At 63.5% G+C, this 57,024-nt stretch carries 52 protein-coding genes (2 of these 52 running past the window's edge); 22 read left to right on the top strand and 30 right to left on the bottom strand.

All coding sequences use genetic code 11. From position 1 onward, the window contains the following. From AC3CBN_RS09650 to coaE, 3 genes are all read left to right on the top strand, one after another. A protein-coding gene (locus tag AC3CBN_RS09650) for a type II secretion system F family protein (protein WP_488636584.1) crosses the window boundary here: on the top strand, positions 1-933 show its 3' portion. It extends 336 nt beyond the left edge of the window; only the last 933 of its 1,269 coding nucleotides appear in the window; its start codon lies off the left edge, out of view; it ends in the stop codon at positions 931-933. A 64-nt stretch (positions 934-997) separates the two neighbouring features. After that, positions 998-1,855 carry a prepilin peptidase gene (locus AC3CBN_RS09645; RefSeq protein ID WP_488636583.1) on the top strand — a complete coding sequence of 286 codons (858 nt, stop codon included), beginning with the start codon at positions 998-1,000 and terminating at the stop codon, positions 1,853-1,855. After that, positions 1,852-2,475, top strand: a complete 624-nt coding sequence (coaE, locus tag AC3CBN_RS09640; protein ID WP_488636582.1) for a dephospho-CoA kinase — start codon at positions 1,852-1,854, stop codon at positions 2,473-2,475. Before AC3CBN_RS09645 ends, coaE begins: the two co-directional genes overlap by 4 nt. 7 nt (positions 2,476-2,482) lie before the next feature. Here the strand turns inward: coaE and AC3CBN_RS09635 are convergent, their stop codons facing one another. The 4 genes from AC3CBN_RS09635 to lgt form a co-directional block, all read right to left on the bottom strand. Further along, positions 2,483-3,415: a Nudix family hydrolase gene (locus AC3CBN_RS09635; protein ID WP_488636581.1), complete on the bottom strand. Its 933-nt coding sequence runs from the start codon at positions 3,413-3,415 to the stop codon at positions 2,483-2,485. A gap of 38 nt (positions 3,416-3,453) precedes the next feature. Then, positions 3,454-3,942, bottom strand: coding sequence for a dihydrofolate reductase (locus AC3CBN_RS09630; protein WP_488636580.1), 489 nt, complete (start codon positions 3,940-3,942; stop codon positions 3,454-3,456). A gap of 122 nt (positions 3,943-4,064) precedes the next feature. Then, on the bottom strand, positions 4,065-4,859 hold the full coding sequence (locus AC3CBN_RS09625; RefSeq protein ID WP_488636579.1) for a thymidylate synthase: 795 nt from the start codon (positions 4,857-4,859) through the stop codon (positions 4,065-4,067). Positions 4,860-4,863: 4 nt separating this feature from the next. After that, positions 4,864-5,694 carry a prolipoprotein diacylglyceryl transferase gene (gene lgt, locus AC3CBN_RS09620; protein ID WP_488636578.1) on the bottom strand — a complete coding sequence of 277 codons (831 nt, stop codon included), beginning with the start codon at positions 5,692-5,694 and terminating at the stop codon, positions 4,864-4,866. Between the two features lie 455 nt (positions 5,695-6,149). On the opposite strand from lgt, the gene AC3CBN_RS09615 reads away from it, so the two are divergent. Continuing rightward, positions 6,150-9,053, top strand: coding sequence for a TonB-dependent receptor plug domain-containing protein (locus AC3CBN_RS09615; protein WP_488636577.1), 2,904 nt, complete (start codon positions 6,150-6,152; stop codon positions 9,051-9,053). 189 nt (positions 9,054-9,242) lie between these two features. On the opposite strand, the gene AC3CBN_RS09610 is transcribed toward AC3CBN_RS09615, so the two are convergent. From AC3CBN_RS09610 to AC3CBN_RS09595, 4 genes are all read right to left on the bottom strand, one after another. Beyond that, on the bottom strand, positions 9,243-9,746 hold the full coding sequence (locus AC3CBN_RS09610) for a TPM domain-containing protein (protein ID WP_488636576.1): 504 nt from the start codon (positions 9,744-9,746) through the stop codon (positions 9,243-9,245). Between the two features lies 1 nt (position 9,747). Next, positions 9,748-10,611: a TPM domain-containing protein gene (locus tag AC3CBN_RS09605; protein ID WP_488636575.1), complete on the bottom strand. Its 864-nt coding sequence runs from the start codon at positions 10,609-10,611 to the stop codon at positions 9,748-9,750. A gap of 1 nt (position 10,612) precedes the next feature. Beyond that, entirely contained in the window at positions 10,613-11,236 is a 624-nt protein-coding gene (locus tag AC3CBN_RS09600; protein ID WP_488636699.1) for a LemA family protein, read from the bottom strand. A 111-nt stretch (positions 11,237-11,347) separates the two neighbouring features. Beyond that, positions 11,348-11,719: a diacylglycerol kinase gene (locus AC3CBN_RS09595; RefSeq protein WP_488636574.1), complete on the bottom strand. Its 372-nt coding sequence runs from the start codon at positions 11,717-11,719 to the stop codon at positions 11,348-11,350. 231 nt (positions 11,720-11,950) lie between these two features. Between AC3CBN_RS09595 and AC3CBN_RS09590 the strand changes: the two genes are divergently transcribed. From AC3CBN_RS09590 to AC3CBN_RS09580, 3 genes are all read left to right on the top strand, one after another. Then, a complete protein-coding gene (locus AC3CBN_RS09590) occupies positions 11,951-13,483 on the top strand; it encodes a peptide MFS transporter (protein ID WP_488636573.1) in 1,533 nt (510 codons plus the stop codon). A gap of 164 nt (positions 13,484-13,647) precedes the next feature. Beyond that, positions 13,648-14,925, top strand: coding sequence for an ATP-binding protein (locus AC3CBN_RS09585; protein WP_488636572.1), 1,278 nt, complete (start codon positions 13,648-13,650; stop codon positions 14,923-14,925). Positions 14,926-15,024: 99 nt separating this feature from the next. Beyond that, positions 15,025-15,588, top strand: coding sequence for a response regulator transcription factor (locus AC3CBN_RS09580; RefSeq protein ID WP_488636571.1), 564 nt, complete (start codon positions 15,025-15,027; stop codon positions 15,586-15,588). A 44-nt stretch (positions 15,589-15,632) separates the two neighbouring features. Here AC3CBN_RS09580 and AC3CBN_RS09575 read toward each other — a convergent pair whose 3' ends face one another. Then, on the bottom strand, positions 15,633-16,628 hold the full coding sequence (locus tag AC3CBN_RS09575) for an isoaspartyl peptidase/L-asparaginase family protein (RefSeq protein WP_488636570.1): 996 nt from the start codon (positions 16,626-16,628) through the stop codon (positions 15,633-15,635). A 233-nt stretch (positions 16,629-16,861) separates the two neighbouring features. Here AC3CBN_RS09575 and AC3CBN_RS09570 point away from each other — a divergent pair, with 233 nt between their 5' ends. Beyond that, complete coding sequence (locus AC3CBN_RS09570; protein WP_488636569.1) at positions 16,862-18,220, top strand: 3-oxoacid CoA-transferase; 1,359 nt, start codon at positions 16,862-16,864, stop codon at positions 18,218-18,220. A gap of 113 nt (positions 18,221-18,333) precedes the next feature. Here the strand turns inward: AC3CBN_RS09570 and AC3CBN_RS09565 are convergent, their stop codons facing one another. The 3 genes from AC3CBN_RS09565 to AC3CBN_RS09555 form a co-directional block, all read right to left on the bottom strand. Then, the gene (locus tag AC3CBN_RS09565; RefSeq protein WP_488636568.1) at positions 18,334-19,317 is read right to left on the bottom strand and encodes a sensor histidine kinase; all 984 of its coding nucleotides are present in this window, start codon (positions 19,315-19,317) and stop codon (positions 18,334-18,336) included. A 21-nt stretch (positions 19,318-19,338) separates the two neighbouring features. Continuing rightward, the gene (locus tag AC3CBN_RS09560) at positions 19,339-20,070 is read right to left on the bottom strand and encodes a response regulator transcription factor (RefSeq protein WP_488636567.1); all 732 of its coding nucleotides are present in this window, start codon (positions 20,068-20,070) and stop codon (positions 19,339-19,341) included. A gap of 113 nt (positions 20,071-20,183) precedes the next feature. Beyond that, positions 20,184-20,801 carry an arylesterase gene (locus AC3CBN_RS09555; RefSeq protein ID WP_488636566.1) on the bottom strand — a complete coding sequence of 206 codons (618 nt, stop codon included), beginning with the start codon at positions 20,799-20,801 and terminating at the stop codon, positions 20,184-20,186. Between AC3CBN_RS09555 and AC3CBN_RS09550 the strand changes: the two genes are divergently transcribed. From AC3CBN_RS09550 to AC3CBN_RS09540, 3 genes are read left to right on the top strand one after another with little or no spacing between them, the layout of a single operon-like run. Next, a complete protein-coding gene (locus AC3CBN_RS09550) occupies positions 20,800-21,525 on the top strand; it encodes an ABC transporter ATP-binding protein (RefSeq protein WP_488636565.1) in 726 nt (241 codons plus the stop codon). The two genes, AC3CBN_RS09555 and AC3CBN_RS09550, sit on opposite strands and share 2 nt — an antisense overlap. Positions 21,526-21,556: 31 nt before the next feature. After that, complete coding sequence (locus tag AC3CBN_RS09545) at positions 21,557-24,040, top strand: ABC transporter permease (RefSeq protein WP_488636564.1); 2,484 nt, start codon at positions 21,557-21,559, stop codon at positions 24,038-24,040. Positions 24,041-24,043: 3 nt separating this feature from the next. Next, positions 24,044-25,162, top strand: a complete 1,119-nt coding sequence (locus tag AC3CBN_RS09540; RefSeq protein WP_488636563.1) for an SLC13 family permease — start codon at positions 24,044-24,046, stop codon at positions 25,160-25,162. Between the two features lie 9 nt (positions 25,163-25,171). Here the strand turns inward: AC3CBN_RS09540 and AC3CBN_RS09535 are convergent, their stop codons facing one another. Continuing rightward, positions 25,172-25,948, bottom strand: coding sequence for a DUF4097 family beta strand repeat-containing protein (locus AC3CBN_RS09535; protein ID WP_488636562.1), 777 nt, complete (start codon positions 25,946-25,948; stop codon positions 25,172-25,174). Between the two features lie 141 nt (positions 25,949-26,089). Here AC3CBN_RS09535 and AC3CBN_RS09530 point away from each other — a divergent pair, with 141 nt between their 5' ends. Further along, the gene (locus AC3CBN_RS09530) at positions 26,090-26,599 is read left to right on the top strand and encodes a hypothetical protein (protein WP_488636561.1); all 510 of its coding nucleotides are present in this window, start codon (positions 26,090-26,092) and stop codon (positions 26,597-26,599) included. Positions 26,600-26,678: 79 nt separating this feature from the next. Here the strand turns inward: AC3CBN_RS09530 and mazG are convergent, their stop codons facing one another. Genes mazG through gspN form a run of 5 tightly spaced genes read right to left on the bottom strand, consistent with a single transcriptional unit; the run spans position 26,679 to position 30,452 of the window. Then, complete coding sequence (gene mazG, locus AC3CBN_RS09525) at positions 26,679-27,494, bottom strand: nucleoside triphosphate pyrophosphohydrolase (RefSeq protein WP_488636560.1); 816 nt, start codon at positions 27,492-27,494, stop codon at positions 26,679-26,681. After that, complete coding sequence (gene cysQ, locus AC3CBN_RS09520; RefSeq protein ID WP_488636559.1) at positions 27,491-28,318, bottom strand: 3'(2'),5'-bisphosphate nucleotidase CysQ; 828 nt, start codon at positions 28,316-28,318, stop codon at positions 27,491-27,493. Before cysQ ends, mazG begins: the two co-directional genes overlap by 4 nt. Next, a complete protein-coding gene (gene nudE / locus AC3CBN_RS09515) occupies positions 28,315-28,872 on the bottom strand; it encodes an ADP compounds hydrolase NudE (protein WP_488636558.1) in 558 nt (185 codons plus the stop codon). Before nudE ends, cysQ begins: the two co-directional genes overlap by 4 nt. A 9-nt stretch (positions 28,873-28,881) precedes the next feature. After that, a complete protein-coding gene (locus AC3CBN_RS09510; protein ID WP_488636557.1) occupies positions 28,882-29,670 on the bottom strand; it encodes an inositol monophosphatase family protein in 789 nt (262 codons plus the stop codon). Beyond that, the gene (gene gspN / locus AC3CBN_RS09505; protein WP_488636556.1) at positions 29,667-30,452 is read right to left on the bottom strand and encodes a type II secretion system protein N; all 786 of its coding nucleotides are present in this window, start codon (positions 30,450-30,452) and stop codon (positions 29,667-29,669) included. The genes AC3CBN_RS09510 and gspN overlap by 4 nt, the downstream gene beginning before the upstream one ends. Positions 30,453-30,478: 26 nt before the next feature. Here gspN and AC3CBN_RS09500 point away from each other — a divergent pair, with 26 nt between their 5' ends. Next, positions 30,479-31,876, top strand: coding sequence for an adenosylmethionine--8-amino-7-oxononanoate transaminase (locus AC3CBN_RS09500; protein WP_488636555.1), 1,398 nt, complete (start codon positions 30,479-30,481; stop codon positions 31,874-31,876). Between the two features lie 4 nt (positions 31,877-31,880). Here the strand turns inward: AC3CBN_RS09500 and AC3CBN_RS09495 are convergent, their stop codons facing one another. Further along, positions 31,881-32,243, bottom strand: coding sequence for a hypothetical protein (locus tag AC3CBN_RS09495; protein ID WP_488636554.1), 363 nt, complete (start codon positions 32,241-32,243; stop codon positions 31,881-31,883). Between the two features lie 175 nt (positions 32,244-32,418). On the opposite strand from AC3CBN_RS09495, the gene AC3CBN_RS09490 reads away from it, so the two are divergent. Then, a complete protein-coding gene (locus AC3CBN_RS09490) occupies positions 32,419-33,153 on the top strand; it encodes a 16S rRNA (uracil(1498)-N(3))-methyltransferase (protein WP_488636553.1) in 735 nt (244 codons plus the stop codon). Between the two features lie 16 nt (positions 33,154-33,169). On the opposite strand, the gene AC3CBN_RS09485 is transcribed toward AC3CBN_RS09490, so the two are convergent. From AC3CBN_RS09485 to pilG, 7 genes are all read right to left on the bottom strand, one after another. After that, positions 33,170-33,646 (bottom strand): chemotaxis protein CheW, encoded by a 477-nt coding sequence (locus AC3CBN_RS09485; RefSeq protein WP_488636552.1) that lies wholly within the window; start codon positions 33,644-33,646, stop codon positions 33,170-33,172. Continuing rightward, positions 33,643-35,298, bottom strand: coding sequence for a chemotaxis protein CheB (locus AC3CBN_RS09480; protein WP_488636551.1), 1,656 nt, complete (start codon positions 35,296-35,298; stop codon positions 33,643-33,645). Before AC3CBN_RS09480 ends, AC3CBN_RS09485 begins: the two co-directional genes overlap by 4 nt. Continuing rightward, the gene (locus AC3CBN_RS09475) at positions 35,291-41,299 is read right to left on the bottom strand and encodes an Hpt domain-containing protein (RefSeq protein ID WP_488636550.1); all 6,009 of its coding nucleotides are present in this window, start codon (positions 41,297-41,299) and stop codon (positions 35,291-35,293) included. The genes AC3CBN_RS09480 and AC3CBN_RS09475 overlap by 8 nt, the downstream gene beginning before the upstream one ends. Before the next feature lie 74 nt (positions 41,300-41,373). Continuing rightward, positions 41,374-43,404, bottom strand: coding sequence for a methyl-accepting chemotaxis protein (locus AC3CBN_RS09470; protein ID WP_488636549.1), 2,031 nt, complete (start codon positions 43,402-43,404; stop codon positions 41,374-41,376). Positions 43,405-43,526: 122 nt separating this feature from the next. Beyond that, entirely contained in the window at positions 43,527-44,066 is a 540-nt protein-coding gene (locus AC3CBN_RS09465; RefSeq protein ID WP_488636548.1) for a chemotaxis protein CheW, read from the bottom strand. Between the two features lie 7 nt (positions 44,067-44,073). Further along, positions 44,074-44,445, bottom strand: a complete 372-nt coding sequence (locus AC3CBN_RS09460; RefSeq protein ID WP_488636547.1) for a response regulator — start codon at positions 44,443-44,445, stop codon at positions 44,074-44,076. A 31-nt stretch (positions 44,446-44,476) separates the two neighbouring features. Then, the gene (pilG, locus tag AC3CBN_RS09455; RefSeq protein ID WP_114238650.1) at positions 44,477-44,833 is read right to left on the bottom strand and encodes a twitching motility response regulator PilG; all 357 of its coding nucleotides are present in this window, start codon (positions 44,831-44,833) and stop codon (positions 44,477-44,479) included. A gap of 462 nt (positions 44,834-45,295) precedes the next feature. Between pilG and gshB the strand changes: the two genes are divergently transcribed. From gshB to AC3CBN_RS09425, 6 genes are all read left to right on the top strand, one after another. Continuing rightward, the gene (gshB, locus tag AC3CBN_RS09450) at positions 45,296-46,273 is read left to right on the top strand and encodes a glutathione synthase (protein WP_488636698.1); all 978 of its coding nucleotides are present in this window, start codon (positions 45,296-45,298) and stop codon (positions 46,271-46,273) included. Next, positions 46,270-47,136 carry an energy transducer TonB gene (locus tag AC3CBN_RS09445; RefSeq protein ID WP_488636546.1) on the top strand — a complete coding sequence of 289 codons (867 nt, stop codon included), beginning with the start codon at positions 46,270-46,272 and terminating at the stop codon, positions 47,134-47,136. Before gshB ends, AC3CBN_RS09445 begins: the two co-directional genes overlap by 4 nt. Positions 47,137-47,308: 172 nt before the next feature. Then, entirely contained in the window at positions 47,309-47,884 is a 576-nt protein-coding gene (locus AC3CBN_RS09440) for a YqgE/AlgH family protein (RefSeq protein ID WP_488636545.1), read from the top strand. Continuing rightward, positions 47,881-48,315, top strand: a complete 435-nt coding sequence (ruvX, locus tag AC3CBN_RS09435) for a Holliday junction resolvase RuvX (protein WP_488636544.1) — start codon at positions 47,881-47,883, stop codon at positions 48,313-48,315. Before AC3CBN_RS09440 ends, ruvX begins: the two co-directional genes overlap by 4 nt. Positions 48,316-48,342: 27 nt before the next feature. Further along, on the top strand, positions 48,343-49,269 hold the full coding sequence (locus AC3CBN_RS09430) for an aspartate carbamoyltransferase catalytic subunit (protein WP_488636543.1): 927 nt from the start codon (positions 48,343-48,345) through the stop codon (positions 49,267-49,269). A 94-nt stretch (positions 49,270-49,363) separates the two neighbouring features. Beyond that, positions 49,364-51,127, top strand: coding sequence for a hypothetical protein (locus AC3CBN_RS09425; RefSeq protein WP_488636542.1), 1,764 nt, complete (start codon positions 49,364-49,366; stop codon positions 51,125-51,127). A gap of 80 nt (positions 51,128-51,207) precedes the next feature. Here AC3CBN_RS09425 and AC3CBN_RS09420 read toward each other — a convergent pair whose 3' ends face one another. Continuing rightward, positions 51,208-51,951, bottom strand: a complete 744-nt coding sequence (locus AC3CBN_RS09420; protein WP_488636541.1) for an MHYT domain-containing protein — start codon at positions 51,949-51,951, stop codon at positions 51,208-51,210. A gap of 64 nt (positions 51,952-52,015) precedes the next feature. Then, on the bottom strand, positions 52,016-52,804 hold the full coding sequence (locus tag AC3CBN_RS09415) for a hypothetical protein (RefSeq protein WP_488636540.1): 789 nt from the start codon (positions 52,802-52,804) through the stop codon (positions 52,016-52,018). Positions 52,805-53,216: 412 nt separating this feature from the next. Between AC3CBN_RS09415 and AC3CBN_RS09410 the strand changes: the two genes are divergently transcribed. Beyond that, on the top strand, positions 53,217-53,582 hold the full coding sequence (locus tag AC3CBN_RS09410) for a BON domain-containing protein (protein ID WP_488636539.1): 366 nt from the start codon (positions 53,217-53,219) through the stop codon (positions 53,580-53,582). 83 nt (positions 53,583-53,665) lie between these two features. Here AC3CBN_RS09410 and AC3CBN_RS09405 read toward each other — a convergent pair whose 3' ends face one another. Next, a complete protein-coding gene (locus AC3CBN_RS09405; RefSeq protein ID WP_488636538.1) occupies positions 53,666-54,835 on the bottom strand; it encodes a PilT/PilU family type 4a pilus ATPase in 1,170 nt (389 codons plus the stop codon). 39 nt (positions 54,836-54,874) lie between these two features. After that, positions 54,875-55,912, bottom strand: a complete 1,038-nt coding sequence (locus AC3CBN_RS09400; protein ID WP_488636537.1) for a type IV pilus twitching motility protein PilT — start codon at positions 55,910-55,912, stop codon at positions 54,875-54,877. A gap of 315 nt (positions 55,913-56,227) precedes the next feature. Here AC3CBN_RS09400 and proC point away from each other — a divergent pair, with 315 nt between their 5' ends. Beyond that, on the top strand, positions 56,228-57,024 hold the 5' portion of the coding sequence (proC, locus tag AC3CBN_RS09395) for a pyrroline-5-carboxylate reductase (protein ID WP_488636536.1). It continues 22 nt past the right edge of the window; the window shows 797 of its 819 coding nt (coding positions 1-797); the start codon lies at positions 56,228-56,230; its stop codon lies beyond the right edge, outside the window.

The following is a 57,024-nucleotide window of genomic DNA, read 5'->3' as shown; positions in this document are numbered from 1 at the left end:
CAGAAGAACATTCGCTTCAAGAACATTCTCACCGATGTGAAACAGAGTATCGAGGGCGGCGCGGCGTTGCACGAGGCATTGGCCAAGTATCCCGTGCAGTTCGATGAGCTCTATTGCAACCTTGTCCGTGCGGGCGAGTCAGCGGGTGTACTTGACACCGTGCTCGATACGGTGGCGACGTACAAGGAACGGACGGAAGGCATCAAGGCCAAGATCAAGAAGGCATTGTTCTATCCCGTGATGGTGTTAGTGGTGGCATTGTTGGTCTCCATGATTCTGCTGCTGTTCGTAGTGCCCGTATTCGCGAAGACATTCAAGGATGCGGGTGCTGATCTTCCGGCCCCTACCCAGGTCGTGATTGCGGCCTCTGAATTCATGAAGTCCTATTGGTGGTTGGTCATCGGCACCATTGTCGGTAGCGTCGTTGCTCTCGTAATGGCCAAGAAGCGCTCAGTCAAGGTCGCTCACTTCCTCGATCGCGTGATGTTGAAGCTCCCCGTCATTGGCAATATCCTGCGCCAATCAGCCATCGCTCGCTTTGCGCGCACCTTGGGCGTCACCTTCCGAGCCGGCGTGCCACTGGTTGAAGCCATGGACGCAGTCGCTGGCGCTACCGGCAGCATCGTCTATGGCGAAGCGGTCAAGCAGATGCGCGACGACATCTCCGTTGGCCATCAGTTGCAGCTTGCCATGCGCCAGACCGGTGTCTTTCCCAACATGGTGGTGCAGATGACCGCTATCGGCGAGGAATCGGGCGCCTTGGACCATATGCTGTTCAAGGTTGCCGAGTTCTATGAGGAGGAGGTCAACAATGCCGTCGATACTCTCTCGACCCTGCTCGAACCCATCATCATGGTGATCCTTGGCGTGCTGGTCGGCGGTATGGTGATCTCGCTGTACCTGCCCATCTTCAAGCTTGGCCAAACCATCTAGTTTGTAGACCATTAAGCCCCTCTCCCAACCGGGAGGGGGGCTTTTATCGTTTCAGGGACAACGCATGCTCGAATTTCCTATCTGGGCTTGGATCCTCGCCGCGGGCGTGCTCGGCCTGCTGGTCGGCAGCTTTCTCAATGTGGTGATCTTGCGGCTGCCGGAACGAATGAAGGCGGAGTGGCGGCTGGATGCGCTCGATACGCTGGAGATGGAATCCGAGGAACGCCAGTTGCCGCCGGGCATCGTGCGCGAGCCTTCGCACTGTCCCCATTGCCATCATCCCCTTGCAGCGCGCGACAACATTCCACTTTTTGGATGGCTTCTGTTGGGTGGGCGTTGCCGTTACTGCAAGGTGCCGATTTCCATCCAGTACCCGCTGGTGGAGCTGTTGAGCGGGCTGCTGAGCGCGGCGATTGTGTGGAAATTTGGGCCGACCTGGCCAGCGCTGGCGGGGTTGATATTCACCTGGATGCTGATCGCGCTGGCGGGTATCGATTTCCGAACCCAGTACCTGCCGGACCAGCTCAACTATCCCCTGCTCTGGCTGGGTCTGTTGCTTAGCTTGCTGCCCATGTTCGTGCTGCCGCCGGCCGCCATTTTCGGTGCAACCATCGGCTACCTCAGCCTGTGGAGCGTGTACTGGCTGTTCAAGCTGCTTACCGGCAAAGAAGGCATGGGTTATGGCGACTTCAAGCTGCTGGCCGCACTGGGTGCCTGGATGGGCCCGACGGCCCTGCTGCCAGTGATCCTCCTGTCGTCGCTCATCGGCGCGCTCACCGGCGGTGCGCTGATCCTGCTGCGCAAGCATGAGCGGGACATCCCGATGCCGTTCGGCCCGTTCATTGCGGCTGCCGGTTGGGTATGGTTTGTAGCGGGTGACTGGCTGTGGCTTCACTACGCGCAGCTGACCGGCATGCAATGAGCACGAAACCACACAACTACGTGGTAGCTCTCACCGGCGGTATTGCCGCGGGCAAGAGCGCTGTGTCGAAACGTTTCGAAGCGCTGGGCGTCCACGTCCACGATGCCGACGTCGCAGCACGCGACGTAATCGCCCCGGGTACGGAAGGTTTGCAAGCCGTCGTCGAGCACTTCGGCGAACGCGTGCTTGACGCTGGCGGTCACCTTGATCGCGCCGCCATGCGGCAACGCGTCTTCGGCGACGATGCAGCGCGACGCGCCCTCGAAGCCATCATTCATCCACGCGTTCGCGCCTGGCTGCACCAGCATGCGCTGGACGATCGCGGCCCTTACTGCCTGCTGGCGATTCCGTTATTGGCCGAGAACCTGGACCACTACCGTTGGGTGGATCGTGTGCTTGTGGTCGACGCCCCGGAAGCAGTCCAGCTGGAGCGGCTGCTTCGCCGTGACGGTATCGATGAAGCCTTGGCGCGGCGAATGATTGCGCGTCAGGCCAGTCGTACCGAAAGACTCACCCTGGCCCACGACGTCATCGAAAACAGCGGTGACGAGGCTGAGCTGGACCACGCGGTAGCAGAGCTGCATGCGCGATACCTGGCGTTAGCCCAGGCGCCGCGCTAACGGTCTGTCACCAGAACCCGCGGATGCCGGCTACCCCCTGCCCGCCAGCCTGTCGTGCCGCTTTGGCATCGGCGCCGCTCATGCCGCCGAGCGCATAAACCGGCACGGAGGCTGCCGCAACCATGGTCTGGAATGCCGACCAACCCAGCGCAGCCTGGGCCGGATGCGACGCCGTCATGGAAACCGGCGATAGCGTGGCGAAGTCCGCTACCGCCAGGGCTCGCGCGAGTTCGGCCGCATCGTGGCAGCTGGCGCCCACCCATTGATGCAGTGGCAATGGCCGTTCGCCCAGCTCGGCAAGCTGCCTCGCCTTGAGCTGTACGCCAACGCCATTTCCGAGCGCCAGTGCCCCTTCCACATCGCCACTGAGCAACAGCTGTGCGCCGCAGGCACGCGCGACAGGTAGCAGCGCATGCGCCAGTTCACGCACGCGACCAATCGACCACAAGGGAAACCGCAACATGATCAACCGCTCGCCGGCGCTCATGGCAGCGACGAGCCGCTCTCGCCAGTCTTCGAAGGCTTCGGGGAGCACGTCGGCAGGCGTGATCGGGTAGCGGGTTGGCAACTGCAACGCCCGCAGGATGGGTCGGTCGGCGGGCGCCAGAATGGAGAGATCAACTAGGGTCGGATCGCACCACTGCAAGGCCTGTCCGTCCAGCGAAACCGGCTCGCCTTGCCAATGGCGCACCATCCGCGCGTCGAGCAGCAACATGCGTTCGTCGTAGCACCAAGGTACGCGGATCAGCGGTTCGGCAACGGCCGCATCGACACCCAACTCCTCGCGCAATTCGCGAACCAGACCTGCCTCGGGTCGCTCACCCTCATCGAGCTTACCACCCGGGAACTCCCACAGTCCCGCCAGATGCTTGCCTGGCGGACGTTGCGCCAGCAGCACCTGTCCGCGCGCATCGATCATTACGCCGGCCATGACGTGCATGGCACGAGCCTCTGAGGAAGACAACGCGAACCGCCTGCTCAGCTGGCGCGGATGTATTCGACCATATCGAAGTCATACGCATGGTCGGCATCCTTCTTGTGATGCACGCGTGAGACCTCTGTCCAGTCGCTGAAATGCACGCCGGGGAAGAACGTGTCGGCACCATCGACTGCCGCGTTGACCCAGGTGAGATAAAGACGCCGGGCCTGCGGCAAAGCTTCGGAATACACCTCGCCACCACCAATCACCATCAGCCCCGTGCCGCCCGCACGCGCCAGCCCTTCAGCCAGGGAGCGAACGGTGACCTGGCCTGGAAATGGTGCCTCATGCTTGCGGCTCAGCACGAGGTTCGTGCGATCCGGCAAGGCGCGACCGACGGCAACAGCGGTGTTGTAACCCATCAGCACGTACTTGCCGAGGGTCAGCTGCTTGAACCAGCGCAAGTCGTCGGGCAGGTGCCAGGGAAGCTGACCCTTACGCCCGATGGCAAAGTTCTCATCCAGCGCGGCGATCAACGAAATAGCCATGGAAATCCTTGGATCATCGACAAGTGGGACGGCTCGCGTCGCCGGGCCGATGGCGCCGCGCCGGCCGATCTTAGCAGGATGCGATGACGCAACCCACGCCTATCCGCCGGCTTGCCAGAGTGTTACACCGCTACCGGAGCCCTGATCGCCCCATGCGGCTCATAGCCCGTGATGGCAATGTCCTCGAAGCGGAAATCGAGCAACGAGCGAACCTCGGAATTGAGCTGCAGCTGCGGCAGCGCACGCGGTTCGCGCGATAGCTGCAAGCGCGCCTGCTCCACATGGTTGTTGTACAGGTGCGCATCGCCCAGCGTATGCACGAAATCACCCACGCCAAGGCCGCACACCTGCGCCATCATGTGGGTCAGCAAGGCATAACTGGCGATGTTGAATGGCACGCCGAGGAAGATGTCACCCGAGCGCTGATAGAGCTGGCAGCTCAACTTGCCGTCGGCCACATAGAACTGGAACAGCGCGTGGCAAGGCATGAGCGCCATCTTCGGCAACTCGCCCACATTCCACGCGCTCACCACCAGGCGGCGCGAATCCGGATTGCGCTTGATCTCGTCCACCACCCAGCGAATCTGATCCACGGTGCCGCCGTCGGCCGTGGGCCACGCACGCCATTGCTGGCCATAGACCGGGCCGAGCTCGCCGTTCACATCGGCCCATTCGTCCCAGATGCTGACGCCGTGTTCCTTGAGGTAGGCGGTATTGGTGTCGCCCTGCAGGAACCAGATCAACTCGTGAATGATCGACTTCAGGTGCAACTTCTTGGTGGTGACCAGCGGAAAACCCTGCGCCAGGTTGAAGCGCATCTGCCAGCCGAACACGCTGCGCGTGCCGGTGCCTGTGCGGTCAGCTTTTTCGGTACCGTGGTCAAGCACGTGTTGCAGCAAATCCAGATAGGCGCGCATGGGCTTATTCCTTGCCGGGCAGCGAAACGGAGTACAGCCGCAGGGTCGGCGCCTTGCGCGACATCACCAGCAACACCACGCCAACGATAACCATAGGCAAGGACTGGATCTGGCCCATGGTCAGCCAGCCCCATGCCAGATAGCCGAGCTGTGGGTCAGGCACACGCACGAACTCCACAGCGAAGCGGAAGCAGCCATACAGGAGTGCGAACAAACCCGAGATCAGATAGCGCGGTCGCGGCTTCATCGAAACCAGGAACAGCACGGCGAACATCACCACGCCTTCCAGCAGCATCTCGTACAGCTGCGAGGGATGGCGCGGCAGGTGATCCGGCGAGTTGGGGAAAATCATCGCCCAGGGCACGTCCGAAGGCTTGCCCCATAACTCACCATTGATGAAATTGCCCAATCGCCCCAGCCCCAACCCGATCGGGACCAGCGGAGCGACGAAATCCACGGTGTCAAAGAAATGCATGCCGTGACGCCGCGACCACCACCAACCCGCCGTCAGCACACCCAGCATGCCGCCGTGGAAACTCATGCCACCATCCCATACGCGAAACAGCGCCAGCGGATCGGTCCAGATCCAGTGGATGTCAGCGTAAAACAGCATGTACCACACGCGCCCACCGATGATCACACCCATCATCGCGTAGAACGCCAGGTCGCCCAGCGCGTCGCTCGTCACCGGCAATCGCCCGAGGCGACGCCGGTATTCCGCGAACAACCACGCCCCAAGGAATCCGCACAGATACATCAAGCCATACCAGTGGATCTGCAGTGGCCCCAGATGAAAGGCAACGGGGTCGATGGCAACGGTATAGGGCTGCGTCATGGGCAAATGGGGTGATGGCAAAGCGGCAGTGTAACGGTCTGAGATAGGCATGACATGGGGCCCGTGAAGCTCAGTGCCCTATGCATGGGTCCACGGATGATCCCGGCAGCAGCGGCAAATGGCTCGCGGTGTGTACCGCTTGCGCGCATGCACCTGCCGCCCATTCCCTATGGGCCTTGCAAAAACGATCACCACGGTATTTGGACCCCCAAAAGTCGCTCATGCAGCCATTTTCCCGGGGAATGCGCGCTCTGCGCCCACTACCACCTGAACATGGCAAGCAGGTTGCACACACCCGTCACTTTGTTTTAACTTCGGGGTTACATCGCCTGTCCCCCAAGCCTGGCGATGACGCGGCACGGAGACCCTTCCCCAGGGCATACGCGCCATCCCCATATCCAGATGTCCAGCTCTAGAGCGCTGGCTGCTGGCTATTTTTTGTCGGAGTTCCAACAATGAAGCAAAAGACACTGCTGGCTACTGCCATCGCCGCAGCGCTCGTGCTGCAGACGTGGTCGGTGGCCGCACAGGATGCTGCCCCCGCCCAGGCTGACCAGACCTCGGCCAAGAGCCTTGAGACCGTCACCGTTACCGGTTCGCGCATTCGCAGCGTGGACGTGGAAACCTCGCAGCCGGTCTTCACCATGGATCGCGCCGCGATCCAGGCCACTGGCCTGACCAATGTCAACGACATCCTGGCCCGCATGCCGTCGGCCGGTACTCCGGACATCACGCCGCAGGACACGCTGTCCTCGGGCGCTGACGTCGGCGGCCGCTACGTCAACATCCGCAACCTCGGCTCGCAGCGCACCTTGGTGCTGGTCAACGGCCGTCGCTGGAGCACCAGCCTCAGTGGCCTGACCGACCTGTCGACCATTCCGGTCTCCATGATCGACCGCATCGACATCCTCAAGGATGGCGCGTCTTCGATCTACGGCTCCGACGCCATCGGCGGCGTGGTGAACATCATCACCAAGGAGAAGTTCGAAGGTGCCGAAGCCAACGTCTACTTTGGCGAGAACGGCAAAGGCGACGGCAAGACCCAGAACTACGACTTCACCTGGGGCCACAGCACCGCGAAGAACTCGGTCATCGTCGGCGCTTCGTACCAGAATACCGATCCGATGTGGAACAGCGAGCGTACCGAGACCAACTATCCGAATGGCCCGCGTCACCCGCTCGATGGCTACAGCGGCACCGGCCCGTACGGTCGCATCATCGATCCGAATACCGGTTCGCAGTACGTGATCAATCACGGTGCGACCGATACGGCAAACTTCAACAACTACCATCCGTACACCGGTTCGGTCGCCGACTCGTACAACACGTATCAGGACATGACGTTCCGCGCCGGTTCCAAGCTGAAGAACCTGTTTGTGCAGGATCGCTACAAGCTGACCGACAACATCACTCTGCACGGCATGGCTAGCTACAGCACGCGTGACACCTCGTCACAGCTTGCTGGCTATCCGTTCTCGAGCGGCGGCACCGGTGTGGTGCTGAGCGGCGCGAATGCCTACAACCCGTTCCCGGGCCAGGACGTCTCGTTCTACCGCCGCTCGGTGGAACTGCCGCGCATCACCGATGCCAATTCCAAGCTCGCTCATATCGATCTGGGCGCCGAAGGCTTCTTCCAGTTCCTTGGCCACGACTGGTCGTGGGATGCGAACTACACCTACTCGCAGAACAAGATTCGCCAGGTCGGTTCGGGCAACCTGAACCTGATCAACGCACAGAACGCTCTCGGCCCGACCGCGACGGTGAACGGCCAGCTCGTCTGCGCCGACGCCGCCGCCCGCGCTGCCGGTTGCGTGCCGTGGAACATCCTGGCTGGTCCGGGTGCGACCCCGCAGTCGGTGCTGAACTACATCAACTACATCGAAACCAACCGTCAGACCAGCTCGACAGACGACTACACGGCCAACGTGTCCGGCGGCCTGTTCGATCTGCCGGCCGGTACGGTGAATCTGGCCGTGGGCGTCGAGCACCGCGGTGAGAAGGGTAACTTCCGCCCGGACGCCATGGTGTCGGCAGGCCTGACCACCGACCTCGCTGCCGCCCCGACCAACGGCGCGTACAACACCAACGAAGTCTACGCTGAGTTGGACGTGCCGCTGCTGCGTGACCTGCCGGGTGCGCAGGAACTGGGCGTCAACGTCGCCAGCCGCTACTCGCACTACAGCAACTTCGGCAGCACGACCAACAACAAGTACAGCTTCCGTTGGCGTCCGTTCGCGGATCTGTTGGTCCGTGGCACCTACGCTCAGGGCTTCCGCGCACCGACCCTCAGCGATCTGTATGGCGGTGAAGGCCAGAGCTTCGAAACCTTCCTCGATCCGTGCGACAGCAAGTACGGCGCTGCAGCCACCAGCACGGCCGTCGCACAGCGCTGCGCCGCCGCTGGCGTGCCGGCCAACTACCAGCAGGTTGCCAGCACCACCGGCAAGCCGATTACCAGCAGCAACGGTAGCCAGACGCCGGTCGCCTTCATCTCGGGCTCTAACCCGAACCTGCAGCCGGAACAGTCGATCACCCGTACGCTGGGCCTGGTCTACAGCCCGCACCAGATCGAAGGCCTGGACTTCACGGTCGACTACTACAACATCTACGTGAAGAACATCATTTCGCCGGTCGACGCGCAGAGCGTTCTGAACTACTGCTACGTCAACAACGATCCCTCGTTCTGCAGCCGCTTCACGCGTAGCGCCGTCGCCGACCCGGCCACCGGCCTGGCCGTTGGCTCGGTCAACAACCTCAACGAGAGCCTGTCGAACCTGGGTACGCTCAAGACCGAAGGTTACGACCTCGGTATCCACTACCGTCTGCCGGAAACCTCGTTCGGCCGCTTCCGCATCGCTTCGGACAGCACCTACCTGACCAAGTACGAGACCACCAGCGGTCCAGGCGCTACCCCGCAAGATCTGGTCGGCTTCATGTCCGGCGGCACTGCCGGCGGTACCGGCGAAGACGGCATGTACCGTCTGCGTTCGAACCTGCAGGTGGACTGGGATTACAAGCAGTTCGGTGCCAGCTGGACGGTGCGTTACTACGCCGGCCTGAAGGACATCTGCTACGACAACACCCCGGGCTCGCTGGTCGAGTGCTCGTCGCCGAGCTATACCAACCCCTGGTGGGGCACCTATGGCATGAGCCAGAAGGGTTCGGTGGCGTTCAACGACGCGCAGTTCCGTTACACCGCTCCGTGGAAGGGCGTGTTCACCGTTGGCGTGAACAACATCTTCAACAAGAAGGGGCCGTACTACTATTCGGTGACCACCTCGGGTACCGGCAGCTCGCCGTACAACCCGGCGTTCGACATCGACCGTTACTTCTACGTGTCGTACAACCAGAAGTTCTAAGCTCGAAAGAGTTTGATCTTCGTATGGGGCGGGCCTTCGGGCCCGCCTTTTTTTTATGCGCAACGTAGTGACGGCATGGCGTTTCGCGGTCGCGCACAGGGTGCGCTCCTACAAGACGCGTGTTGACTCGAGGAGCGCACTCTGTGCGCGACCGACAGCAACCTGATAATGGCTAGCGCAACGCTTTGCCTAAAGCAGCACGGGCCTGTCCGGCAGCTCGTCCGGCTGTGCCTTGTCATTGCCTGGGAAGTGCCGCATTAGCAGCGCATGCGCCTCGGCTATGCCATCGAGGCAGCCCTGGCGCCACGCGCTTTGGGCGAAGCTGCCGAGCATGTGGTCACGAATGGCGTCCCACTCGGGCTGGGTCACCACGGCGGCAATTCCGCGGTCGGCGACGATCACCACACGATGCTCGGCCATCAGCACGTAGAACAGCACACCGCTGTTGTGTTCGGTGTCCCACACGCGCAACTGGGCGAACACTTGCTGCGCCCGCGCATGCGCATCCAGGCCCGCCAGTACCGCCATGGGCGCCAGACGGGATTCGACGGCAAAGCAGATTTCGCCGCGATGTTCCCGCTCGCCCTGCGCGATGGCCAGCGTCATTTCGTCGAGCAGGCTCCGTGGAAACCGGTGGCGCATCTGGAACCAGCCATCGAAGAGGTTCATCAGCAGACGTTGCATGTGCGCCATCTCACCAGCTCCCAGACGAACCGCCGCCACCAAAACTGCCGCCACCGCCGCTGAAACCACCGCCTCCACTACCGCCGAAACCACCACCGCCAAAACCGCCCCAGCCACCACCGCCAATTGAGCGGCCGGCACCGGCGGGCAACAGCATCAGTCCGCCGCCGATCAGTGCACCCATGATGCCGACGCCCGCCGAGGCGGCGAGCAGCCATAGCAAACCACCAGTGATCGCTGCGCCGAGCGGCGTACGGAGCCAAACGGCGGAGCGGCCAAAGATGCCGCGCAAAAAGAACGCCACGAACACGCCGATCAACAACACATGGCCGAAGTCGAAACCGCGCCGTTCACGGTTGCCGCTTTCCACCGGCGGTGGCAAAGCCTCGCCGTTGACCAGCTGGGTCAGGGCACCCACGGCGTCGCTGATGCCGCCGTAATAATCATTGGTGCGAAATTTCGGCGCGATGTATTCGCGAACGATGCGCGCGGTCGCCGCATCAGGTACCGCACCTTCCAGCCCATAGCCGACTTCGATGCGAACACGGTGATCGCTTTTGGCCACGAGCAGCAAAAGCCCATCGTCCGTGCCTTTGCGACCGATCTTGTTGGCCTCGGCCACTGCCAGCGAATACTCGGCAATGTCCTGTGGCTGCGTGCTGGGCACCATCAGCACCACCAACTGGGCGCCCTTATCCTTCTCCAGCGCCACAAGCTTTGCGTCGAGCTGATCCACCTGCTGCGGCGTGAGCGTACCGGTGAGATCGGTGACGTGCCGCGTGAGCTTGGGTGCATCGTCGGCGGCACGCAGCAGCACCGGCGACAGCAGCGCCATCGCCAGCACCAGCAACAGGCGCGTCATGCGCCGCCTCATGTCAGTGCGCCGAAGAGGCAGGCGCAGGCGTGTTGCCGAAGTCGACCGTCGGCGCCGTGGAAATGGCCTTCTCGTTATCCACCGTGAAGTTCGGCTTGACCTGGTAACCGAAGATCTTGGCGGTGAGGTTGTTCGGGAACGTCCGGATCATCGAGTTGTACTGCTGCACCGACTGCACATAGCGGTTGCGCGCCACGGTGATGCGGTTCTCGGTGCCTTCCAGCTGCGCCTGCAGGTTCTGGAACAGGCCATCGGCCTTGAGCTGCGGATAGTTCTCGCTGACCACCATCAGTCGCGACAGCGCACTGGAAAGCTGGCCTTGCGCCTGCTGGAACTGCTGTAGCTTCTGGGGATCGTTCAGCGCATCCGGCGACAGCTGCATGGTGCCGACCTTGGCGCGTGCATTGGTCACCTCGGTCAGCACTTTTTCCTCGTGCTGGGCGTAACCCTTCACCGTATTGACCAGATTGGGCACCAGGTCAGCGCGTCGCTGGTACTGGTTGATCACCTCGGACCAGGCTGCCTTGACCGCCTCGTCCTGGCGCTGGATGGCGTTGTAGCCGCAACCCGAAAGGCCGGCGACGACCAGCAGCAATGCAAGGGCACGAAGAAGTTTCATGGGGATGCTCCAATCCGGTGGAGGGCCCATTGCAGCATTCCGCCGTGACGGGCGCAATCTTGCGGTGCCTGCCTGCGACGGCGCACAGGGTGCGCTGCCGCAGAACGGAGCCTGGCTTTACATCCAGCGCGGCCAGAGAATCAGGCCCCAGCTCAGGGCCGTCAGCATCAGCAGCAGGAAAACCGCAGCGGACCCCATGTCCTTGGCCCGCCCCGCCAGCTCGTGGAACTCGGGGCTCACCTTGTCCACCACCGCTTCCACCGCGGAGTTGAGCAACTCGGCCGACAGCACCAACACCGGCGGCAGCAACAGCGCGATCTTTTCCAGCGGCCCATTACCCAGCCACAGCCCCGCCGGCACCAGCACCACGGCCAGGCACACCTCCAGCCGGAACGAGGCTTCGTGGCGCCATCCCGCCTGCAAGCCCTTCATGGACCACTTGAAGGCATTCCAGATCTGTCTGGGCCCGCGGAAACCGGTGGCGGCCATGGTGTCGTCGTCCTATTAGAGCGTGCGGTGCAGCCGCGCTCGTGTGGCGGGCATAAGCCCGCAATCATGCCATAGCCGGTCGCACCCCGCCGCCTGCGGTTTCCGGCATGCGGCAGTGCAACGTCTCCTGAATGACGGATGGGTTACGCTCGGCCACTTTGTGACCCGGTTCCGGGTTGCGATGAGCCGGCCGCGACGCGGTCGTTGTATGAACCATGTACGGACAATTGAATGGCAATCCAGAATCCACCGGTCTCCCAGACCCGCTCGTTCAGCACTGTCTTCCTGATCGAGATGTGGGAGCGTTTCGGCTTCTACGGCATGCAGGTGTTGATGGTCACCTACATGATGAAGAAGCTGGGCTTTGTCGACAGCAAGGCCAACCTGGTCTGGGGCGCGGCTGCCGCGCTGATCTATGCGACGCCCGCCATCGGCGGTTGGGTGGGCGATAAGCTCATCGGCACGCGCCGCACCATGGTTGCCGGCGCCGTCGTGCTGGCGCTGGGCTACGCGATGCTGTGGATTCCTTCCAATAATCCCACCCTGCTGTACTGCGCGCTTGGCGTGATCATCGTCGGCAATGGCTTCTTCAAGCCCAATGCCGGCAACCTCGTGCGCAAGATCTACGAGGGTGACGATGTCCGCATCGATAGCGCCTTCACCTTCTACTACATGGCGGTGAACGTCGGGTCGATGGTCTCGATGACGGCCACGCCGTGGATCCGCGACTACGTCGGCGCGCACTACGGCGATGCGATGGGCTGGCACACCGCGTTCGGTGCGTGCGCCGTTGGCCTGGCCCTGGGCCTGATCAACTACTCGCTGATGCATCGCACGCTGGCGCACATCGGCTCCCCCGCCGACGAGCAGCCGATACAGCCCAAGCGCGTACTCGCATTGTTGGCTGCTTCGCTGGTTCTGGTAGCCATCTCGGCTTTCATCCTGCAGAGCTTGCTGGCGGCGGAAATCTGCGTGTACCTCGCCGGCATCGTGATTCTTGGCATCTTCGTGCACCTGATCCGCGGTGCCGAGAAGAGTGAGCGTGCCGGTCTTATCGCTGCACTGGTACTGACCGTGCAGACGATCTTCTTCTTCATCTTCTACGCGCAGATGGCGACGTCGCTGAACTTGTTTGCGCAGAAGAACGTGAACCTGTCGTTCGACATGTTCGGCATGCACCTGTTCAACTGGATTCCGGAGCAGTACCAGAACCTCAATGCGATCTGGATCGTGATCCTCAGCCCCGTGCTGGTATTGATTTACAACTCGCTCGGCCGCTTGGGCAAGGATCCGTCGGTAGCATTCAAGTTCGCACTGGGTTTTGCCGCCGTGGCGCTGGGCTTCTTCATGTACGGCTTCGGCGCGCTGGGTGCGGTTGATGGTCAGGTGTCATCCTGGACCATGGTCTGGGGCTATGGCTTCTACTCTCTGGGCGAACTGCTGGTGAGCGGCCTGGGTCTGGCGATGATCGCCCGCTACGTGCCGGCGCGCATGGGCGGCTTCATGATGGGCGCGTACTACGTTGCCGTCGGCATCTCGCAGTACCTGGGCAGCGTGGTGGCCAACATCGCGGCCATGCCGGAAAACATCAGCAACCCGGTCGAGTCGCTGAACATCTACATCAGCCTGTTCAACAAGCTCGGCTTTGTGGGCATCGCCTGCACGGTCATCGCCGTGGTGATGCTGCCGCTGATGAACCGCCTCTCGCGCAGCCACTCCGAGGCGCATACGCCACTGCCGGCGGTGCATAGCGAAGAAGTTTGAGGCTCTACTCCCTCTCCCCTGTGGGGAGAGGGTTGGGGTGAGGGGAGAATCTTGCCAAGTTGCCAAGTCGAGCCCGGCTTTCATTGAGACTCTTCTGCGAGCACCCGCCCCTCACCTCGGTCCTCTCCCCAAAGGGGAGAGGATGGAAGAGCTAGTATCGCCTCATGAAACGCCCTACTTCCCAGCAGCGCATCGGCCCCCGCACGCTCTTCCGCAGCCTTGCCTGGCTGCGCATCTGCGCCATCGCAGGCCAGAGTGCCGCCGTGCTCGTTTGCGCGCTGTGGATGAAGCTGGATATCCCATTGTTGCCGCTACTGGTGGGTATCGGCCTGCTGGCGGTGTTCGCGGTATTCGCCGCGTGGCGATTGGCCCAACCCTGGCCCATCCGGCAGTGGGAAACCATCCTGCACGTCGCGGTCGATACGCTGATTCTCGGCTACCTGCTGCATTTCACCGGTGGCGCCAGCAATCCGTTCATCGCCTTGCTGCTGGTACCCATCGCGCTGAGTGCGGCAGCGCTTTCAGTGAACGCCGTTCTGGCGGTGGCGGCGCTGGCTGGCGTGGCCTATCTGGTCCTGCTGTTCTGGTACGTGCCCCTGCCCGTCCCGATGCAAGGCGAGGCACCCACCGGGTTCTCGCTGCATGTGCTGGGCATGGGCGCGAACTTCGTGATCATGGCCTTGTTGCTGGGCTTCTTCATCAACCGGCTGGCACGCGCGGTGCGTCTGCAGCAGCTGGAAGTGCAACGCGTACGAGAGCGCGCGCTGCGTGACGAAGGCATTCTCGCCATCGCCACTCAGGCCGCCGGCGCCGCGCATGAACTGAACACGCCACTGTCGACCATGCGTACGCTGCTTCCTGAATTGCGGCGCGAGCATGCCGGAGATGCACTGCTGGCAGAAGACCTTGCGCTACTGGAAGGCCAGGTGGATCGCTGCCGGACGATCCTTCGTGAAATGGTCGCCTTCGGCAAAGCGCAGCTCTCTCAGGAACCGGAACAACTCACCGTCGCCAACTTTATTCATGGCTGCCTGGAGCGCTTCCAACTGCTGCGCCCCGAAGCGGATCTGGCGCTGGCGCTGGATCAGGAGGTCGCCCGCACCGTGCTGCGCACGCCTCCCGGCTTGCGTCACGCCCTGCTCAACCTGCTGAACAATGCCGCGGACGCCTCAGCCATGAACCAGTCACAAGCAGTCGCGCTGACAGTGCGACGTGACGGCGGCTGGCTGGAGCTGATCGTGATCGATCATGGCCCTGGATTCACCGCTACCGGCGAACTTGCCGTATTGGGCCAGTCGCACAAGCAGACCGGCCTGGGTATTGGCTTGGCGCTGGCCGAAGCGACCGCCGAACGCCTCGAGGGCGAATTGACGGCCATCAATACCGGCAATGGCGCGCAAATGAGCCTGCGCCTGCCGCTGGCAGTGATCGCCGCGCCATAATTCCTGCGGCGGATAGCCACAGTGGCACATGGCCACATGTGAATGCGTTGTCGCACCGGCGAAAATAAGCGCGTCCGGCCCCGTGCCGTGGAGAACCCCATGAGCGACCAGCAACTCCTGATCATCGATGACGATGCCACCTTCGCCCGTGTTTTGGCGCGTGCCCTCAGCTCTCGCGGCTTCGAGGTCATCACCGCAAGCAACGCTGACGAGGCACGCGCCCTGACCCGACGGCACCAGCCGCGCTATTGCGTGCTCGACCTGAAGCTGGGCGACGAAAACGGCTTGCGGCTGATCCCCGAACTGCAGGCGCTGGTACCTGAGATTCGCGTGCTGCTGCTGACGGGCTACGCCTCCATCGCTACCGCAGTGGAAGCCATCAAGCGCGGCGCCCACGACTATCTGGCCAAGCCAGTCGATGCCGATGCCGTGGTTCGCGCTTTGCTGGACGGCGATACCAGCACCGGTGATGACGATGTCATCGATGCACCGGAAGCGCCGCTGGCGCTACGTCGCCTGGAGTGGGAACACATCCAGCGCGTACTCACCGAGTGCGACGGCAACATCTCCGAAACGGCGCGCCGCCTGGGCATGCATCGCCGCACACTGCAGCGCAAGCTCAGCAAACATCCGGTACGCGAGCGGCCGGATAGCGAGGACTGAGTTGTACGCCTTGTCGTTTCTCTCAAAAGGAGAAACGACGAAGATCAAATTTGTGGCGTGCTGCCGGAGTCGGTCGGCAGCGGTTCCGCTGTACCGTCGTTCTCATCGCCATAGATGGCCACATGCGGCACGCCATCGGCACCAATCCAGCCGCGATACATGCCATCGGTATTGAACGGCATGGCCACCGTGCCGTTCGCGTCCAGCGCAATGGCGCCGCCATTGCCACCCATGGACGGAATCTCCTGATTGATGACTTCGGCCGCTGCACGACGGAGCGGCACACGCATTTGAGTCACGCGCATGCAGATCTCGTGTGCGGCCACCGTGCGGATGTAGTACTCGCCCCAACCGGTTCCCGACACTGCGCAACCAGAGTTGGCGTAGGTGCCGGCACCGATGACCGGTGAGTCGCCAATGCGGCCCCACCGTTTGTCGTTCATGCCCCCGGTGGAGGTACCCGCTGCCAGATGGCCGTCGACATCCAGCGCTACCGCACCGACCGTACCGAAGTGTTTGGCCGTCTCGACGTCTGAATGCTTGGCGTGTTCGGCATCTTCCTTCAACGCCTTCTGCAATTGCTGCCAGCGCTCATCGGTCCGGAAGTAGGAAGGATCGACCAATTCGACGCCCACCTGCCTGGCAAATTCCTCCGCGCCATCGCCTACCAGCATCACATGCTGAGTTTTCTCCATCACCGCCCGCGCCAGCAGGATCGGGTTCTTCACACGATGCACATCAGCGACCGAGCCAGCCTCCAACGTGGAGCCATCCATGATCGCCGCATCCAGCTCGTTCTTGCCGTCGTGCGTAAACACCGAGCCCTTGCCGGCGTTGAAGTTCGGGTCATCCTCCAGCACAGCGATTGCTGTGGACACCGCATCGACCGCCGTCTTGCCCGCCTTCAGCTGGGCGTAGCCCTTCTGCAATGCCTCAGTAAGAGCCGCGCGCACCGCCTTCTCTCTGACCGGACTCATCTCACGCTTGATCACCCCGGCGCCGCCATGGATCACCAGGACGGGCGCGGTGGCATGGCTCATGGACGCAATCCCCAGCGCCGCGATGGCAGCGACAAGACGGCAAGACTTCACAGACGCTACTCCCCGGAATGTTGGCCCCGAGTATAGCCAGCGGTCCGTCCATGCTCATCCGGATGGTGGCAGCGAACGAGTTCACCCCAGTTTTCCGGGCCTTGCGACCTTCGTACAGCATGAGCAGTCATCAATCCGTCGTATCCTTGGCAGCTGGCTTACCCCTGCAAGAAGGCATCGCAATGGACAAGGTTTATGCAAGCGCGGCGCAAGCTCTCGACGGGCTGCTGTCCGACGACATGACCATCGCAGCCGGCGGCTTCGGCTTGTGCGGCATCCCCGAAAACCTGATCGCGGCGTTGCTCGCGGCGGGTACCAAAGGGCTAACCATCGTGGGCAACAACGCCGGCGTGGACGATTTCGGCATGGGCCCGCTGCTGAAAACCCGCCAGGTGAAGCGCGTGTATGCGTCCTACGTGGGCGAGAACAAGGAATTCGAGCGCCAGGTGCTCGCCGGTGAGCTGGAGCTGCATCTGGTGCCGCAGGGCACGCTGGCCGAGAAGCTGCGCGCCGGCGGCGCCGGCATTCCCGGCTTCTACACGCGCACCGCGTTCGGCACCAAGCTGGCTGAGGGTAAGGAAACCAAAGTGTTCGACGGCAAGGAATACGTGCTGGAGGAAGCCATCCACGCCGACGTGTCCATCGTGAAGGCCTGGAAGGGCGATCGCCTGGGCAACCTGGTGTTCCGCAAGACCGCGCGCAACTTCAACCCGATGATCGCCACCTGCGGCAAGATCTGCGTGGCCGAGGTGGAAGAACTGGTGGAAGTTGGTGTGCTTGAGCCGGACAACATCCATGTGCCCGGCATCTACGTCGACCGCATCATCAAGGGTCCCTCGTACGAGAAGCGCATCGAGTTCCGTACCGTAGCCGGCGTCAACACTGGCAAGGAAAGCCCCATCCGTGCCGCCATGGCCCAGCGCGCTGCCAAGGAATTGCAGGATGGTTTCTACGTGAACCTCGGCATCGGCATTCCGACCCTGGTGGCCAACTACATTCCGCCGGGCATGGACGTCACCCTGCAATCGGAAAACGGCCTGCTCGGCATCGGTCCGTTTCCGGATGACGCCCACGTTGATCCGGACCTGATCAACGCCGGCAAGCAGACCATCACCACCCTGCCCGGCTCAAGCTTCTTCTCCAGCGCCGAATCGTTCGCGATGATCCGTGGCGGTCACGTCGATCTTTCGATCCTCGGCGGTCTGGAAGTGTCCTGCACCGGTGACCTCGCCAACTGGATGGTTCCAGGCAAGATGGTGAAGGGCCCGGGCGGCGCGATGGATCTGGTCAGCGGCGTCAAGCGCGTGGTGGTGCTGATGGAGCACAGCGCAAAAGACGGCTCGCCCAAAATCAAGGACGAGTGCGACCTGCCCATCACCGGCAAGCAGGTGGTAGACCTGATCATCACCGACCTGTGCGTGTTCTCGGTTGAGAAGGGCAAGGGCCTCACGCTCACCGAACTGCACGAAGGCGTGACTCTGGAAGACGTGAAGGCGAAGACGGGTTGTGCGTTTACAGTTAGCGCTTCGTTGAAGCAGTAACCAGAACGCGGAAGCAAAGAGGCACCGAGTCCCAGCGTTTGCTGGGATGACGAACGTAACGCCTGTTTCCCCTCACCGTCATCCCAGCGAAGGCTGGGATCCAGCGCCTTGGACTACACCGCCACTGGCACCGACTCGGGAAAACGTATGCGCGCGACATGCCGGCGGTCCCCGCGCGTCTGCAATTCCAGCGGCCAATGGAATCGCTCGCTGATCCGTTGGGCGATGGCCAGTTCGAAACCATGACGGTTCGCTCCGGCAGGAGCAGGCACCTCGCCGCGATGCGATACCGTCACCACGCCGGGCATCACGGTGACCACTATCGTGCCGCCCTCGGCTTGCTGGCAGGCGTTTCGTATCAACTGCCAGCACAGCACGGCGAATACGCGCGGCGAGCCGTGCAAGGCAAAGCGCGCCGGCTCTTCAAGCTCCAGGGTGATGGGGCGACCCTCTAGCATTTCCAGTACGTCAGGCAATTCGTGGCGTATCACATCGTTGACCACGAAATCCTCTTCGGTAAGGCCGTTGTCGGATTCGCGCGCAAGGATCAGCAGCGCTTCAACCAGTGCTTCCATTTCACGTGTTGAACGCTTGATGCGCTGTACCGAGCGCTGACCGAATTCGCCGAGCGAGAGGTCATCGGCAAGCATATCGGCCGACATTTTGATCACGGTGAGTGGGCTGCGCAGTTCGTGGCTGGCGTCGCGCGTGAAGTTGCGCTCGCGCTGGTTGTAGCCGGCGATGCGGTTGGCGAAGCCGTAGAGACTGTTGGCCAGCGTCGCTATGTCCGCATCGGTGCGTTGCGGCAACTGATCCGGCCGCCATCCGTTGAGATCGAACGATTGCTGGTCCCAGTCGCTGACGGTGCGTGCCAGGCGACTTACTGGTGCCCATTGGCGGCGCGCCGCCAGCCAGGCCAGCACGCTGATGATCACGATCAGCGCCAGCACGGCGCCAGCCGGCGCCACGTCATACAGGCCCATCAGGCACACGATGACGATGGCCAGCATCTGCAAGCCAAAGATGACTGCCAAGCGTCGATGGAACAGTCCGCTGCGGAACATCCGCTCGGACTGTGCACTACCCCTGCTGGCCATAATCAATTCATGCGCGCGTGATCATGCCGGCTGCGAGGCAGAGGCCACCTCCGATTCGAGATCGGCAAGGCGATAACCGGCGGAATGGATGGTATGCAGCAGGGGACGTTCGAACGGTTTGTCGATGACTCTGCGCAGGTTGTACAGGTGTGAGCGCAGCGTGTCCGAGTCGGGCAGTGTGTCACCCCAGATCTCACGCTCGATGTCGCGCCGGCTCACTACGCGCGGTGATTCCCGCATCAGGATTGCCAGCAGCTTCAGGCCGATCGGCGACACGGTAAGCTCCTGGCCGCTGCGCACCAGACGCAGCGTGGCGGTGTCCAGCGTCATGTCGCCCACGGTGAGGATCTCGGTGGACACCTGGCGGCGATCGCGGCGGATCAGTGCGCGCAGGCGGGCTTCCAGCTCACGTACTTCGAACGGCTTGACCAGGTAATCGTCGGCACCGGCTTCCAGGCCCACCAGCTTGTCTTCCAGCGTGTCGCGGGCAGTAAGCATCAACACGGGAGTGGACTTTTTGGCGTCACGGCGGAGCTTGCGACATACGTCCAGGCCATCCATGCCCGGCAGCATCAGGTCGAGCACCACCACGTCGTAACTGTTGGATACGGCCAGGTGCAACCCGCTGACGCCATCTGCCGCGTAGTCCACCGAATAGCCACGGCGTTCCAGGAATTCGCCGACCATCTCCGCAATCTGGCGGTTGTCTTCCACCAGAAGAATCAGGCCGGATTGTTCGTCGCGTGAGCTCATTCTTACCTCCTGCTGCAGCTGACTTCACAAAGGTGAACAGCTAACGACCGGCATCGTGAGGATCATGTGAAATTCGCCGGATTGGTTCACAAGGGGGTGTGACCGTATTCACGTTAGCGCAACAGCGGCTGTAGCGCTTTCCACACGTTGTCCAGGACCTGAGGCTGCGCGGAGGCCACCGGATGCAGGCCGTCCTCCTGCATCAGTTCGGGCCTGAGCGCCACGCCATCGAGCAGAAACGGCAGCAGCGCCGCCTTCTTTTCCTTCGCCACACCACCATAGACGGCGCGAAGGCCGTCGCGGTACTGCGGGCCGTAGTTCACCGGCAGCTCGATGCCCAGCAGCAGCACGCGCGCCTTGGCCTGCTGGCCGGCGTCGACCATCGCCGCCAGGTTGGCCTGCAAGGGCGTGAGCGGCAGGCCGCGCAGGCCGTCATTGGCACCAAGCTCGATCACAAGCACCGACGGGTGGTACTTCTCCAGCAACGCGGGCAGGCGATTGCGACCGCTCAGCGAGGTTTCGCCGCTGATGCTGGCATTGACCACTGTCCAACCCGGCTCCATCTTGGTCAGACGGTCACCCAGCAGATGCACCCAGCCGGAGTCGACCGAAATATTGTGCGCGGCGGACAGCGAGTCGCCCAGCACCAGCACGGTTTTCGGCGGGGCCGCCTGGGCGGTGCCGACGATGGCGCCCAGCAGCACGAGCAGGCAGTAAAGGAAACGACGCATGAGTGGTAATGCCTCCGCTTTTTCCAACAGTGTTCTTCTGGACGCGGTCGATGTTAGCAAGTCGGTCCAGGGCCCCGAAGGACGACTGGACATTCTTACGGGCGTGTCGCTGCAAGTGCCCGAAGGCGAAAGCTTCGCCATCGTCGGCGCCTCCGGTTCCGGCAAGACCACCCTGCTCGGCCTGCTGGCCGGACTCGATACGCCAAGCAGCGGGCATATCGTGCTGGACGGTCACGCGCTGGAAAAACTGGACGAGGAAGCCCGCGCCGACCTCCGCCGGCGCCTGGTCGGATTCGTGTTCCAGTCGTTCCACCTGCTGCCGGCACTGACTGCCGAGGAAAATGTGATGCTGCCGCTGGAGCTGGAAGGCCGCGACGACGCACGCGCCCGTGCCCGCGAAGCGCTTGAGGCGGTCGAGCTAACTGCCCGGCGCCGCCACTACCCGGCCCAGCTCTCCGGCGGCGAGCAGCAGCGCGTGGCCATCGCCCGTGCCTTCGTGCATCGCCCGCGCCTGCTGTTCGCCGATGAGCCCACCGGCAACCTCGACCAGCGCACCGGCCATCACATCAGCGACCTGATGTTCGAGCTCAATCACGACCATCGCACCACCCTGGTGCTGGTCACGCATGATCCGAAACTGGCCGCCCGCTGCAACCGCCAGGTGGAGCTCGACAACGGCCGCGTGATCTCGCCTTCGCGTGTCTCCGCTGCGGTGTTGCCATGACATTGCGCCACGTGATGACGGAGAACGGCGCATGAAGCTTTTCACGCTGTCCCTGCGCAGCTTGCGCCGCGAATGGCACCTGCCCGAGCTGCGCACACTCGGCGCGTCGCTGGTGCTGGCGGTGGTGGCGCTGGGCGTGGTTGCCACGCTGTCCACCCGCATGGAGCGCGGCGTACTGGCCAGCGCGGCCGAGCTGATCGGAGGCGACCTGGGCATCAGCTCGCCCCAGGCGCTGCCTGCGAGCTACGCCACGCAGGCAGCGCAGCGCGGGCTGCACGCGACGCAAGGCGCCAGCTTTCCCAGCGTGGCCTTCGCTCATGAGCAAAGCCAGTTGCTCGACGTACAGGCCACCGACGGCGCTTATCCGCTGCGCGGCATGCTGGAGCTGCGCAATGCGCAGGGCCAGGGCGTGGTCGGTCACGGCCCTTCTGCCGGCACGGTCTACCTCGATCACCGCGCGCTGGTCGCGCTGAATCTCAAGCTCGGCGACAACGTGCAGCTGGGTGGACGCGACCTGCGCATCGCCGCCGAGCTGGTGCGCCAGCCTGACGGTGGCGAGCTGGTGGCGATGGCGCCACGCGCGCTGATGAACGTCAGTGATGCCCAGCAAGCTGGCCTGCTGGGCATGGGCAGCCGTGCACGTCACCGCCTGCTGATCGCCGGTGAGCCAACGTCCGTGCAGAACTGGCGCGAATGGGTGCAGTCGCAAACCCTGCCCCAGGGCGCCGAACTGATTACCCCCGAGCAGACGCAGGAGCGCATGCGCAGTGCTTTCGACCGCGCCAGCGCCTTTCTGCGCCTTACCGCCTTGCTGTCGGCGCTGTTGGCCGGCGTGGCCATCGCGATGGCCGCGCAACGGTACGCGCGACGCAAGACCAACGAAGTGGCCTTGCTGCGCGCCCTGGGTACGCCTCGTCGGCAGGTGTTGGGGCTGCTGGTCGGCACGCTGGGGCTGCTTGCGGTGCCAGCGGTCATCATTGGCGGCGCAGTGGCGCTGGCGTTGGCCCAAGTGACCTGGAGCTTCGCCAGCCAGCTGTTCTCAACCGTACCGACCATGCTGCCGCTGGGCCCGGCTTTCGCCGCTGCGGTGATGGGGCTGGCGGTGCTCGCAGGCTTCGCCCTGCCGCCGCTCGTACGGCTGGCCGAAGTGCCGCCGGTGGCGGTGTTTCGCGAAAGCGCCGCGCGCCGCGTGCGCCGTTTCGACGCGCTGTACCTGATACCGGCCCTGGTCGCCCTGCTGCTGATCTGGAGCCAGAGTGGTTCGGCCAAGCTCGCCGGCGTGCTCGCCGTCAGCTTGCTGGGCGTGGCGATAGTGGCCGCGCTGCTTTCGGCTCTGCTGTTGTGGATTGCACGGCGCGTGGCGCCCGGTGCGCATCCCGCGCTACGCCTGGGCCTGGCCGCGCTGGCGCGTCGCCGCGGCATGAGTTTGCTGCAGGCAACGGCGTTGAGTCTTGGGTTGGTTGCCCTGCTGCTGCTCGCCATCGTCGCGCCGGCCTTGCTCGCAGGCTGGCGTGGCGAGTTGCCTTCGGACACGCCCAACTGGTTTGTGCTCAATCTGCAGGACGACCAGCGCCCGGGGTTTGAACAGGCGCTGTCGCAAATGGGCGGCCAAAAGCTCAACATGCTGCCGCTGGCGGTGGGCAAACTCACCGCGATCAACGGGCACCCTATCGACCAGCTCAACTTCAAGGACGAGCGCGCCAAGGACTGGGCCGATCGCCAACTGCGCCTCTCATGGGCGCGAGAGCTGCCGCCGAGCAATGAGGTCATCGCCGGTCAATGGCATGGTGACAAACCCGCGCAGGCGGAAGTGTCGATCGATACCATGTGGCGCGACATGTTCGCGCTGAAAGTGGGTGACACGATGAGTTTCAACGTGGGCGAAGGCAGTATCGATGCGCGCGTGGGCAGTATCCGCCGTGTCGACTGGACATCGTTCCGCGTGAATTTTTTCCTGGTGTTCGACTCCGCGCACGCCAGCAGCCTGCCGCATACGTGGATCTCCAGTTTCTACCTGCCACGCGGACACACGCAGGCCTTGGCGCAACTGTCACGCGACTACAGCAACCTCAGCCTGATCGACGTGGATGCCATGCTCGATCGCGTGCGCGACATCGTGAATCAGGTCAGCGGTGCGGTGCGCTGGGTGCTCGGCTTCAGCCTGCTGGCTGGCGCGCTGGTGCTGGCCGCCGCGCTGGCAGCCAGTGCACAGGAGCGCCGTCACGAAGCTGCCCTTCTGCGCACGCTGGGTGCACGCCGCAGTCAGCTACGCGCCGCGGCCGCGTGCGAGTTCGCGTTGCTCGGCCTGGTGGCGGGCCTTACCGCCGCGTTCGGCGCCGCGGGCACGGGAATGTGGCTGGGGCATGCGATATTCCATATCGAAAACTTCGTGCCGCCGCTGGGTTCCTTGCTGCTGGCAGCGCTTGCCGCCGCCGTGGTGGTGATGCTGCTGGGGCTGGCCGGTACCCGGCGCGTCAGCCATACCTCGCCCATGCGCCTGTTGCGGGAAAACTGAGCTTTGTCCCCATCGACCTGGATCAAGCGCCTCGCTCAGGAGCGCCTGCTGCTCGGCTTCGCGCTGCTGGCATTGGTGCTCGCCGTGGCCGATCCGCGGCCGCTCTCCGACTACCAGCGCTGGGTGCAATGGCCCACGCTGGCGGGCCTGCTCGGTCTGCTCATTTGCATTCAGGGCATCCGCGACAGCGGCCTGGTGCAGCATGCGGCTGCCGCGCTGCTGGAGCGCGCGCATTCGCTGCGCATGCTCGGGCTGCTCTTGGTCAGCATGACCGCGCTGTTGTCGATGGTGCTGACCAACGACGTTAGCCTGTTTCTGATCGTGCCGCTGACGCTCGCGATAGGCCGCATCTCGAATGTGCCGGTGATGCGCATGGTGGTGCTGGAAGCACTGGCAGTGAACGCAGGCTCCACGCTAAGCCCCATCGGCAATCCGCAGAATCTGTTGCTGTGGCAGTACGGACATCTGTCCTTTCTGCCGTTTGCGCTCGCCATGCTGCCCGCCTTCGCCACCATGTTCTTGCTGGTGGCCGCATTGACGCTGCTGTGGATGCCGCGCGGGCGCGTGATACTGCACGCCGAGGACATCGACGGTCATCCGATCTCATTCGCCCAGGCACTGCTATCGGTTGTCGCATTGACGAGCATGGTGCTGATCATGGAGCACGGCCACGCGGTGCTCGGCGCCATGCTTCTGCTGGTGCCGTTCGCGTTGCTGGAGCGTGGCACGCTGATGCGCGTGGACTGGCTGCTGCTGGCGACCTTCGCCGCCATCTTCCTGGGACTGGGCCATTTCGCCGAACTCGCACCCGTGCAACACGCCTTGGATGGCCTGAATCTGGACGACCCGCTCACGCTCTATGTGAGCGGCATCGTCACCTCGCAGCTGATCAGCAACGTGCCGGCCACGGTGCTGCTGCTTCGTCACGCACCGGATGCCACCGCGCTGGCGGTGGCAGTGAACGTGGGTGGCTTCGGCTTGGCAATCGGTTCGCTGGCGAACCTCATCGCGCTACGCCTGGCGAAGCAGCCGGGTGGCGTGCGGCTGCTTCACCTGGTCTCGGTGCCCTTCCTGCTGGTATGCGCGCCACTTGTTTATCTGGTGTGGCGCTGGCTGGGCTGAACCTGTCGCTTAGTCGTCGTTGCGGTCGTGCGGCACGTTCACCTTGCCCTGCACGCCGGAATGACTCACGTCGCCACTCCCCTTTGCGCCGACACTGAAATCACCGTGCACGTCGCGCACGCGCAGATCGCCCGAGCCCAGTGTATCGACCCGCACGCTACCGCCCACTTCGCGGATGGTGACATCACCGGAACCGATGCTGCCCACACGGGCTTCGCCGCGCACGCCATCGATCTTGACGTCGCCGGAGCCCACCGAGCCCACATCGAGACTGCCCACGTCGTGCACTTCCACGTCGCCCGAGCCCACGCTGCTCTCGAATGGACCGGCGATCTTGCTGACGTGCAGATCGCCTGAACCGACCTGAGAAGTGAGGCGCTGCAGACCTGTCGCCCATGCATCACCCGAACCTACATTCAGCACTACCGGAATCTGCGCAGGCAATTGCATGTTGAGCTGCAGATCGGTGTAGTTGCTCTTGAACAGGCTGATGGTTATGTGACTCCGGTTGCCCGCCTCGACGATCAGGCGATCACCCTCCCGCCGCTGCGTCACCACCAGGTCATCCAGCAGCTTGGGGTCGGAGGCGCACGCACGCCCCGTCACGGTGCCGCCCTTGCCGTTGTCGCTACCGTTGAGGTGCAGGTCGTGACTATGCAGATCAACCTGCACTTCGCGGACCCCGGCCAGGTCCAGAGTGAGATTGCGCGGTGCCTCGTACTTGCACTCATCAGCGTGCGAAGCCAGCGGGGCGAGCAGTAGGGCAGCCAGGAGAAGACGACGCATGAAAAATTCCTTGTTGATCGGACAGTAGTGGGATGGGCCGGACGGCGAAAAGGTTGAAAGCCCTCCGCCATGACTTCCTTCACGGTCAACCAGCCTTCATGAGGCACGTTTGAGGCAAAACGACCATCGTGGAGATCCACCATGCAACGCAAGCCCCTGCTCGCCTCCGCCCTTGTCATGCTGATCGCCGGCGCAGGTACTTTCGCCATCGCCCAGGACGTGGTTCCGAACGCGCCGGCCGTCGCGCAGAAGGCGCCTCCGGCCGGAAAGGGGCCGCAAATGGGACAGGATCATCCCATGGGCTTCAGGGGCGGCCCGAGCTTCGGCGGCCCGGAATCACCCGTGATTTCCGATCTTGAAGCCCTGGAGCACTTGTACATGGTGAGCGGCCGCAGCAAGGATCTGCCGGCGCTGTACAACGAGGTGCTGTCCAAGTCGCAGGACCCGCGTGTGCGCACCTACGTCTATCACCACCTGGCCCGCGCCCAGGCCGCACCGGCCAATCCGGAACAGGCCATCGCCACGCTGCGCAAGAGCCTTGATGAAAACCTGGCCAATGAAGCGAAGCAGCGCGCCGAGTTCGAGAAGATGCGTAACGAATGGGAACAGCGTCGCGGCGCGACAAAGCCCGTTCCATCCGCCCAGCCATAACCATAAGAAGAATTGGCACTGCTGGAGTGCAGTGCCCTGCCTTGAGGCACGTGGCCCCAGAACCCGTGCCTCTTTTTTTTCAGGCGATCGGCTTGTCCGCTTGCTTGGCCTGCTGCCACAGCGCTTCCTGGGCGGCGAGATCACGCTTGGCCAGGGGCTTGCCGTCGGCGTGAGCCAGCTGCTCCATGCAGCGAAAGCGCCGCTCGAACTTCGCGTTGGCATGACGCAGCGCCTGGGAGAAATCCACGCCAGCATGCCGCGCGATATTTACTACCACGAACAACACGTCGCCGATCTCGTCCTGCAATCGCTGCGGGTCACGACCATTGGCGAACTCGGCACGCACCTCTTCAACTTCCTCAAGCAACTTGTCCAGCACCGGCTGCTCATCGGGCCAGTCGAAGCCGACCTTGGCCGCCCGTTCCTGCAGCTTCAAGGCGCGCTTCCATTCCGGCAGCCCACGCGATACACCGGCAAGAGCGCTGTCGTCATGCTGTTCGCCCTTCGCTGCGCGTTCGGCCGTCTTGATGTCTTCCCACGCCTGATTCTGCGCATCGAGGTCCTCGTAGCTTTCGTCGCCGAAGACATGCGGATGGCGACGCAGCATCTTGTCGCTGATGGCGTGGGCCACGTCGGTAAATTCAAACAGGCCAGCTTCCTTCGCCATCTGCGCATGGAATACCACTTGCAGCAACAAGTCACCCAGCTCATCGCGCAGATCGTGCCAGTCCTCGCGGTCGATCGCGTCAGCGACCTCGTAGGCCTCTTCGATGGTGTAGGGCGCGATGGTGGCGAAATTCTGTTGCACGTCCCAGGGGCAGCCGTTCTGCGGGTCGCGCAGGCGCGCCATGATGGCGAGCAGGTCGTCGAGACTATGCCGCACGGTGTGGCTCATGACGCTTCCAGATCGGCCGCAAGCAGGCGTGCCTTCCAGTCAACCGATGTGTCGCCAACGGCGATGAATTCCGGGTTGATCAGCGAGTCACCGCGGTTATAGCGCAGCGGTTCACCGGCGAGATCGAGCACGGCACCGCCGGCTTCCTCAAGCACGCTTTGCGCTGCTGCCGTATCCCATTCGCTGGTGGCGCCGCGACGCAGATAGACGTCCGCCACACCACGCGCCACCAAACAGAACTTCAGCGACGAACCGAGCGACATGGATTGGTAGTCGTCGCCGATCAGCTGCTGCAACAGCGCCGCCCCGGCACCGCCGTGCGAGCGGCTGCCGGCGGCCGTTGCCGGCTCGGCCATGTCGCGCGTGCCGATGCGTTGCCACGGCGCATCGACGCTCGGCTGCATCCACGCACCCTGACCCCGTGCGGCGGCATACAGCTCACCCGTCACCGGCGCCAGCACAACACCGAGCACCGGCTGGTGATCATCGATCAGCGCGATATTCACGGTGAATTCGCCGTTGCGCTTGATGAACTCGCGTGTGCCATCAAGCGGATCAACCAGCCAGTAGCGACGCCATTCGCGTCGCTGCGACCAGGGTGCCGTGCGCGCCTCTTCCGAAATCACCGGCAGCGCGGCATCAAGTTGCGCCAGCCCTGCGGTGATCACCTGCTGTGCAGCGAGATCAGCTGCGGTGACCGGCGATTGATCGTCCTTGCGCTGCACTTCGAAGTCCTCGCCGTAGACGACGAGGATGGCTTTGCCGGCATCGCGTGCGATCTCCGCGATCTGGTGAAGAAGAGCGGAAAAGGGAGGCTGGCTCATGTCGGCGAGAACCGGCCGGCAAGATATTCACGGGCCATGAAGAGTGCGGCGATGGAACGGCCTTCGGTGACGTCGTCGCGTGCGACCAGCGTGTGCAGATCGGCAAGCTTCCAGGGAACCACTTCCAGTTCCTCCGGTTCGTCGCCTTCCAGGCGTTCGGGATACAGATCCTGTGCCAGCACGACGTGAGCCATGTGCGTCATGTACGACGGCGACAGCGACAGGTTGTGGAGAATCTTCAGCTTGTGCGCGCCATAGCCGATCTCTTCTTTCAGCTCGCGATCAGCGCCCTGCTCCACCGTCTCGTCGCGATCCAGACGCCCCTTGGGCAGACCCAGTTCGTAGCGGCCCACGCCGGCGCCGTATTCGCGCACCAGCAACACCGTTTCATCGTCAAGCATCGGCACGATGATGACGGCACCAAGACCGCTGCCCTTCAGTCGCTCGTAGGTGCGGCGTTCGCCATTGGAGAATTCAAGGTCGAGCTGCTCGACGCGCAGAAAGCTGCTGTCGTGCACATCGCGGGAGGCATGGATGATCGGTAGCTTGTGCATCGGGGCATTCTATCCCTTCAGGGCCGCCTGCAGCCTCGACAGCGCGACGGCATGCAACGCGGGCGTGCCAGACAGCACACTGCGTGTGTCCAGCGTGAGCGGCTGGCCTTCCAAATCGGTGAACACGCCGCCGGCTTCGCGCACGATCACAGCCAGTGCAGCGATATCGAGGATGTTTACGTCTGATTCGATCACCAGGTCCAGGCTTCCGCGTGCCAGCAGGTGGTAGTGGCAGAAATCGCCATAACCGCGAATGCGGTTGCTGTCGCGGATCAGCGCGCCCAGTTCGCCCCATCGCGCATCGGCGGTGAGCGACTTGACGTTGCCGGTGGATATCGACGCCTGCGCCAGTGAGTCAGTGGATGCAACCTTCACTCGCTCGCCTTCGAACCAGCATCCACCTCCGACGCTGGCCCACATGGTCTCCCCGTAGATCGGCGCGCTGGAGACGCCGAGCACCAGCTCGCCGCGATACATCAGCGCGATCTGCGTGGAGAAAAACGGCGTGCGCCGCACGAAGCTCTTGGTGCCATCCAGCGGGTCCACCATCCACAGCAGGTCGTGGTTGCCGTCATCGAGACCGAATTCCTCGCCATAGATGGAGGCCTCCGGCAGCGCTTGCTGCAGCACCTTGCGGATGGCCAGCTCGGCCTCGCGGTCGGCCACGGTGACCGGCGTGTCGTCGCTCTTGAGTTCGATCTCCACGCCTCGGCGCCAGTAGTGCTTCAAGACTTCGGCGGCCGCCTGCACAGCCTCGCGCGCTGCCGCGAGAGCGTGCGGCAGATTTGGCTCGATCATGACTTCCCCCCGGACATGGCAGCCGCCAGGCCACCGCTGTAATGAATGTGCGTGATGCCGTCGGCATCGATTGCGCCGAACCCGGACAGCCAGCGCTGCAATGCCGGAACCGAATGCCGCAACGCCGCCACGGCATTGAAGCGCCATGCCAGCGAACTGAGTTGCAACTGGCCGTCGATCCGCAACGGACCCTGCCCACTATCGACCAGGTGGCCTTCGATAACGCCGTTGCTCCCGCGCAACGTCAGCTGCAACTCACCCAGCGGTAACTCGTCGTGGCGAGGCGTGCGCAAGGAGGCATCCTGCCACTGCATGCGTGCATCCAGCGTCACCGGCCACCCGCCTCGCAACTCTAACCTGTTGGCGGTGACCTGGATGATGCCCTGCGGCTGCCCGCCAGGGAGTGTGAAGCGAGTGTCCAGCAGACTGAGATCCGCGCGCATTTGGACGTCCGTCCAGGTGGCCTCGTCGGCACCACGGCCTTCCATGTGTCCATGGAATTGGATGCGCGGGCCCTGCAGATCAATGCGCAGCTGATGGTCGCCCAGCAGTGCTCGGCGCGAAAGCTGCCAGTCCAGCTGTCCCAGTGCTTCACCGCGCGCCGACAGCACCTGGCCGGCGTGGCCATCCCAGAGCAGGCCGCTAACGTCCTTGAGATGCATGCCATTCAGTTGTCCCGCCAGCAGCGGCATGGCCCAGCGTGCGGGCAGGAACCATACGAGGGCAAAGCCGATGAACAGCATGCCCAACAGACCTGCCAAGGCGGTACGCCAGCGCTTCAAACGGACTCCCTGAGTGATTGCAGGACTTGAGCAGGCACGCTCGAAACCCCGATCATAGCCCGATGAATACCCTCCCCGCTGCCGACGCGCTGGTGCGTCGTGACCTGAGCCACCTGTGGCATCCCTGCACCCAGATGCACGACCACGAGTCGGTGCCGATGGTGCCTATCGCACGCGGCGAAGGCGCCTGGCTGGTTGGCACTGACGGGCGTCGTTATCTCGATGGCATCAGTTCGTGGTGGACCAATCTGTTCGGCCATGCCAACCCGCGCATTGCTGCGGCGCTTGCCGAGCAGGCGCGCACGTTGGAGCACGTGATATTCGCCGGTTTCACCCACGAACCCGCTGTCGCGCTCGCCGAGGAACTCGTGCGGGTGACGCGACCTGGACTGGATCGTGTGTTCTATGCCGACAACGGTTCGGCCGCGATCGAAGTGGCGCTGAAGATGAGCTTCCACTACTGGCTCAATAAGGGCCACGGTGAAAAGACACGCTTCATCGCGCTCACGGGCAGCTATCACGGCGAGACGCTGGGAGCCTTGTCGGTCAGCGACGTAGCGCTCTATCGCAAAACGTATGCGCCATTGCTGCTCACACCCATCCTGGCGCCATCGCCCGATGCGTACGAAGCGCAGCCCGGCGAAAGTGCGGCGATGGTCGCGCAGCGACGTTTGGGCGAATTGCGGCAACTGCTCGAAAGGCACGCGCATGAAGTCTGCGCCGTTATCGTCGAACCGCTGGTGCAATGCGCCGGCGGTATGCGCATGTATCACCCGAGCTATCTGGCCGGCCTGCGCACACTGTGCGACGAATTCCAGGTGCACTTCATCGCGGACGAAATCGCGGTGGGTTTCGGTCGCACTGGCACCCTGTTCGCCTGCGAGCAAGCCAGCGTGTCGCCCGACTTCATGTGCCTGTCCAAAGGACTCACCGGCGGATTCCTGCCGCTGTCGGCGGTGCTGACCACCACGCAGGTCTACGAGGCGTTCTACGCCGAATACAGCGCTGGCAAGGCCTTTCTGCACTCGCACAGCTACACCGGCAACCCCTTGGCCTGCCGGGTGGCGCTGGAAACGCTGGCTATCTTCCGCGACGAGCCGGTGCTGGAACGCAACCGCGAGCTGGCCGCACACCTCGCCTCGCGACTGGCGCCGCTACGCGATCACCCGCACGTGGCCGATGTACGGCAGACCGGCATGATCGCAGCCGTCGAACTGGTGGCTGACAAGGCCCAAAGGCGGCCGTTCCCGCCCGCAGAACGACGCGGCCTGCGTGTTTATCTGCACGGCCTGGCACACAGCGCTCTGCTGCGCCCACTGGGCGACGTCATCTATTTCATGCCGCCCTATGTGGTCACCACGCAGGAGATCGATCACCTCGTGGACACCGCCATCCGCGGTATGGAGCTGGCCGTCGCTGGCTAGGAGCTCAGTGGCCGCCTCGCACGGTCACGCTCGGATCAAGTTTCTGCAGCGCGGGCCCCAGCGTGGGTTCGCCGGTGTTCTGGATGTCCTCGCGGCTGTAGCTGCGCCCAGGTACCGTTAGGCAGTGGCCGGGCTTGGCGGGTATCAGGCTGCCCGTGGTCTGGAGGCAATTGCGGTCGCCAGGCGCAGGCACTTTCTGCTGGGCGGCCGGCGACGCGGGCGCGCTGGTTTGGCCATCCTGGAAGGCATGCATATTGTTGTCGCCATTCGTGGCAGGCGCCGTGCTTTGCGCCGCCGCGGCCGCGGCCGAGCTGATGCCCAATGCGATAAGCAGGGCAAGAAGCGCTTTATTGGTGGGCTTGACCATGATCCACCTCCGGGGAGAGTGAGGGCATACCTACATGCTGCGCCTGCACCGGTGGACAGGCAAATGTGTTCCGCTGGCCATCTCTCGCGCGTTCAGCTTTCGCCCGACAGAGCGCGTGAGACGGCATGTCGCCGGTCCGTTATCCTTTCCGTTTCGACAGGCATTAGAACGCTCCATGCGCATCATCCGCATACACGTGGACCAGCCGCTCGCCGTTGGCCTGGAGCTGGGGCTGCCTGCCCAGGCCGGCGAGCATGTGGCCCGGGTACTGCGGCTGGCCGCCGGCGATCCGATCACGCTGTTCAATGGCGATGGCCATGACTATCCGGCGGTGATCCAGGTTGTCGGCAAGCGCGAGGTCACTGTGCAGGTACGCTCGGCGCAGCCGGTCGACAACGAGTCGCCGCTGCTGCTCACCCTTGCCCAGGGTGTAGCGCGTGGCGAGAAAATGGATCTGATCGTGCAGAAAGCCTCGGAACTGGGTGTGGCACGCATCGTGCCGCTGATCACCGAGCGCTCGGAAGTGAAGCTGGATGCCGGGCGCGCGGAAAAGCGCCTATCCCACTGGCGGGCAGTTGCCGCCAGCGCCTGCGAACAAAGCGGCCGTGCCCGGGTGCCTGAGGTGACTCCGGCGATTCCACTGGAGCACTGGCTGCGCGACCTATCCGACAACGGCGCGTTGCGCCTCGCGCTGTTGCCCGAAGGCACGCAGCGTGCAGGTGAACTCCGCTTTACGCCGGCCGGCGGCCTGCTCGTGGTGGGTCCGGAAGGCGGCTTGGGCAACCGCGATGTCGCTGCGCTGACCGAAGCCGACTTTCGCGGCCTGCGCCTCGGGCCTCGCATCTTGCGCACTGAAACCGCCGGGCTGGCTGCCCTGGCGGCCCTGCAGGCCTTGCACGGCGACCTCTAGTCGCCGCACCGACCGTTCAGCTGGCCAGATCGAGCAGCTCGACCAGCTCAGCCTCGATGCCTTCCAGGTCAGGAATGACGGCGACGTCATCCCGGACCAGCACCTGCGCGCGCACTCCCGGCGGCAGTGGTGCGCCGTCGTGGGTGGGAATGATCAGCTCGGAATTGAGCGTGGTCAGGCGCGGGAAGCCCTGGGTGATGACCGCGACAAACGGCAGCTCGGCATGACCGCCGAGCGCCTTGAGCACGGCCACACGCACCGCCTGCTCACTATCCCCCTCGCTTGCCCCGGCCAGCGCGCTGAACGACAGCAGCGGCACTCGCCAGCCACGCCAGGCGATACGGCCCAGCAGCCACTCAGGCGCGCCTTCCACCGGCTCCGGTGTAGGCAAGGTGATCACTTCAGCCACCGTGGCATTGGGCAGCAGCAGGCGCAAATTGCCCACCGGCACCAATACACATCGGATCTCACGTGGTAGCAGTAGCTCACTCATCGCCGGCCCTCCATCGACATCTCCTCGACCAGGCGCGCCGCCAATTCAGCGGGCGTGCCGGAATAGCTGTTCAGGCGTTCGGCTTCGATGCCATGCACCATATCGGCGAAATGCGTTTCCGGTGATGTTTCCACCCAGACCTGTCCGCCGCGATCGTGGATGGCCTGGCAACCGCCCAGGGCATCATTGGCGTGGCCTGCAAATACGATCGCCAGCGCACTGCGACCAAACACATTGGCCACCATGGTGAAGCTGGCATCGATCGGAGAACTCTGTACATCCTGACCACCGAGCGATTGCAGCTCGATGCGACCGTCGCGCTGCACGCGCGCCTGCTGGCCAGCAGGCACCACCAGCACCTCGCCCGTCCGCACCCGCGCACCGTGGATTGCGACGCCGACCGGCAATTTGCTGTGAGTGGCCAACAGTTCTGCCAGCGACTCGGCCGATTTGCCACCCAGATGCTGGACGTGCAGCACCGTAGCGCGCAGATCCATCGGAAGGCGCGACAGGAACGCGCACACGGCGTCCGCGCTGTCGGCAGCGGCACCGAGCACCAGCATGCGGCTGATCGCGCCATCGAGGTCGGACAGCAGCATCTCGTGGCCGCCCTCGTAGGCCGTGGGCGCAATGGCCTCCTCGATGGACACCAGCTCAAGGCTCATGCCGGGCTTGAGGAAAGACTCCGCCTCATCGCCACCTTCCGGCGCCAGGTAATCGGCGGCGCTGACTTTTTCGATGCCGAAGTTAGGAAGCTTCGCCTGCGCTGCGGCAGGCTGCTCGTCTTCCTTGACCAGCGCCCAACTCGACGCCGTGTCCAGCATGGCCGGCGAACCCTTCGCGTCGCCATTCACCAAGGCGGGAGCCTGCATGAATGATTCATCGAGCGGCGTCAGTGCCAGATGATCCAACTGGAACGATGGCATGGGCCTGACGGTCGATTCCTGCGACGCAGGTTCGACCGGCGCGGGCCCCTGCGTCACCAAAGAATCCACGCCGAATTGCCCATCGTGCAGCGCAGGCAATTCGTCCTCGATGCCGTACTTCAAGCCAGAACCGAATTCGTCATCCACCGTCGGCTGTTCGTCGGCCGCCAGCAACGCCTCGAGCTCTGCCGCGAGCGTCTCGGACTTGGCGGACACTTCGCCGCTCTCGATCATCACGGCTTCGGAACGGACATTGGCCGTATCGATCTCGGCCGCCACTTCCGGCATCACATGGATGACGGCCGGGGGCGTCGTCTCCTCGACGGGCGTCGGCGCGACTTCCGCCGTCTCTGGCACCACCGGTGCGTCCTGCGGGCGGGGCGGATCGAGATCCCCCTGTGCCATGACCTTCACAGCGAGATGGCGCGCCCATCGCGCACGATCCCAGCCGTTGAGCTTGCGGCTTGCCTGGGCGTCGTTGAACACCACGCGCGGCCGATCACCTTCGATGACATCGTAGAGGCGGTCGAGCTCGTCTTCGGCCTCCTCATCGAGATTCACCACCAGCACTTCGGCACCGGTGCCATGAAGCATTTCCCGGCTAAGGGTAGACAGCGCGCCTTCGTGCACGATTCGGGCGCCTCGCTCGCGCAGCGCTTCGCGCAGCTGGCCACCCAGTTCCACATCGTCGAACAGGAGAACAACAGCAGTCGACGACTCAGCCATTGAGCGACTCCATGGCACGCTGCTCAAGCACCTCACCGATCTGCGTCAGCAGTTCAGCTTCCTGGTAGGGCTTGCCCAGGTAGCGGTCCACGCCGATATCGAACGCACGCTGGCGATGTTTGTCGCCGGTACGCGAGGTGATCATGATGATTGGCACGTCACGCAGGCGCGGATCGGCCTTCATGTGCGTGGCCAGCTCGTAGCCGTCCATGCGCGGCATCTCGATGTCGAGCAGCATCAAGTCCGGCACGCGATCGTGCAGTTTCTCGATGGCGTCGACGCCATCCTTCGCGGTAGCGACTTCGTACTCGTGACGTTCCAGCACGCGGCTTGTGACCTTGCGCATGGTGATGGAGTCATCGACCACCATCACCATCGGACGCACGCGCTGTTCCTCCACCACTGGCACCTGCACGGCGCTGAGGCCTTCTTCCAGTCGCTTCAGACGGCGCGTGGTGCCATGGCGCACGAGTGGTGCCAGATCGAGAATGATCAGCACCGAACCATCGCCCATGATGGTCGCGCCGAGGATGCCCGGCACCGAGCTGATCTGTGGGCCAACCGACTTCACCACGATCTCGCGCGAGCCGATCACGGCATCGATGCGGATGGCGGCACGCAGGTCGCCAGCGCGGGTCAGCAGCAGCGGCAGCTGTTCTTCGTCCGTCGCATGGTTGCCCACGAGGCCGAGCAAGTCGGACAGGTCGTGGATGCTGTAGCTCTCGCCGGCATACGGGAACGACGGCTCCGCCTCGGCCAACCGCTCGGACAGTTCGGCGGGACTGATGCGTGCCACGCCCTGCACGGAGGTCATCGGGATGGCAAAGATGGATTCACCGATGCGGACCAGAATGGCCTGGGTCACTGCCAGCGTGAACGGCAAGCGGAGGACGAAAGTCGTACCTTCGCCGGCTTTCGAATCAATCGACAGCGAACCACCCAGCTGCTTGATTTCGTTGGCGACCACGTCCATGCCCACGCCACGACCAGCCAGCTGGGTCACCGTGCTGGCGGTCGAGAAGCCCGGCTGGGTGATGAGCGCGAGCACCTGATCGTCGCTGATCCTGGCGTCCGCACGGATCAGACCGCGTTCGATACCGCGCTTGCGGATGGCGTCGCGATCAAGACCGCGGCCATCGTCCGTCACGCGTACCACCACCTCGGTCGCTTCACGCGCCACTCGGATGCGCACCGCGCCTTCTGCCGGCTTGCCCGCTTTGCGACGCTGTGTCGGCGACTCGATGCCGTGCGCCACCGCGTTGCGCAACATGTGCTCGAACGGCGCCTTGATGCGGTCGAGCAGGTTGCGGTCCATTTCGCCGTGGGCGCCCTCTACGTACAGCTGGGCGTTCTTGCCTTCTTCCTGTGCCGCCTGGCGAAGTGTCCGGCGAAGGTTGGGCACCATCGTGTCGAACGGCAGCATGCGCGTACGCAGCAGACCTTCTTGCAGTTCGGAAGAGACGCGCGACTGCTGGATCAGCAGCGTTTCGGCCTGACGGGTCAGTTCGTCGAGCATGCCCTGGATGGACACAAGGTCGGATACCGACTCGGCCAGCGCTCGGGAATACTGCTGAAGCTGCGAGAAGCGGTCGAGTTCGAGAGGATCGAACACCGACATGCCCGCTTCGCGATGCTCACGCTGGAAGCGCGCGATGATCTGCGCTTCAGTTTCGATTTCCATCATGCGCAGCTGACTGCGCAGACGCTGCACGGTCTGGTCGAGTTCCACCAGGTTGAAGCGATAACCGGCCACCTGCTGTTCGAGACGCGAGCGATAGATCGCCACCTCGCCTGCATGGTTAACCAGGGTGTCGAGCAGTTCGGCGCGGACGCGGATCTGCTCCTGCGGCGCGCTCGATCCTTCCTCGCGCTCTTCCGGCAAAAGCTCCGGCAGCTTCATGCGTTCCGGGAACGGCACCACCGTGCTCGACGCCGGCGCTGCAGCCACCTGATCGGTCGCGCTGGCCATGGCCAGGAAACGGTCGATCATCGCCTGCGGGTAGGCAATCGAGCGTCCCTGCGACATGCGCTGGACCAGGCCGTGCAACTTATCGAAACCCGCTTCCAGCGCGGCAATGAGTTCGGCGGTATGGGCCGATTCGGCATGCAGCGGCCTTTCCAGCGCCGTTTCGATGGCGTGGGTGAGATCGCCTACCGGAACCATGCCGGCAATGCGCGCGCCACCCTTAAGGGTATGCAGATCGCGCTGCAGCTCGGCCACATGTTCGATCGCCGTGGGTTCCGCACGCCACTGGGCGAGCACGCCATCGGAGTGATCGAGGAGCTCGCGAGCTTCTTCGATGAAGATTTCCAACAGGTCGGGATCGATCTCGCTGGGCGACAACATGCCCTCGCCGTCCGCCTCGTCTTGCACCGCGGCGTACTCGGGCGCAGCCGGCACGTCCGCCACAGGCTCGATGACCTCGGTCGGCGGCTCGATGCTTTCCTGCGTCGTCTCGGCGACATGACTGTCACCATCAACCAGCGCAGCCTCGTCGAGGTCTACGACTTCGCCAGCCACAACATGCTGAGCGGCCTTTTCCACCGAGCTGATCGAGGACGTCTCTTCAAGGTCGATCTCGTGTGCGACGACTTCTTCTTCCGGCTCCACGACGCTTTCGCCGACCGGGCCGATCTCCAGCACCTCGGCCTCGCCCAGCAATTCGGCATAGACCGCGGCGAAGTCGTCTTCATCGGTGGCGTCGGCAGCCGGCGCACCGCTCGGAGCGAGCGGCTGCGATACCTGGTCGGCGGCAGGCAGGTGGGAATCCAGATCAAATTCACCCAGTGCTGCGAGCAGTTCATCGGTGTAGTTGTCGGCGCCCGGCTCAGCCGGAATGACAATGTCGGCACCAGCGACGTGGCCAGACGCATCCGAGATTGCGGCATCGAGCGACGCGGCGAGCGCTTCTTCGTGCGCGGTGTCGCTGGCGAATGCTCCCGAACCATCCAGTTCGTCGGCATGGGGCTCGAACAGCACGTGCGCGACCTGCGGTTCGGGCTGGCTATCTCGCAGCTCGGTAATCCGCTGGATCAGCGCGTCGATATGGGGCAACTGCGGCGACGGCGCGTCGAACTGGCCCATCACGTGGTCGACCGCATCGGCACTCTGACTGAGCAGGTGCACGCCCTCCGTCGACAGCGGCAGGCCCGCTGCGCGCAGACGCTTTAGCAGGCTCTCCAGCGGCGACAGCAGCTGCGTGAGCAGCGGAATGTCCACCATCGCGATGGCGCCGTGCAGCGTATGCACCGCGCGCAACAGACCGTCGTCGACGCGCAGTTCGCCATCGACGCGGTTGATGGTCGTGCGAATGGTGGCCAGGTATTGCGCCACTTCGCTGCGAAGGATTTCCAGCAGTACCGGATCGATCGGCGGCATCACCGGCGCGGCGATCATGTTGTCGTCGTGCGATACAGCCTGGGTCGGCGTGGCCTCGATACTGGCCAGACTCGCCACTGGAATGGCGGCAGCCGATGTATCGACACGCGGCACACGGCGGCGCACGACGCGACGTACGGTTTCGGTCGCCATGGGCGCCACGTCGGCAATGCGGGCATCTTCCTGGCCGGCAGCCACCCGCTCGGCGGTTTCCATGATGGCCGCGAGTGGCGCGGTAACCACACCTTCACCGGTAAGCGCGGTGCGAAGCGGCGGCAGCGCGTCAACAGCCGCACTCACTACCGCCTGCACGCCTTCGTGCGGCGGGATCGAATGATCCAGCACGCGGTTGAGCATGTTCTCCACCTTCCAGGCGAACTCGCCCAGCAAGGCGGCGCCCACCAAACGGCCGGAACCCTTCAGTGTGTGGAAGGAGCGACGGATCGGCGTGAGCGAGTCGAGCTGCAATGGATCGGACAGCCATGTCTGACGGGCGGCATGCAGGTTGTCGATTTCTTCCTGCATTTCCTCCAGGAAGATTTCGCGGATGTCGTCATCGATGCCGGCCGTGCTGGCCTGGAAGCCCGCCTCGACGGAAGTGGCGGCAGCGACCGGTACCTGCTCGAAGATTTCCTCTTCGATTTCAATCCAGTCGTCGTCGCTGCTTTGGACGGCTTCCTGGGGACTGACATGCTCGGTGTCGGTCAGACGCAGGCCACTAAGCTCGTGCGCATGAGGCGTCGGCATGTCGCTGCTGCCTAAGAACAGCCCTGACAGGTCGTCGCCATGGGCAAGGCTGACACTCTCCGACAGTTCCGGCTGGCTGGCGAGCGCGGCGGCCAGTGCCGCATCGGCCGCCTTGGCGATGTGCTCGGGCGCTTCGTCCATTTCGTCCGCGACGACCGCACGTGCAGCCGGTGGCGGCCAGTAGCCGAGCGTGCTCAGGCTGTGCTCGGCGACATCCAGGATGTGCTCCAGACCACCGCGATGTTCGCGCGCAGCCTCGAGGTAGTACTCAAGTGCGGCGAGCGCGTCGGCCAGATGGTCCATTTGCGTGCTGCTAGGCACGCGGCGGTCCGCCAGCAGTTCGTTGCCGACGAAGCGGCCAATGCCTTCGGCCAGTTCGGCGGGGCGAGGTGCGGACAGCATGCGCATGGCGCCCGCCACTTCGTCCATCATCGCGCCGACATCGGCCAGTTGCTGCGGCTGCCAGCCCGATTCGACATAGGCGACGATGGCTTCCTTCACCTTGCCAGTGTTGGCGGTGGCCTCGTGCATCAACGTCGCCAGGATATGGCGTGCCTCGCTGCGCGGAAGCATTGCGGTCGCACCCTCAGGCGCGACCTCTTCGTCAGCGCCGAGACTTTCAATATGGTCGTCGAGCGACGCTTCCACGTAGAGCAGTGCACCGGCTACGTCGAGCAGCAGCTCTTCATCCGGCGTGCGCACACGATTGGCGATCTCGTCCAGCACTCGGCGTTGTTCGTTGACGACGCGGCGCGGCACGCCCAGGGCGAGCATGCCAAGCGTGTCGCCCACGCGTTCGAGAATTTCAGTCTGGCCGGTGAGCTGTGCCGGATCGGCGTCGGTCTGACGCAGGAACAGGTCCAGCGCCTCCTTCACGCGCAGCAGGTCGTCTTTCAGAGCCTTGGCGACGGAATCAAGCAGCGCCCGATTGTGGCCTGCCATGGAGCCACGCGCGTGCTCCAACTCACTCGCTTCTGGCAGCAATGCGTCCAGCGCATAGGCCTGGCGCAGCATTTCCATGCGCGGACTGCCCGCCCGCACCTGACCCACTACGTAGAGTAGCTTGCGCGCCAGTTCGTCGGCGTCACCGCCGCGCAGGTTGGCTTCGCCATGCTCCACCAACTGGCGGATGCTGCGATCGACCTTGCCGATCAGCTGGCGTACCTCGCCTGCCTGATTTTTCAGCACGCCTTGCTGCACGCCCTCGAGCACACCGGCGGCAATCCACCACAGGCGACGTCCCGCCACGGTGTGGCAACGCGCCGTGATGGCGTCCAGCGTCTGAATCATGCCGGCCAGCTGCTGGTCATTACCTTGGCCGCGGAACCACGACAGCAGCTGCTGCTGGAAGCGCAGGCGCAGGGTCGCTACTTCGTTTCGCTGGCGTTCGGTTGCAACGTCTTCTAGCGCCGCAGGGGCCTGCGGCGGCAGCACCACCTCGAGATTGGGCGTGAATAGCGCCGACTCGTGCAACGCTTGCTGGCCACGACTGGAGCGCAGGTCGTTTAGCAGCGGCAACAGCACTACCGGCACATCGCGGTGGCCGCCGGACAGTCGCTCGAGGTAATCGGGCAACTGCATGAGGCCACGCATCAGCGCCGCATAGGCGTCCTCACGGTCCTCGACATGGTCTTCGAGCAGTGCGATGGAGAGTGTCTCCATCTCCTCGGTGACCATGGCCGCGCCGTACAGCTCGACCATGCGCAAGGTGCCTTGCACTTGATGCAGGCTGTCCGCACAGGAACGCATGGCATCCCGGTTGCCCGGGTTGTCGACGTAGGACTCCAACGCCTCGCGGGCAAGCGCCAGCGTCTCGTCGAGCTCTGGCTTGACCCACTGCAGGGTGGTGAAATCGATATGGTCTTGAAGTCTCATGCGCCCCTCTCACCGGCCACGTAACGGTTTGTCACGCAACCGTCGAGGTTGCCCCCTGTGAAAAACGTTTTGTGTCAGCCCGGCAGCTTGAAGTGGGCCACCGAACGGCGCAGATCACTCGCCAGCTGGGCCAGATAGCCGATCGAATCGGCCGTCTGGCTCGCGCCCTGCGAGGTCTGCGAGGTAATTTCCTGGATCGCATTCATCGACACCGAAATGTCGCTGGCCGCGGTGGACTGCTGGCGCGCCTGTGTGGAAATGTTCTGAATCAGCGCCGACAGGTCGTGCGACACGCGTTCGATGTCGCCCAGTGCGCTACCGGCGTCTTCCGCCAGTCGGGCACCAGCCACCACTTCCGCGGTGGTCTGTTCCATCGAGTTCACCGCTTCGTTGGTGTCGGACTGAATCGTCTGCACCAGCGTTTCGATTCGCTTCGTTGCGCTGGCGGAACGTTCTGCCAGTCGCTGCACTTCGTCCGCCACCACCGCGAAACCGCGACCCGCTTCACCCGCCGAGGCCGCCTGAATGGCTGCGTTCAAGGCGAGGATGTTGGTCTGCTCGGCAATGTCGTTGATCAGTTCCACGATGGAGCCAATCTCTTGTGAGGATTCGCCCAGGCGCTTGATGCGCTTGGAGGTCTCCTGGATCTGGTCGCGGATCGAGTCCATGCCCGAGATCGTCTCGCGCACCACTTCCGCGCCGCGCGAAGCGATTTTCACCGAGCGCTCGGCCACATCGGCCGATTCGGCTGAATCCTTCGACACGGTATCCATCAGGGTGGCGATCTGGTTGATCGCGGTGGTCGCCGTACTGATTCGCTGCGCCTGATGTTGTGCGGATTCGGCCAGGTGACGCGCAGTGGTCTGCGTCTCCTGCGCTGAGGACGACACCTGCTCCGACGTCTCGTTGATCGTCGTCACCAGGGTGCGCAGCTCGTCGATGGCGTAGTTCACCGAGTCGGCGATGGCACCCGTGATGTCCTCGGTCACCGTGGTCTTGACCGTCAGGTCACCTTCGGCGAGCGAACCCATTTCGTCCAGCAGGCGCATGATCGCCTCCTGGTTACGCTGGTTGAGTTCGGTCGAATCCTGGAAGCGGCGGCGTTGGTCAGCCACCAGCTGCACCACCAGCACGATCAGGAAGGCTGCTGCACCGATGGCGCCCAACACGCCCCACCAGAGGTTCGGGAACAGCCGGCGGGTAGGCAGCTTGCCGACCTGGTCTGCCAGTTCATTAGCGCGTAATAGAACGTTCTGCGAGTCGAGCGAGGCCTGGTTGCCGGCGCGCTTCACTTCGCTGAGGCCGCCCGCGGCGCCGACCAGCTTGCCGACCGGATCTTGCAGGTTGTCCCACTGCGACTGCATGTCGGTCAGGATCTTGCGTGCGTTGGCGTCGCCCATCGAGCGCACGCCCACTTCCGCGTTGCCTTCGAGCAGACCCTTGAGCACCGAGCCATAGAGCTGGCCATCGCGGGCCAGGCCATCGGCGGCGGGCTGCGAGGCGTCGCCGCCCTGCAGCACTTCCTGCACTCGGCGAATCATACGGTCGGCCAGCAGCATCTGGCGGGCAGAGGTGTAGGTCTGCTCTGCGCTACCGCCGCGCTGCTGCAGGATGTTCACCACCTGCTCCATGCTGGAATTGAGCAACGGCAGCTCACGGCCCAGCGTGCCGGCACGCTGGGCGGAATCCACCACCAGAGCCTTGTTGGAGAGGATCCTGCCAATATCGGCGTCGAGCTGGCCCCAGGCATTGGAGAGCGCAGCGACGGCGCGACCCGCCGGGGTGGCATTGTTGTCGGCATAAGCCTTCATGCCGCCCTTGTCGTCGCCCTTGTTCAGGCGCAGCACGGCCGAATCGATGGCGTTACGGTTGGTTTCCAGCTCCTTGAAGGAGTCGACGTTACCGCCCGCTGCCTCAAGGGCATACTTTGCCGTCTGCTGCGACAACACCTGGATCTGAGTGGTCAGACCCACGGCTTGGCTGTCTTCGCGGCCCTTCAACGTGAGCATGACGAAGTCGACACCCGTGAAACCGAACGCGATGACCAGCGCAATGATGAGGCCGGTATAGCCCCGCTCCTTGCCCATGCCCCCTGTAGTGCTCATTTCGTTCACCTCGCCCGTCTACACCTTCGCGGGACTTGCCTGCGAAAGCTTCGGATCATCGCCCTGATTCCGGCCGCGAACGGCACCGGTCCTACTTGTATTTGTGTTCCAACATTTGCCTGTCAGGCCGCGGCCTGACGGAAGTCCGGAGCGCGCACCAGCTTGCCCATGCTGAACACGGCCAGCCGCGGTTCGCCCACACGATCCTCGACGAAACGCGCCAGGCGCGGGTCGTCCTCTTGCTCGGCGGAACGGCGCTGCTCGGCATCTACCGTACGCTGACCGAACACCTCGTCGACCATCAGCGCCACGCTGCCGCCGCCCTGGCGAACGACCAGCAGGCGGGTGCGCTCGGTGTGCTGAGTGCGCTCGCCAAACAGGAAACGGGCGAGGTCGATCACCGGCACCAGGTTACCGCGCACGTTCGCCACGCCGAGCAGCCAAGCCAGGGTACCCGGCACCGGAGTCAGTGTGGGTACGGCCAGCAGCTCGCTGATTTCATCGATACCACTGACGAACAGACGAGTACCGGCACGGAAGCCGATGCCGCGCCACAGGCCGGGTGCTTCCAGCTTTTCCGGCGTATCAGAGGCGTGCGCCAGTGAAAGGCGCTCGTAGCGGGCCAGTAGTTCGAAGGGCGAGAGCGCGGCGGTCTGGGTCATCATTGCCTTAGGCAGCGCTTGGCAGGAGATCGTTAATGCAGGCCAGCAAATCCTTCTCGTTGACCGGCTTGGTGATGAAGGCTCGCGCACCCTGGCGCAGTCCCCATACACGGTCGGTTTCCATGGACTTGGTGGTGATCATCACGATCGGCACATTGGACGTGTCCGGATCGCGCGTGAGCGTGCGCGTGGCCTGGAAGCCATTCATGCCGGGCATGATGACGTCCATGATGACCAAATCGGGTTTCTGCGCGCGCACGCGCTCAATGCCGTCTTCGGCATTGCCTACGGAATCGACTTGATAGCCCGCACGCTCCAGCAGCGTGGTGAACACGCGCACGTCGGTCGGTGAGTCGTCGATGATAAGAATATTGGCCACAGGTCCCCCTCAGACCCTGTAGTCGCCGGTATTACACCGTGCTGACATGTCGATGGATAGCTCCAAGCAGCTCATCTCGGGTGAACGGCTTGGTCAAGTATTGTTCCGCACCCACGATGCGCCCGCGTGCCTTGTCGAACAGGCCGTCTTTCGAGCTGAGCATGATGACAGGCGTGCCGCGGAACTGCGGATTGTTCTTGATGAGCGCGCAGGTCTGATAGCCGTCGAGACGCGGCATCATGATGTCGACGAAGATGATCGCGGGCTTCTGGTCGGAGATTTTGGCGAGCGCCTCGAAACCATCCACAGCCGTAAGCACGTCGCAACCTTCTTTCTTGAGCAAGGTTTCGGCGGTTCGACGGATGGTTTTCGAGTCGTCGATAACCATGACCTTGAGGCCGGCCAGGCCACTTCCATTTATGTTCAAGTTCACAACACCCCCCTGCGACCCGCCCCAGGCTCAGGTAAATCGTGCGACTGTCAGCCAAATGCGGGCAGCCTCATGTGGACAGAAAATTTCTGCAAAGTTTCCTACGACGTCAACATGCACTTCAGCCGGCGGGCACTCTGCGTTGCTGTTTACCGCCTGCCTGACGTGACGTCAAGCTGAATTCTCACGTGAAGCGTCATACGTCATTGAATCAGGCGGTTCGCGCACGACCTTGGGGCAGGTCGTGGACGTTCCGGACATGTGACGGCCAAACCCAAATGCACAGCATGGTTTGTGCCAATTCGGGACCAAACGACCAAACCACCTGCAGATGCGACCCGAGGAACACGTAAACTGCCACGCTCTTCCCCGGACAGCACCGGGGAGATCGTGAACGGGCTCTACTACCGGAGAATGACGATGACCCTTTCGGTCGCCGTGCTGATGGATCCCATCGGCTCTATCAAGATCGCCAAGGACACCACCTTCGCCATGCTGCTGGAAGCCCAGCGCCGCGGGCACCAGTTGTTCTACATGGAACAGGGCGACCTGGCCGCCCGCAGCGGCGAGCCCTGGGCCCGCCTGGCGCCCCTGTCGGTGCGTGAGGATCCTTCCGGCTGGTTCATGCTGGAGGAGCCACGCTGGCGCGACCTGCGCGAGATGGACGTGGTGCTGATGCGGAAGGACCCACCCGTGGACGCGCAGTTCGTTTACGACACCATGGTGGCGGAGCTGGCTGAGCGCGGTGGGGTGACCGTGGTCAACCGGCCCCAGGCATTGCGCGACTGCAACGAGAAGCTCTTTGCGATGCACTTCCCTCAGTGCATGGCGCCCACCCTGGTCTCCCGCGACACGGCCGATCTGCGGGCCTTCGTGGCGACCCATGGCGAGGTGGTGCTCAAGCCGCTGGACGGCATGGGCGGGCGCGGCATCTTCCGGGTGAGCGCCGGCGACAGCAATCTCAACTCCATGCTGGAGACCCTGATCGCCGCTGGGTCGCATGGCGAGCATCGCCAGTTCACCATGGCGCAGAAATACATTCCGCAGATCACCGAGGGCGACAAACGCATCCTGGTGATCGACGGCGAACCGGTGCCCTACGCGCTGGCGCGCATTCCGCAGGGCAGCGATTTCCGCGGCAACCTTGCCGCCGGCGGTCGCGGCGTGGGTGTGCCGCTTTCCGATCGCGATCGCTGGATTGTTTCCCAGGTGGCGCCGGAGCTGCGCCGGCGCGGTCTGCTGTTCGTAGGGCTGGATGTGATCGGTGACTACCTCACCGAGATCAACGTCACATCGCCGACCTGTGCGCGCGAACTGGACGCCCAGTTCGGGCTTAATATCACCGGCCAGCTGTTCGACGTCATTGAACACACCAGAATCGGAAACCGCACCGCGTGAGCCAACCTGCTGTCCGCACCGGCGCCGACATGTTCGGCGCCACGATGCTTTTCTCGCTGTTGCTGCATGGCGTGCTGGTGCTCGGCATCACCTTCACCTACGTGAAGGCCAAGCCCAGCTTGCCCACGCTGGATGTGACATTGGTGGATGTAGCCAACCGCGAGGCACCGGACAAGGCGGACTTCCTGGCCCAGGCCAACAACAGCGGCGGCGGCGAGAACGACAAGGCCGCCCGCCCCTCTCAGCCCGTCTCCGGACCATTGCCCACGCCCACCCGGGGCGTGGCGCCTCAGCCCATCGAGGCCAGCGCCCCAAAACCGCAGGAAGCCACCAACGACAAGCTGCTTACCACCACCGGCAACAGCCACTACAGCGTGAGCACGGACAGCGCCAAGCTGGAGCAGACGCCACAGGACCTGCCCGAGTCGGCCTCCGAGATCAGGCGGCGCCAGGAAATGGCGCAGCTGGCCGCCGAACGGCGCAACAGCATCGAGAATTACGCCAAGCGCCCCAAGAAAAAATTCATCTCGTCCAGCACCAAGGAGTACGCCTATGCTGCGTACATGCGTGGCTGGGTTGACCGGATGGAACGCGTGGGCAATCTCAACTATCCCAACGAGGCGCGTCGCCGTGGCCTCCACGGCGATGTGTTGATGACCGTGACGCTCAACCGCGACGGCTCCGTGAAGGGCATCGAGGTCGTGCAAAGCTCGGGCCAGCCATTGCTCGATGCCGCCGCGCAGCGCATCGTGCGACTGGCTGCGCCGTTCCCCGCGCTGCCCATGGACAAGGACCGCATCGACGAGCTGAACATCACGCGCACCTGGCAGTTCATGCCCAACGACGTGCTGCGCAGTCGCTAGAGGAAGCTGGAATAAATTCCGGCTCGCCATGCCGGCGAGTTGTCTGGATCTTCCCTGGACGTGAGGGAGGTGCAAACGGGGAGTGAATTCGTCAGCCGGTGCCTGTATCGCTTTTCAATTTCTGCGCCTCTTTTGCGGGCTCCTTCGCCCTCGCAGGGCATACAATGCCCCCATGACCGTAATCCAGTCACAACCCCAAACTCTCGCTGGCCAATTCCTGATCGCCATGCCCAGCCTGGCCGAACCGCCCTTCTCACGTGGCGTTGCCTTCATCTGCCAGCATGACGATGACGGTGCGGTGGGGCTGTTGGTGAATCAGCTTTCCGAATATCGCCTGGGCGACGTACTGGCCCAGATGAAGCTGGACTGCAACGATCTGGAACTGGCCGATGCGCCGGTGCTGATCGGCGGTCCGGTGCAGCAGGAACGCGGCTTCGTGCTGCACCGCGAAGCCGGGCATTGGGAGTCGAGCTATCGCATCAATGCCGAATGGTCGGTCACCACGTCGCGCGACATTCTGGTTGCGATGGCCAATGGCGAGGGTCCGCGATTGGCGATGATGGTGCTCGGTTATGCGGGCTGGAGCGCGGGTCAACTAGAGCAGGAATTGAAGGACAACACCTGGCTCACCGCCGAAGCCAGCGAGCGCGTGGTGTTTCACACCCCGCTCGAAGAGCGCTGGAGCGCCGCCGCGGGCCTAGTTGGCGTGGACCCGCTGCAATTGCCCAGCTACGCGGGCCACGCATGAGCTGTGTGTTTGGCTTCGACTATGGCAGCCGCCTGATTGGCGTCGCCGTTGGCAATCGCTTCACAGGCAGCGCGCGCGGCCTTGCCGCCGTGTCGGTGCGCGATGGTGATCCTGATTGGTCAAAGCTCGACGCACTGCGTCAGGAATGGCTGCCCGATGTCCTGGTAGTCGGCCTGCCATTGACGCTCGATGGCGAGGAGCAGCCGGCCAGTCGTGGCGCCCGGCGATTCGCCGAAAAGCTAGGCCAGCGCTACGGCCTGCCGGTGACACTGACCGACGAACGCCACAGCTCGCAAGAAGCGGCCCAGCGCTTTGCCCAGGCGCGCTCGGCTGGACTGAAGAAACGCCGCGATGCCGCCACCATCGATGCCGAAGCTGCTGCCGTGATCCTCGAACGCTGGTTGGCCTCCACGACGACCACCAGCATCTGACACCTTCCAACGGATTACCTGCCCGCCATGAGCTCACGCCTGCGCCACCTCACCACGCTGGAAAACCTGCCTCGCGAAACCATCGAGCGCCTGCTCGATCGCGCGGAAACCATGCGAGATGGCTGCGCCCATGGCACGCGCAAGCTGGAACTGCTGGGGGGCCGCACGATTCTCAATCTCTTCTTCGAGCCGTCCACGCGCACGCGCACGTCGTTCGAACTGGCGGCACGTCGCCTCGGCGCCGACGTGATCAATTTCGATATCAGCTTTTCCTCCACCAGCAAGGGTGAAGCACTGTTCGACACCCTCCACACGCTCGAAGCGATGCACCTGGACGCCATCGTGGTGCGCCACAAGGTCTCGGGTACGCCAGAAGAGCTGGTGCGTCATGCCATGAGTGGCGTGTCGGTGATCAACGCCGGTGATGGCAACCGTGCGCATCCCACCCAGGGCCTGCTCGACGTGCTGACCATTCGTCAGCACCGGCCGGATTTCAGCCAGCTCACCGTGGTCATCTGCGGCGACGTGAAGCACTCGCGCGTGGCGCGTTCGGACGTCCATGCGCTTACAGCAATGGGCGTGAAGGAGCTGCGCCTGTGCTCGCCGCGCGCGCTGATGCCGGAAGCCGCCGAGTTCCCGCAATGCGTGATCACCGACGACTTCGACGCCGCCATCGAGGGAGCCGACGTGGTCATCACGCTGCGCCTGCAGAAGGAGCGCATGGCCATTACCGACCTACCCGACGAGACGGCCTATTTCGCCCGCTACGGCCTCGACAATCGCCGTCTGGAGCGGGCGGCCAAGGGTGCCCTGGTGATGCATCCGGGCCCGCTCAACCGTGGCATAGAAATCGCCTCGGAAGTGGCCGACGGCCCGCAGTCGCGCATCCTTGAGCAGGTGGGCAATGGGGTGTTTGTGCGCATGGCTGTGCTTGCCGAGGTCCTGGGGCGCTAGCCTGCCGCTATCGCGCAGGTCGTGATGCACCGCGACATCTCGCGATTGCAGGCATAATGCGCGGCGCGACACCACCTCATTCAAGGGAATAGACATGCGATCGACGACGCGCATTGCTGCGCTGGGCTTCGCCGGCGTGCTGCTGGCTGCATGCCATCACAAGGACAAGGACGCTCCCCTCGCTTTCGTGCCGGCTGACACGCCCTATGTGCTGGCCAACCTCGACGTGCTCGACGACGACACCCGCAAGGCGCTGCTCACCCAGGCCGATGCACAGCTGCCGGCCGAGCTGACCCAGCTGCGTGCGACCGCCGACGACATGGCCGAGAAAGACCCGGACGCCTCCCGTCTGCTCAAGGCCGTCATCGCCGAGCTGGACGGCAAGACCATCGAATCGTTCGCGCAGAACGCCGGCCTCAACATCAAGGGCCGTTCGGCGTTCTATGGGCTGGGGCTGTCGCCGGTAGCGCGCTTCGAGCTGGTCGATCCCAAAGCTTTCGATGCTTTCGTGGGCCGGCTGGAGGCCGCCTACGGCAAGCCGTTCGACACCGCCACGATGGGTGGACTGAACTATCGCAAGCATGCTTCTGCCGAAGCCGGTATCCAGGTCGTGATGGCCGTGGTTGGCAAGCAGGCGGTTGTCGCCATGCTGCCGGCCGATGCCACCGAGGCTACGCTGCGCCTGGCGTTCGGGCTGGACCGTCCCGCGAAAAACATGCAGGACGATGGCCGCCTGGAGAAGCTGGCCAAGACCAAGGACTACCAGCCGTGGGCCATCGGCCAGGTCGACCTGACCCGCCTGCTGCCGCTCGCAGCCAGCGGCAAGGACCCGATGTTCAACGCCCTCATCAAAGCACGTGCCGAGGCCGAATCCGCCAAAACCGGCGAGCCGGTGGCCAACCAGTTGAAGGTCTCCCCTGCCTGCGAAAGCGAAGCGGCCCGCGTGGCGGCTCGTGTGCCAGCGGTGAGCTTCGGCTACACCAAGCTGGACGAAAAGCACCAGAACATCCGCTGGGACGTGGCACTGGCCGATGACATCACCAAGGCCTTCGCCGGACTCAAGGTGGAACTGCCGGGCCTGGGTGTCGAAGGCACTGCCCCGTTTGATGTGAGTCTCGCTTTGCCGATGGTGCAGATGCGCGCGTTCTTGAGCTCACAGGCCGATGCCGTGGCAGCCAAGCCATTCACCTGCCCGTCGCTTATCTACCTCAACGAGAGCTTCGCCAAGATCGGCCTGACGTCGCAGCAGGCAGCTGTGCCGCCAGTCGGTGACCTGCTGGGCGCCCGCGTGGCGCTGGACAGCTTTGATGCCGGTAGCTCCGACGGCATGCCCAAGTTCAGCGGGCGCGTGCTGATCGGCACCTCCAACCCCGCCGGATTGTTGGCCATGGGCCAGATGGCGGCCTCCGGCCTGCAGCAGCTCAAGCTCACCACAGACGGCAAGCCGGTAGCCCTGCCGCCAGAAGTCACCGCACCACTGGGCACTCCCGTGTGGGCCGCGATGGGGCCCAAGGCGCTCGCACTCGCCATTGGCCCGGGCGAAGACGCCAAGCTGGGCGAGCTGCTCGGCGCACAGAACGGCGATGCTGGCTATTTCGGCCGTCTGCACCTGAGTGGCGAGATGTACCAGGCCTGGGTCAAGGCCATGGCGCAGAAGGCCGAACACATCGCCGAGCTCACCGCCTCCGCTCAGTCCGACGACCCGGATGCCCTGGCTACGGCCAAGGCATCGGCCGAGCACTCGAAGGCACAGTTCGAGTCGATGCAGGCGCAGGCCGCGCGCATCAAGTCGTTGAACGGCGATGTGCGCATGGACAACAACGGCCTGGTGATCACCAGCCAGACCGAGTTGAAGTAAGTCTTTCGGTCGCGATGGATCCGCATGAAAACGGGGCGCCTGGGCGCCCCGTTTTTTTTGCCCCGCATCCGCGTCGGCAATCAGATTGTCAGCGCTGCTCGCCGCTGCTGGCGCACGATGCTCAAGCCCAGCGCCAATACCAGCAACACGACCACCACGGCAAAAATCACTACGCCCAGATTGTCGCCGCGGACGCCTTGCTCGAAGCCCGCCGGCAATATATCGCCCTCACCCATTTCCAGCGCGGACATACCCGTGTAGTGCATGCCGCACACCGCCACACCCATCACCAACGCACTACCCAGCATTTGCAGCTTGCCGCGCAGGTGGAAGGCCAGCCACAACGCGGCCGTCGAAGCGACGATGGCGATCGCCACCGAAAGTGCAACCACACCGCCGTCATAGGAAATCTGCGCCGAGGTCAGCATCGCCGCCATGCCCAGGTAATGCATGCCGGCAACGCCCAGCCCCATCAGCACACCGGCAAACATCAAATTAAGGATCCGGAACGTGCCTGAGCTGACGATCGCCAGCCCCAGCGAACAGGCAACGATGGCCAGCAGTGCGGAAATCGCCGTCAACACGGCGTCGTAAGTCACTTGTATGCCCATATTGCAGGCAAGCATGGCAATGAAGTGCATGGTCCAGATGGCGCCGCCGCCCATGGCGGTGCCGGCGGCCAGCACCGCGCCCCAGCGCTGTGCCTGCGTTTGCGCCAGTGGGATGCCCAACGCAAATTGCAGCGCTGTGAACGAACCGAGCACGGACACGACGTAGGACAGGCCGACCAGCACGAAGTTGTAATGCTGATGCATCTCTTGCATGAATTTTCCCCTGTTGGTTTTGCCATCACTCCCAACGACCACCGACGCCCGGAGGCGGCGGCCATCAATGGGATATTTCGAACACACACACCGGCGCACCCTCGCTGTGGCAGCTGGTTTCGCTCGCGAAAACCGCATGAGGGTCCACCGACTCGGCCAGCAGACCCTCGATGAAACCCGAGAAGAAGCGGCCACCCGAAAGCGAGCCTGGCTGGCAGAGTGGGCAACCGCGAATGTGCAGCTGGTTCTCGTGATGCTCGACCGTCACCAGTACGCGCAACGCTGGCAATGCGATGCGTCGAATGGCATCGGCAAGCGCCAGCTTCGCGCCCAGTGAAAAGTCCCGCTTGAAAACCCAGTTGCCCGTACGTTTCCCCGCGAGGTAAAGCGAGGCATCGCGCGCATCGGCCTGCACGGCGTATTCAAGGTTGATCAGCCAGGGAAAGATGCGTGGATAGTCCTTCGCCAGGCTAGGCAGCATGCGTTCCACGCGCGCCACATCCGCCCCACTGGGCATCCGCCCTGCCCCTGACGGCGGCGCTGACTGAGAGACAGGTTCCGGCGTAATGGCTCCCGCAGTTGCAGTCGCCGCGACCAGTGCGGCAATCGGCTCAGTGGACTGCGCACGCGTAGACTCGAAGCCGAGCACACGCGGATGAGTACCCAAGGCGTCTTCCAGCGCGAGCTGATGCTCGGCAGGCCCGCGCAACAGCATCGTGAGACATGCACCCTGGGCATCTTGCACCAATCGTTGGCGTATGAGCACGTGACCGTAGTCGCTGACGACACGACCCAATTCCACCAAGAGCCCTTCGCGGCGCACCGACACGACACGGACTTCCAGTTCGGCCATGATTCCCCCCGAAATCAAGCCAGCACAGGCGTTGTGCTTACTGCGCGAAATGTGCCGTATGGCCGTCCATTTAACAAGCGATTTCAGACCATCGCGATGCGGCCACATCACGTTATGTGCAAGGCCGAAACAGACCGGGATCCTGGCGTCGACGCCATTTCCTTTCGGCAAGCTAGCTCAGCATCATGTTTCGTGTGACGCACATCACAATTGACACGATCTTAGCGAAGCGAACACTTTCAAGACATCGTCGTGACATCGTTTTCGCAAGCGTAATCGCGCGCTGAATCGGTTTGCACGCCAGCCATCCGCGATTCATGTGGAGGTTGTTTGGATGGGTGCCACGGATGTCGCAAACAGCGGCAGTCGTCTGTCTCCAGAGGCAGTGCTTCCCCACTACAGGAGATCTCCCATGCGCATTACCGACGCGTTTCGCAAGACGCTGATTGCCGCCGGTTTCGCGGTCGCCTTCTCGGCCATGCCGTTCGCACAGGTTGCCGCCCAGGACGCCGCGATGCAGAAACAGTCAGAGAACCAGACGGTGCCTGACAAGACCGCCGATGCCTGGATTACCACCAAAGTGAAGTCGGAGCTGGCAACCACCAAGGGCATCAAGAGCACCGACATTTCCGTCGCCACGATGGACGGTGTGGTAAGCCTGACCGGCACCGCAACCAGTGCCAAGGAGAAAACCAAGGCGGAGCAGGTTGCCAAGAACGTGAAGGGCGTGAAGAGTGTCGACATGAGTGGCCTGACGGTCAGCGACACCGCCAAGTAATCGCTCACACGCAGCAATCAGCGGCACTGAAACGAAGAAGGAGCCCATGGGGCTCCTTCTTCCTGTCTGCGACCAGAGCTTGGTCAGCGCCGTAACAGGCCGCCGCCGCCGAAGTTCTGCGAGTCGCGCGTCTCTTCCAGCTCCACGCCGTCCAGGCCTTGCGACAGCGTGTGCGCATCGCCACCCTGCGCGAGCTTGATGCGCAAGCGCACTTCGTTGGAACTGTCGGCGTGACGCAGTGCGTCTTCGTAGGAGATCTCGCCTGCGTGATAGAGCTCCACCAGGCTCTGGTCAAAGGTCTTCATGCCGAGGTTGGTGGATTCCTTCATCACTTCCTTCAGCTTGTGGATCTCGCCTTGGCGTATGTAGTCCTGCACCAGCGGCGTGCCCAGCAGAACTTCGACCGCGACACGGCGCGCCTTGCCGTCGGGTGTGGGGATGAGCTGCTGCGCCACCACACCCTTGAGGTTGAGCGACAGATCCATGAACAGCTGCGAGCGTCGGTCTTCCGGGAAGAAGTGCAGGATGCGGTCCATCGCCTGGTTGGCGTTGTTCGCGTGCAGCGTGCACAGGCACAAGTGACCGGTTTCGGAGAAGTTGATCGCGTGTTCCATCGTTTCGCGCGTACGCACTTCGCCGATCATGATCACGTCGGGTGCCTGGCGCAGCGTGTTCTTCAGCGCGTTTTCCCAACTATCAGTGTCGATACCCAACTCGCGCTGCGTGATGATGCAGCCCTCGTGCTTGTGCACATATTCGATCGGGTCTTCGATGGTGATGATGTGACCGGTCGAGTTGGCGTTGCGATACCCGATCATCGACGCCAGCGAGGTGGACTTACCGGTGCCGGTGCCGCCCACGAAGATGATGATGCCGCGCTTGGTCATGGCCAGCTGCTTGATGACCGGCGGCAGGCTCAGCTCTTCGATGGTGGGGATCTTCGAATCGATCCGGCGCAGCACCATGCCCACGCAGTTGCGCTGGTAGAAGCACGAGACACGGAAGCGCCCCACGCCCTGCGCGGAGATCGCGAACTGGCACTCGTGGGTTTTTTCGAACTCCTCGCGCTGTGAGGGCGTCATCACGTTGAGCACCATGTCGCGCGACTGCGTCACCGACAGCGGGCTCTGCGTGATCGGTACGATGCGCCCCTGCACCTTCATGGAAGGTGCGACGCCGGCCGTGATGAAAAGGTCCGACGCCTTCTTGTGCACCATCAGCTTCAGGAACGAGGTGAAATCGAAATCACTCATGGCACGGACCCTCTGGATTCAACACCGACGACCAACCGCTTATTTGAAGATGTCCTTGTTACGCGCATAGCTCGCCGCCTGCTGGCGGGTCACCAGGCCGCGCTTGACCAGATCCTGCAGGTTCTGGTCGAGCGTCTGCATACCGTACTGCTGGCCCGTCTGGATGGACGAATACATCTGCGCCACCTTGTCCTCGCGGATCAGGTTACGGATGGCCGGGATGCCGACCATGATCTCGTGCGCCGCGATACGGCCGCCGCCCACCTTCTTCAGCAGCGTCTGCGAGATCACCGCGCGCAGCGACTCAGACAGCATCGAGCGAACCATCGGCTTCTCGCCCGCGGGGAACACATCGATGATGCGGTCGATGGTCTTGGCGGCCGAACTGGTATGCAGGGTGCCGAACACCAGGTGACCGGTTTCCGCGGCGGTGAGCGCCAGACGGATGGTTTCCAGGTCGCGCAACTCGCCCACCAGCACGTAGTCCGGGTCTTCGCGGAGCGCGGAACGCAGCGCCTCATTGAAGCCGTGCGTGTCGCGATGCACTTCGCGCTGGTTGACCAGGCACTTCTGCGAGGTGTGCACGAATTCGATTGGGTCCTCGATGGTGAGGATGTGGCCGTATTCGTTCTTGTTGATGTGATCGACCATCGCCGCCAGCGTGGTCGACTTGCCCGAACCCGTCGGGCCGGTCACCAGGATCAGGCCCTGTGGCTGCTCAATCAGCTCGCGGAACACCCCCGGTGTGGCGAGATCTTCCAGCGTGAGCACTTCGGAGGGAATGGTACGAAACACTGCGCCGGAACCACGGTTCTGGTTGAACGCGTTGACGCGGAAGCGCGCCAGGCCGGGTATCTCGAATGAGAAGTCGACCTCCAGGAATTCTTCGTAGTCGCGGCGCTGCTTGTCCGACATGATGTCGTAGATCAGCGAATGCACCTGCTTGTGCTCAAGCGCGGGGATGTTGATGCGGCGTACGTCGCCATCCACGCGGATCATCGGCGGCAGGCCGGCGGACAAGTGCAAGTCCGAGGCCTTGTTCTTCACCGAGAAGGCAAGCAGTTCGGCGATATCCATCTGGCGTTCCCCTCAACCCGATCATCTGGATGGCATGCTGCAGCGTGCGGCACGGGAGGAGGTTTCCATGAAAACGGCATCGCAGCGCAAGCGCGCCCATGCCGCCCAAACGGTCCGGACCTGATTCCCCATGCAGCGGGCCGATACTACTCGCGGCAAGGGCCGGGCCACCAGTCTTTCCTAAGATCTACTGCCCAAAGTGCGGACAGAGTCTGCAGAAGGGTCGAGCGGCCGGTCGTGTCGCCGGCACTTCCGCCACGGGACGGGCGAGCCCTGCCTCCGGTAAGGTAACGCCGGTTTTGGTGAGGAACCTGCATGACACGCATTGCATTCATTGGTGGCGGCAACATGGCACGCAGCCTGATCGGCGGCCTACTGAAGACCGGTATCGCCGCCTCCTCGATCACCGTGGCCGAGCCGCGGGCCGATACCCGCCAGGAACTGGGTCGCGACTTCGGCGTGGCTTGCTATGCCGAGAACCGCCAGGCGGCAGCCGAAGCGGACGTACTGGTGCTCGCCGTAAAACCGCAGATCATGCCAGCCGTCCACGCCGAGCTTAAGGACGTACTGGCCCGCCAGCGACCGCTGCTCATTTCCATTGCCGCCGGCGTGCGCATCGACCAGATTGAGCGGTGGTTTGGCCATGCCCTGCCCATCGTACGTTGCATGCCCAACACACCGGCACTGATTGGCGCCGGCGCCACCGGGTTGTGCGCCAACCGCCGGGTGAGTGCGGAGCAACGCGCGCAGTCGCAACACATCCTCGACGCCGTTGGCCTGACCCGGTGGATCGAGGACGAGTCATTGATGGATACCGTCACTGCCATCTCCGGCTCCAGCCCCGCCTATTTCTTTGCCCTGGTCGAGGCACTGGAAGACGCCGCCTTCGCCCAAGGGATGCCGCGTGAAACCGCGCGCGCCCTGGCGGCACAAACCTGCCTGGGTGCCGGGCGCATGCTGGTCGAGAGCGGCGAAGACCCGGGTGTGCTGCGCGAGCGAGTCACCTCGCCCAACGGCACTACCCAAGCCGCGCTGGAAAGTTTCACCACCGACCATTTCAGCCGGATCGTCGCCCGTGCCGTGGCAGCCGCTACGCGCCGGGGTGGCGAACT

Source organism: Dyella sp. OK584 (assembly GCF_057787755.1).
Note: the sequence above shows the minus strand (reverse complement) of the source record. Positions and strands in the feature narration are given on the sequence as shown.

Bases quoted from the DNA above. Each gene is read 5' to 3' on its own strand.
- AC3CBN_RS09645 (WP_488636583.1), top strand. From the start codon at position 998: ATGCTCGAATTTCCTATCTGGGCTTGGATCCTCGCCGCGGGCGTGCTC.
- coaE (WP_488636582.1), top strand. From the start codon at position 1,852: ATGAGCACGAAACCACACAACTACGTGGTAGCTCTCACCGGCGGTATT.
- AC3CBN_RS09635 (WP_488636581.1), bottom strand. From the start codon at position 3,415: ATGCACGTCATGGCCGGCGTAATGATCGATGCGCGCGGACAGGTGCTG.
- AC3CBN_RS09630 (WP_488636580.1), bottom strand. From the start codon at position 3,942: ATGGCTATTTCGTTGATCGCCGCGCTGGATGAGAACTTTGCCATCGGG.
- AC3CBN_RS09625 (WP_488636579.1), bottom strand. From the start codon at position 4,859: ATGCGCGCCTATCTGGATTTGCTGCAACACGTGCTTGACCACGGTACC.
- lgt (WP_488636578.1), bottom strand. From the start codon at position 5,694: ATGACGCAGCCCTATACCGTTGCCATCGACCCCGTTGCCTTTCATCTG.
- AC3CBN_RS09615 (WP_488636577.1), top strand. From the start codon at position 6,150: ATGAAGCAAAAGACACTGCTGGCTACTGCCATCGCCGCAGCGCTCGTG.
- AC3CBN_RS09610 (WP_488636576.1), bottom strand. From the start codon at position 9,746: ATGGCGCACATGCAACGTCTGCTGATGAACCTCTTCGATGGCTGGTTC.
- AC3CBN_RS09605 (WP_488636575.1), bottom strand. From the start codon at position 10,611: ATGAGGCGGCGCATGACGCGCCTGTTGCTGGTGCTGGCGATGGCGCTG.
- AC3CBN_RS09595 (WP_488636574.1), bottom strand. From the start codon at position 11,719: ATGGCCGCCACCGGTTTCCGCGGGCCCAGACAGATCTGGAATGCCTTC.
- AC3CBN_RS09590 (WP_488636573.1), top strand. From the start codon at position 11,951: ATGGCAATCCAGAATCCACCGGTCTCCCAGACCCGCTCGTTCAGCACT.
- AC3CBN_RS09585 (WP_488636572.1), top strand. From the start codon at position 13,648: ATGAAACGCCCTACTTCCCAGCAGCGCATCGGCCCCCGCACGCTCTTC.
- AC3CBN_RS09580 (WP_488636571.1), top strand. From the start codon at position 15,025: ATGAGCGACCAGCAACTCCTGATCATCGATGACGATGCCACCTTCGCC.
- AC3CBN_RS09575 (WP_488636570.1), bottom strand. From the start codon at position 16,628: ATGAGCCATGCCACCGCGCCCGTCCTGGTGATCCATGGCGGCGCCGGG.
- AC3CBN_RS09570 (WP_488636569.1), top strand. From the start codon at position 16,862: ATGGACAAGGTTTATGCAAGCGCGGCGCAAGCTCTCGACGGGCTGCTG.
- AC3CBN_RS09565 (WP_488636568.1), bottom strand. From the start codon at position 19,317: ATGGCCAGCAGGGGTAGTGCACAGTCCGAGCGGATGTTCCGCAGCGGA.
- AC3CBN_RS09560 (WP_488636567.1), bottom strand. From the start codon at position 20,070: ATGAGCTCACGCGACGAACAATCCGGCCTGATTCTTCTGGTGGAAGAC.
- AC3CBN_RS09550 (WP_488636565.1), top strand. From the start codon at position 20,800: ATGAGTGGTAATGCCTCCGCTTTTTCCAACAGTGTTCTTCTGGACGCG.
- AC3CBN_RS09555 (WP_488636566.1), bottom strand. From the start codon at position 20,801: ATGCGTCGTTTCCTTTACTGCCTGCTCGTGCTGCTGGGCGCCATCGTC.
- AC3CBN_RS09545 (WP_488636564.1), top strand. From the start codon at position 21,557: ATGAAGCTTTTCACGCTGTCCCTGCGCAGCTTGCGCCGCGAATGGCAC.
- AC3CBN_RS09535 (WP_488636562.1), bottom strand. From the start codon at position 25,948: ATGCGTCGTCTTCTCCTGGCTGCCCTACTGCTCGCCCCGCTGGCTTCG.
- AC3CBN_RS09530 (WP_488636561.1), top strand. From the start codon at position 26,090: ATGCAACGCAAGCCCCTGCTCGCCTCCGCCCTTGTCATGCTGATCGCC.
- mazG (WP_488636560.1), bottom strand. From the start codon at position 27,494: ATGAGCCACACCGTGCGGCATAGTCTCGACGACCTGCTCGCCATCATG.
- cysQ (WP_488636559.1), bottom strand. From the start codon at position 28,318: ATGAGCCAGCCTCCCTTTTCCGCTCTTCTTCACCAGATCGCGGAGATC.
- nudE (WP_488636558.1), bottom strand. From the start codon at position 28,872: ATGCACAAGCTACCGATCATCCATGCCTCCCGCGATGTGCACGACAGC.
- AC3CBN_RS09510 (WP_488636557.1), bottom strand. From the start codon at position 29,670: ATGATCGAGCCAAATCTGCCGCACGCTCTCGCGGCAGCGCGCGAGGCT.
- AC3CBN_RS09495 (WP_488636554.1), bottom strand. From the start codon at position 32,243: ATGGTCAAGCCCACCAATAAAGCGCTTCTTGCCCTGCTTATCGCATTG.
- AC3CBN_RS09490 (WP_488636553.1), top strand. From the start codon at position 32,419: ATGCGCATCATCCGCATACACGTGGACCAGCCGCTCGCCGTTGGCCTG.
- AC3CBN_RS09485 (WP_488636552.1), bottom strand. From the start codon at position 33,646: ATGAGTGAGCTACTGCTACCACGTGAGATCCGATGTGTATTGGTGCCG.
- AC3CBN_RS09480 (WP_488636551.1), bottom strand. From the start codon at position 35,298: ATGGCTGAGTCGTCGACTGCTGTTGTTCTCCTGTTCGACGATGTGGAA.
- AC3CBN_RS09475 (WP_488636550.1), bottom strand. From the start codon at position 41,299: ATGAGACTTCAAGACCATATCGATTTCACCACCCTGCAGTGGGTCAAG.
- AC3CBN_RS09470 (WP_488636549.1), bottom strand. From the start codon at position 43,404: ATGAGCACTACAGGGGGCATGGGCAAGGAGCGGGGCTATACCGGCCTC.
- AC3CBN_RS09465 (WP_488636548.1), bottom strand. From the start codon at position 44,066: ATGACCCAGACCGCCGCGCTCTCGCCCTTCGAACTACTGGCCCGCTAC.
- pilG (WP_114238650.1), bottom strand. From the start codon at position 44,833: ATGGTTATCGACGACTCGAAAACCATCCGTCGAACCGCCGAAACCTTG.
- gshB (WP_488636698.1), top strand. From the start codon at position 45,296: ATGACCCTTTCGGTCGCCGTGCTGATGGATCCCATCGGCTCTATCAAG.
- AC3CBN_RS09440 (WP_488636545.1), top strand. From the start codon at position 47,309: ATGACCGTAATCCAGTCACAACCCCAAACTCTCGCTGGCCAATTCCTG.
- ruvX (WP_488636544.1), top strand. From the start codon at position 47,881: ATGAGCTGTGTGTTTGGCTTCGACTATGGCAGCCGCCTGATTGGCGTC.
- AC3CBN_RS09430 (WP_488636543.1), top strand. From the start codon at position 48,343: ATGAGCTCACGCCTGCGCCACCTCACCACGCTGGAAAACCTGCCTCGC.
- AC3CBN_RS09425 (WP_488636542.1), top strand. From the start codon at position 49,364: ATGCGATCGACGACGCGCATTGCTGCGCTGGGCTTCGCCGGCGTGCTG.
- AC3CBN_RS09420 (WP_488636541.1), bottom strand. From the start codon at position 51,951: ATGCAAGAGATGCATCAGCATTACAACTTCGTGCTGGTCGGCCTGTCC.
- AC3CBN_RS09415 (WP_488636540.1), bottom strand. From the start codon at position 52,804: ATGGCCGAACTGGAAGTCCGTGTCGTGTCGGTGCGCCGCGAAGGGCTC.
- AC3CBN_RS09410 (WP_488636539.1), top strand. From the start codon at position 53,217: ATGCGCATTACCGACGCGTTTCGCAAGACGCTGATTGCCGCCGGTTTC.
- AC3CBN_RS09405 (WP_488636538.1), bottom strand. From the start codon at position 54,835: ATGAGTGATTTCGATTTCACCTCGTTCCTGAAGCTGATGGTGCACAAG.
- AC3CBN_RS09400 (WP_488636537.1), bottom strand. From the start codon at position 55,912: ATGGATATCGCCGAACTGCTTGCCTTCTCGGTGAAGAACAAGGCCTCG.